The sequence below is a fragment of the Cupriavidus sp. 2SB genome (assembly GCF_005503625.1).
Taxonomy (GTDB): Bacteria; Pseudomonadota; Gammaproteobacteria; order Burkholderiales; family Burkholderiaceae; genus Cupriavidus.
Window position 1 is genome coordinate 1 of sequence record NZ_SCMX01000046.1, and the last position, 55,749, is coordinate 55,749.

The window sequence follows — 55,749 nt, forward strand, 5'->3', positions numbered from 1 at the left end:
ACCCTGCAAACACCACCCCGAACGCCCCCCAAAGCACCGCCTGAATCCCGAACGTTGCCACGCGGTATTGCCACAGCAGCGTTGCCGGGAAATGCTCAGGCACTTCGTTGATCGAAGGCAGCAGCGTCTGGATCAGCACCACCAGCAGCACGAACACGCCAGCAGCGCCCAGCCACGCGTGCCATGCACCCATTCGCACGATGAGCTTGCGTGCGACGATGATCGACACCACCAGCGCGGCCAGTGACAGGCCGATCATCGTGAAGAACAGTGCGGTGCGCAGGCCGATGGTGGACGGGTCCCCGATGGCCGGCGGGTTCGGCGGGTATTTGACGAACGGCACCAGCACGATGGCGATGTAGCCGAGCGTGGCCATCAGCATCGCCGTGGCCCGTGCGCCAAGCGCGCCGATGCGGCCATACACATACGCGAAGGCCAGCGCGAACAGCCCGCCCACTGCGGCGCCGAACACGGCCAGGCCGACGAACAGGCCGAGCCCGGACTGTGTTTCGCGGCTCACCAGTTCGGGCATCTCGTGCGCGTGGCTGCCGCCCATCGCGTGCGTGGCCTGTTCCTCGAACGCGATGGCACGGTCCACCTGGGGTTCGCCGACGACATGGGCAAAGGCAAAGGCCAGCAAACTGGCCAGAAAGCCCGCGAGCATGCCGCGGACCAGCAGGTCTCTCACCATGGTGCTACCGGTTCAGTGGCACGGAAAGCCGAGCAGGTGCCGGCCATCGTGAACGAACTCGTGCACGTACATCGTGTTGAAGATGGCAGCGGCGCCCTCTTCCACCCCGACGAAATAGATCGCCAGCAGCATCAGCATGCCGCCGAAGATGGCCCATGGCAGCAGTTCGCGCAGCGGAATGGAAACGGGGACGATAGCCGGCACGGCGACCGGATGATGCAGCGTGGCTTGCATGGAAGCTCCTGAAGGATGACGCGTCCTGTGGAAGGAAGATTCGATGCAGAGGTCTGGCTTGTCTTCCCGCGCATCGCTGTCTGGCGATGGTCAGGTTGATATACAGTGGCGCGACCGCGCCGGATTTGAACCGGCTTCCCCGCATCGAGAGTCCGCGCATTATAGACCCCTCACCATGACCACGCCTACCGTGCACCGGATCACGTTGTTCTGCCCGCCCGCCACCGCGGCATTGCGCGCCGGCCGCTTTCCCGATGACGACGCGCTGGATGACGACGCCGTGGCTGGCATCACGGCATGGAAGGTGGGCCACGCGGTGTGCAGTCCCGCACGGAGCGCGCAGGAAACCGCCGCCGCTTTGGGATTCACGCCATTCATCGCAACGGATCTGCGCGAACTCGACTATGGCCGATGGACGGGCCAATCGCTCAAGACGATCTCCGAAGAGGAACCGGAGGCGCTGGCCGCGTGGCTATCGGATGCCGATGCCAAGCCGCACGGCGGCGAATCCATTGCCGAGGCGTTGCAGCGGGTGGCGGCATGGTTCGGCACCTACCCATGGCAACCCGGCCATACGCTGGTGATCGCGCCACCCGCCATCCTGCGCGCCATCGTGCTGTGCGCGCTCGATGCCCCGGCGCGCGGCTACTGGCACCTCGACATCGCACCGATGAGCATCAGCACGCTGTCCGGGCATCCCGGGCATTGGCGGCTGTCGTCACTGAGCGTACCGGTCGCGACTACAGCAGCACCGTCAGCAGCTTGAGCAACGTGGCCTTGAGCGGATACTGCCCCGCCACGAGCAGCAGCATCGGCAGCGCCGCCGGCACGGCAATGGCCAGCAGCACGCCCTTGTTCAGGATGATGGGACGGATCTTTGTCACGGATTCGTAGATGGTCTGCGTATCCGCCGTCGCACCCAGTTCCGGCGCATTGAGCATGGCGTCGTCGTCGAGTCCGGGCTCACGCGCCAGCCAGCGCCGCTGCACCTTGCGACCGTGCTCCGACAGCAACGCGCCATATTCGAGCATGGCGATCTTCTTCGTGCGCAGCAGCAGCGGCGTGAAGCACAGTAGCGGCAGCGCCACCAGCATGATCAGCACGATGGCCAGCACCACCATTTCGATATAGAGCGATGGCACCGACGTACCGTGATAGGCCACCTGATGCGCCCAGGAGGCGGCCACCACCGACGACACCGCCAGGGTGAACGGCGCAAACACCACGGGCAGCCGCGAGAGAAAGCCCAGCCCGCCGACATGATCGGGGTGGGTCGGCACCAGATGCAGCGGCAACTTCGCCACGCGCCACAGCACCACGGCGGCCAGCACCAGACGCCAGATCCACGCCAACAGCAATACGGTAAACAGCGGCCTGACCACCAGCAGGAGCCACCACGCGCCGAAATTGCGACCCGTCGCGTCGCCAGACCAGGCGATCTCATCGGGATTCGGAGCCACCATCACCGAGGCCGTCCAGGCGACGACCAGCGCGCCGATCACGACCCACGGATAGGCGCGATCCCGCAGACGCGTGGCGGAACGTATCACCGCGTGGAAACGCGGCAACAGTGCCTCGTCAACGATCCCGTTGCGAACGAACTGGCGGAAGCACAGTGGCACCAGTCCCTGCGCCAATGCCTCGCCAAGGATCATCAGCGGAATGGCAACCAGACACCGCACATGCACGCCGTAATGCCCCAGCAGCGGCTCGCCCGCACTGCCCGGCATCATGCGTCCCGCCGACCATGCCCAGATCACCAGCGGCAGCCAGCACAGCATGCTGTAGAACAGCGCACGTCGCCCGATGCCAAGCCCTGTGGCCGGAATCAGCCCGAGCCCGCGTTGCAGGCGAAACAGCAGGTCATTGCGAACGAGGGAAATGCCCTCGGCATCAGCGATTCCGTCCGGGGCAATGCCTGGTGAGGGTCGGGTCATGGCATGGTCCGGAAGCCGTGGCAAATGACGCAATGTGACGTGACGTGACGTCACAGGTCCATCGACCCGCATCGATAGTCGACCATCCACTGTCCAGACAGAAGTGAATTCTTTATTTTTTGCGTGAAACGCTTTCGGATACGGATGGGGCCCGGCTGGCCAACCGATTTACACTCCCGGCATGCGCAATGCCGACCGCCCCGCTTTCCTCTCGTCGCCGACCGCCTTCTTCTGGAGCGGCGATGCCCTGCGCAGCCGTCGCCTGGGGCAGGCCGTGCTGTCCGCAAAGGTCGACATTCCCGAGGCACCGGCACGGCTGCGCGCGGACTGGGCACGGGAGATCTCGACGCGGATGACCCTTGAACCCGGAGACGTCGAGGTCATGCCGCTGGCGCGCGCACGGACGCGCTGGCCGGAATATCCCGGCTGCGTGCGCGCGATGTCGGCGTGGCTATCCACGCACGGCCTCGACGGCCTGCTTGCCGACGCCGACTTGGCACTGATGGCGTGCCGGGGTGCGCGTTATCACCACGATGGCGAACAGTACGGCGGCGCGGCGTTCTGCAATCTCTTTGTGAGCGAGGGAAAGGGGCAGGCGGTTCACTTTCCAGCGCTGGACCTGCGCATCCCCATCGTGCGCGGCACCGCGCTGGTGTTCGATCCCAGCCAGCCGCATGCCGTGATTGCCAGCGGCAATCACGGCTTCGACGCGGCGGATTTCCCCGTGGAGCCGGATACCACGCAGCTATTCCTGACGTGGGAACTCCCGATCGAGCATCCGGCGGTGGCGAGGGCACTTGGCGTCTCCTTCGACCCCGGCCAGCCCGTGCCCGCGACCGTGGAAGACGAGCAGATCTGGCGCGATGGCGCGAAAGCGGATGTGTGTCCCAATACCGGAGCATGGCAACGCGCGCGGCGTGCCGGCTAGCGGCAGCACCCCTTGTTCAGAAAGCGCCACATGAATAGATGCTGACCCTGCCGTGATTTTTTTGCCTCATCGGAAGGCTGGTGCCTAGACTGTTACCTTGTACGGACCTGATCGCCTGCGCATCCCTGTCAGGTCACGTCAGCGGCATCGGCGCGCCGCGACAGACTCGCACGCGTGGCCGTTGCTTTTCGCGATCCGACAGGAGTACAGGAGTCAATAACATGAAATATCCGATCCTCGCCGTTCTCGCCTCTGCCGTTGTTGTGGCAGGCTGCGCAACCTCTCCGTACATTCCACCGCCAACCCCGGAAACCCGGGCAGTCGGCCAGAGCAAGCTGGCACCCAAGGAAGCCGCGCAATGCATCGGATCGCAATGGGCCAACAGTTCCAGACAGCAGGTGTGGATGCAGTACATGCTGGCCAACGACGGTGCCTACGATGTCTACGTGCCGGGGCAGAACCCGCCCTCCGGCTCGGCCGCCATCGTGCGCAGGTCTCCGACCGGCCAGGGTTCGTGGCTAGGCTTCCGGGGGAGCGATAGCGCCGCCGCCGGTGCCTTGAACCAGTGCATGTAGCGCGCCACCGGATGTGAGGTGCCCCCGCGATGGCCACGCCGGCCATCGCTTTCCCGATTTCGTTTTCTATTTCGTTTTCGATATCGACGCGCCGTGCCGTATGATCGATGGCATTCCGCCCTTTCCTGCCTGACGGAACGCCCCCGATGACCAACGCCCCTCACCTGTCCCCCAAGCTTCACCTGACCGCGCAGCACGGATTCGCGCTGCACGACAGCCGGCAGCCTTCCTTTCAGCGGAACTGGCACACCCATGACTGCGGCATGCTGCTATGGCCACGCGTGGGCAGGCTCAAGGCCGTATGGGACGACACCGCCGAACCATCCGCCAAGGCGGGCGCACTGCATGCCACGTCCCTGGTGCGCGGCACGGCGGTGCTGCTGCCGGCATCGACCGCGCATCTGACGGCTTCCGAACACGAGCGGCAGCAACACGGCGAGTTGTATCTGCCGCCGGATCGCCTGCCCGGCTCGCGGCCATTCGGCGCGATGCATCTGGATGGCGCCACCATCGCGATGCTCGAAGCCCTGCTGGCCCCGACCATCTCCGCAGGCAGCGCATCGTGGCTGGTACGCGCCATCGTCGAGCAACTGGTGGGCAGCAAGCCGCTGGCAATGCCCGAGGAACCGGCTTCCGTGGCCCTGCGCATGGTCCGGCGTTTTCGACACGCGCTCGAACGCGACCTGCCACTGCCATCGATCGATGCCGTGGCCGAGGAACTTGGCACCTCCATCCGGCAATTGCAACGCGCCTGCCAGATCGAATTCGGCGCCACGCCCGTGGCCGTCCGGCGCCGCGTGCTGGCCGCGCATGCCCGCGCATTGATCGCGCAAGGCCAGTCCGTTGCCAGTGTCAGCGTGGATCTTGGCTTTGCCTCCAGCGGGCATCTGCACCGGCTACTACGCGAAGCCAGCGATATTTCCTGACAGCAATCGTTTCAGCCCATTGCCACCAGCGCGTCGATCTCGATCTCCGTCCACGCGCGATCCGGCAGGCTGGACACGCCCAGCGCGCTGCGTGCGGGTAGCGGCTGGTCGGGGAAGGCCGCGCGCAACACGGCGGAGGCGGCATCGAGCACGGCCGGATGCCGGGCGAAGTCCGGTGCAGCGCGGATAAAGCCACGCAGCCGCACCACCTGGATCACGCGCGACAAATCGCCATCGCAAGCCAGCCGCAACGCAGCCAGCGCATTCAGCATCGATACCTCGGCGGCACGGCGGGCAGGCTCCACATCGTCGTCGTCCCTGCACTGTCCTGCCATGGCGATCCCTGACTGCCGACACACTTGTCCGGCAATCGAGACCCATTGCGTTGTGCCCATCCGCACCACGCTATACGGCGCATAGTTGCCGCGCGGCGTGGATACCTCGGGCAGCGTGAAACCCGCTGCAGCAAGCCGGACTTCGGGGGCGTCGATTGTCATGCCTCGCCCCATGCCACGCTGCCGCTGAGCCAGCAGCCGTCAGGCTCGCCAGAATCGGTCTTGCGCGGCGCGACCAGGATTTCCGAGGGGCTCCCCATGGCATCGCCCTGCCACACCGCAATGGCGCCACTCACTTCACCTGCCGCATGCAAGTATCCCCACAACGCGGCCGCTGCGATACCGGTAGCCGCATCCTCGGGATAGCCCGACGACTTCGGAAACTGCCGCGCGTGGACCACGCGCATGCCGTCCGCCTTGGGCACGCCGAACGCATAGGGATACAGCCCGGTGGAATCGATCGATGCGCACAGCGATTCCATGCTTGAGAAATGGGGATCGAGGCTGTCGAGCATGGCCACGGACGGCAGCTCCACCAGCGTCTTCACGCGACTGGTAGCGGCGTTGATGGCCGGATAGCCCTTGCCCAGCAGGCCGATCTGCATGGCAACGCGGTCCGCCGCCTCAGCGTTCAGTGCGCCGATCCGCACCGCCGGCTGCGAGATCCAGACACGTTGCGCGGCATCGTCCCAGTACGCCTGCACGATGCCGCTCATGGTTTCGATACGCGCGGTGGGCGTGGTCCATTGCCCCCATTGCCGCATCGCCCACAGCGTACCCACGGTGGCATGGCCACACATCTCCATCTCATGCTGCGGCACGAAGAAGCGGAAACGCCAGTCGCAGCCGTTATCGCTCGGCAGTACGAAGGCCGACTCATGGCCATGCGTCGCGGCCACATCCTGCATGGCTGGCGCGCTCATGCCCCGTGCATCGGCCACCAGCGGCACCGGATTGCCGCCCTGCCCGTCGCGCACAAACACGCGGATCATGCTGACTTCACTCACCTGTGGCTCCCACGGACTTGGCGATCTTGCCCCAGTAGGGAATGTCGGATTGCACCGTCGTTTGCAGCGAGGCCGGCGTACCAGGACGCGCCGTCACGCCCTTGCTGGCGAGGTCGTCGGCCACGGCCTTGTCGGCCAGGACCTTGTTCAGCGCCGCGTTGAAGCGGTCGACAATGGCAGTAGGAGTGCCCTTCGGGAACGCGATGCCGTACCACAGTTGCTGGTCGAAACCCGGCACGCCCTGGCTGGTGAAGGTCGGCACACCGGGCAGCAGCGGCGTAGCGGCGGTCACGGCAATCGCGGAAATCTTGTGCGCCTTGATATAGGGCGCGAGTCCCACGGGATTGTCGAACATGATCTGCACCTGCCCGCCGATCAGATCGGTATAGGCCGGCGCCGCGCCGCGATACGGCACGTGGGTCATCGGCACATTGACGAGCTTCTGGAACTGCTCGCCCATCAGGTGCGACACGGTGCCCACGCCCACCGATGCAAAGCTGTGCTGCGACTTGTCAGCCTTCAGCTTCGCAACCAATGCCTTGGCATCGGGCACCTGCAATGCGTTGTTGACTGCCAGTACGTAGGGCGAGGTGCCGATGAAACCCGCATAGGCGAAGTCCTTCGCGGGGTTGTACGTCAGCTTGGGATAGAGCGCCACGCTGACCGCGTGCGTGCTCGTCGTGACCACACCGGCGGTGTAGCCATCCGCCGCGGCACGCGCCACGAAGCCCGACCCGATCGTGCCGCCCGCGCCGCTACGGTTGTCGATCACCACAGGTTGGCCAAGTTCACGCTGCAGCAAGGGCTGGATCGTGCGCACCACCAGATCGGTGCCGCCGCCAGCGGGAAATGGCACCACCATGGTGATCGGCTTGGCCGGCCAGGTTTCCGCATGGGCGGCAACGGATGACGCCGCCACAGCGCCGGCCAGCATGACGCGGGCTGAAATAGACAGGATAGACACGCGCACTCCCCTTGTTTGGAATGCATCGAGTCTAGAAATGGGGCGAACGGCCTTCAAACCGGAATGCGACGTGGGGTGATCCGGAATGCGGCAGTCTCTCTCCCCTCTCCCTCTGGGAGAGGGGAGAAAATCGAGGGCACTTGATGAGCCTGGTGTGCTCCCCTCTCCCACCGCGCGGGCGAAGGGAGAAAACCGAACAGGAGAGGGGCGTAAAGCAGCACATCAGCGACGCGGGCTTTCCCGATAACCCCGCGCGCTTTATCATGCGCCTCTGACCCTTCGAGCCGACCTATCTGCGTACGCACCCGCCATGAATGCCACCCCGGAACCGCAGCCTGCCAACGAAAGCAGTGCGCCGCGCTCGCCTCTGCTGCTTGCCATCGGGGAACGCACGCGCAGCCTGCGCGCCCGGCGCGGCCTGACGCGCCGGGCGCTGGCGGAAGCCGCCGATGTCTCCGAGCGCCATATCGCCAATCTGGAACATGGCACGGGCAATGCGTCGATCCTGGTGCTGCAGCAGATTGCCAATGCGCTGCAATGCGCGCTGACGGAATTGCTCGGCGATGTCACTACGAGTTCGCCGGAATGGCTGCTGATCCGCGAGTTGCTGGAGAACCGTTCCGAAGCCGATCTGCGGCGCGTGCGGATTGCCGTGGGTCAGTTGCTCGGCACCGATCCGGCAGACCCGCTGCGCTCGCGCCGCATCGCATTGGTGGGCTTGCGCGGCGCGGGAAAGTCCACGCTCGGACGCATGCTGGCCGAGGCGCTGGACATGCCCTTTGTCGAACTGAACGCAGAGATCGAACGTGTGGCCGGGTGCAGCGTGCAGGAAATCCACGGGCTGTATGGCACCAACGCGTATCGACGCTATGAGCGACGCGCGCTTGAAGAAACGATCCAGTTGTACGGAGAAGCGGTGATTGCCACGCCGGGAGGCATCGTGTCGGACCCGGCCACCTTCAACGAACTGCTGACGCATTGCACGACAGTCTGGTTGCAGGCCGCGCCCGAGGAACATATGGCGCGCGTGGTGGCGCAAGGCGATACGCGACCCATGGCCGACAGCCGCGAGGCGATGGAAGATTTGAAGCGCATTCTCGAAGGCCGCGCCGCGTTCTACTCGAAGGCCGATGCCATGATCGATACCAGCGGCAAGCCGCTCGCCGAAGCCTTTGCAGCGCTGCGCGAGGCGGTAGTAGCCGCCACCTCGGCGCAGCAGGCCCTGATCGGTCAGTAGGTTTCCAGATGCAGCCGGCCTTGCTGCTTGAGGTCGGCGCCCAGCTTGTCCCAGTCCATCCCTGCCTGCACGGCGATATCGCGCAGCGCCAGCACCACCCCCTCTTCCATACTCTTCAACCCGCAGACATAGAAATGGCTGTTGGTGTCGGCGAGCAGCGCGGCCAGATCCGCTGCGCGTTCGCGCATGGCGTCCTGCACATAGCGGCGCGGCTGCCCCGGCGTACGCGAAAACGCCAGGTTCACATCGATGAAATCCTTCGGCAGATTCACGAGCGGACCAAAGTACGGCAGTTCCTCGCGCGTACGGGCGCCGAAAAACAGCATCAGCTTGCCGCTCTCGAACTTGCCTGACTTGCGCAGGCGGCGGCGCCACTCGGTCATCGCACGCATCGGTGCGCTGCCCGTGCCGGTGCAGATCATGACGATATGCGAGCGCGGATGGTTCGGCATCAGGAAGCTGTTACCGAACGGGCCGATCACTTCCACGGTGTCGCCGATCTGCAGGTCGCACATGTAGTTCGAGGCCACGCCGCGCACGGCATTGCCCTGGTGATCTTCCAGCACGCGCTTGATCGTCAGCGAGAGGTTGTTGTAACCCGCCCGTTCGCCATTGCGCGCGCTCGCCACCGAATACTGGCGTGCATGATGGGGCCGACCGCTGGCATCCACGCCGGGCGGCACGATGCCGATCGATTGCCCTTCCAGAACGGGAAATGGCACCGTCCCGAAATCGAGCACGATATGGTGCGTGTCGTAGTCGCGCCCCACTTCGGTCGCACGCAGATTGCCGGTCACCGTGGCGCGTGCCGTGGTGGCTGACTTGCTCGCCTTGCCGCCGTAGAGATTCGTATAGGCATGCGCCGCCGACCACGGCGGCACCGTGGCGCCGTATTGCGCGCTCTGGAACGTCTCGCCGCCTTCGAATGCCGCAGGCAGCGTGACCACTTCCGGCGCGGGCGGCAGGCTGGCTGCTGCCGAGACACCGGCCGCCGCGAGTTCATCCTCGCTGAGTTCGGCAGGCAGTTCGTCCCAGCCCAGTTGCTCGTCCACGCTGTAGGCGCGGGCACGCGGCATGACGCGCCAGTTGTCGATCGATCCCGTGGGGCACGGCGAGATGCACGCCATGCAGCCGTTGCACGTCTCGGCGTCCACCACGTAGTTGCGGGAATCGTGCGTGATCGCGGCCACGGGGCAAGTGGCCTCGCAGGTGTTGCAGCGGATGCAGATCTCGGGATCGATCAGGTGTTGCCTGATGACCTGGATGTCGGACATGTCCATGGTGTTCTCCGGGTAACGCGGCGCGCCACGGCGGGCGCGCCTCCCGACGGGTCAGTTGAAGCGCACGTACTCGAAATCCACCGGCTGGCGGTTGATGCCCATGACCGGCGGCGCGATCCAGTTGGCGAACTTGCCGGGCTCGACCACGCGCCCCATCAGGCCCGCCACGAACGCGCGGTCTCCCGGCGTGGGCAGCCATTGATCCACGTAGTCGCGCCATTCCGCATCGGGAATCACGCGCCCTTCCGGCGACACCTTCACGCCAGCCAGCGCGCCGATATTGCGGTGGAACGCCTTGTGCGGCACCTTGAGCCGGAACGGAATGCCCGCTTTCTCGATGACCTTGTTCCAGCGTTCCACACCGGCCACGCTGTCTTTGATGTAGTCATCGCGCAGCACCTCGTTGAGCGCGTTGAGCATCGGCACTTCCTTCTCCACCAGCTTGCCGCCTACCGCCTGCAGCACCTTGTACGTCTGGTTCTTGAGTACGTGGTCGTCAGTGCGCTTTCCTTCCTCGTACCGACCCTTGAGACCCGTGCTGTAGAACGTGGCCGCATTGCTCGACTCATCGGCGCCGAACAGATCGATCGTCACGCTGTAGTGGAAGTTCAGGTAGCGCTGTATCGTCGGCAGGTCGATCACGCCCGCGGCGCGCAGCTTGGCCGGATCATCGGTCTTCAGTTCGTTCATGACCTGACAGGTACGCTGGATCACGCGCGACACGCCGCTTTCGCCCACGAACATGTGATGCGCTTCTTCGGTCAGCATGAACTTGGTGGTGCGCGCCAGCGGATCGAACGAGCTTTCTGCCAGTGCACACAACTGGAACTTGCCGTCGCGGTCCGTGAAATACGTAAACATGAAGAACGAGAGCCAGTCCGGGGTCTGCTCGTTGAACGCCTGCAGGATGCGCGGATTGTCTTCCTGACCGCTGCGCCGTTCCAGCAACGCCTCGCCTTCCTCGCGGCCATCGCGGCCGAAGTACTTGTGCAGCAGATACACCATCGCCCACAGGTGGCGCCCTTCTTCCACGTTCACCTGGAACAGGTTGCGCAGGTCGTACATGCTCGGCGCAGTCAGGCCCAGGTGGCGCTGCTGTTCCACCGAAGCGGGTTCGGTGTCGCCCTGCGTGACGATGATGCGCCGCAGGTTGGCGCGATACTCGCCCGGGATTTCCTGCCACACGTCCTCGCCCTTGTGATCGCCAAAATGAATCTTGCGATTGGCCTCGGCCGGGTTCAGGAAGATGCCCCAGCGATAGTCCGGCATCTTGACGTGGCCGAAGTGCGCCCAGCCCTGCGGGTCCACGCTGATGGCCGTGCGCAGGTAGATATCGAAATCCTGCGAGCCATCGGGGCCCATGTCGTTCCACCAGCTCAGGTAGTTCGGCTGCCACTGTTCAAGCGCGCGCTGCAGTGTGCGGTCTTCGCTCAGGTTGACGTTGTTGGGAATCTTGTCGCTGTAGTTGATGCCGTTCATCGTGGTCTCCAGATTCGCTTGTCGCTTGTGCGGCGGGTTCAGACGCGGTTCCAGTCGAAGGCGGCCTTGTCGCCCTTGCCGTAGACCTTCAGCGCGCCCTTCTCGCCCACGGCGTTCGGGCGCTGGAAGATCCAGTTCTGCCATGCCGTCAGGCGTCCGAAGATCCGCGTGACCATGTTTTCCTGACCGTTGAAGCGCAGGTTGGCTTCCATGCCGGTCAGCGCATCGGGCGACATCGCCGCGCGTTCTTCCAGCGCGATCCGCACTTCGTCGGCCCAGTCGATATCGTCCGGATTCGATGTCACAAGACCCAGCGCGAACGCAGCATCGGCATCGAGCGGCTGCTCTGCCTTTGCGCGCACGGCTTCCATGGCGGGGACTTCGTCGTAGAAGCGGCGGCCCAGGCGGCTCTGGCCCGTGGCCATCGGATACAGGCCGAAGTTGGCGTCCGCCACGGTGATGGCCGGTGCGCGCGCTTCATCGTCGGGCAGCGCAAGGTGATAGATGCGGTCGCAGGCCAGCGCCAGTTCCAGGAACGATCCGGCAAAGCACGAACCCGGCTCCACCAGCGCGAACAGGCTGCGCGACGAGACATCGAAACGCGAGAACGTACGGCGCAGCAGGCCGATGGTTTCGCGTACCAGCCAGTGGTCCTTGTGGGCGAGCAGCGTTGCGTCCATCGCCAGCACATCGGCGGCATCGCCTTCAGCCTTGATCAGCCAGGTGCCAATGTCGAGTTCGTTGGTGCGCATCGACAGAATCGCGTCTTCCAGTTCGCGCGCCAGTTGCAGCGGATACCACGCGGCGCCGGCTTCGGCGATGGCGGCGGGGGTGGACGGCTGCGCGCCGCTCGGTCCCTTGACGATAAACGTGGCGCGGCGCGCGGGACGGTCGATCTCCACGGTGACATAGGCGTAGCGCAGGGCATCCGCTTCGATCGTGCGTTGCACCGGTACGAGCGCCACGCCCTTGGCATCGGCGGGACGATCGCTCTGTGCGGCCAGTGCCTCGGCGCGCTCGCGCACCTTCTGTGCGAAGACGGCGGGCTTGGCGATATCGTCCACCAGACGCCAGTCCTTGGCACGCTGGCCGCGCACGCCTTCGTTGGTGGTGCAGAAGATATCGGCCAGGTCATGGCGCACGTGGCGCTTGTCAGTCACGCGGGTCAGGCCGCCGGTACCGGGCAGCACGCCCAGCAGCGGCACTTCGGGCAGGCTCACCGCCGATGACCGGTCATCGATCAGCAAAATTTCATCGCAGGCCAGCGCCAGCTCGTAGCCGCCGCCCGCGCAGGCACCGTTGACCGCCGCAAGAAATTTCAGGCCGCTGTACTTCGACGAATCTTCCAGGCCGTTGCGCGTTTCGTTGGTGAACTTGCAGAAGTTGACCTTCCACGCATGGCTGCTGACGCCGAGCATGAAGATATTGGCGCCCGAGCAGAACACCTTCTCCTTGCCGCTGGTCACCACCACCGTGCGCACTTCGGGATGCTCGAAACGGATACGGTTGGCCGCATCGTTCAGTTCGATATCCACGCCAAGGTCATAGCTGTTCAGCTTGAGCTTGTAGCCATCGCGCAGGCCGGCGTTCTCGTCGATGTTCAGCGTCAGCGTGGCAATCGCCCCGTCGAACGACATGGTGAGGTGCTTGTACTGGGAAGGATCGGTCTGGTAATCGACGCGGGGCGCTGCAGTCATTTGGGTCTCCTGGGGAAGCACGATAGTTCGGTGTGCGGCCGTGTTGTGATGGAACTATAGTTCATCGCCATTCAGAATTTCAAGCATTATTTTGCATGTTTCGCGTTGAGCGACCGAAGCGGCACACTCCCGCACCGCGCACGTCGCACTCCTCACAAATCCAAGGCTTCCCGGGCCATTCCGGCGTTTCTTGCTCGTAGCGTGGCCCGCCAATCGTTAACCCTGCGCCATGCAATATATTGCTTGACACCCCTCCTGCTGGCCTCTATGTTTCAGACCTGCACAATAGTGCAGTCACAACATTGGCCCGCGCCCCCTGCGAGGCCAGGCTGGAGATCACGAATGTCCCTACCCGAATTGCTTCCCAACTATCTGGCCGGCCAGTGGCAACATGGCACCGGCGCTGGCGTGACGCTGGCCGATCCGGTGACCGGCGCATCGCTGGTGCGCGTGGATGCCACGGGCCTCGATCTGCGCGCCGGATACCGTCATGCCCGCGAGCTCGGCGGCGCGGCACTGCGGGCCATGACCTATGCGCAGCGCGCAGCCATGCTCGGCGCCATCGTCAAGGTGCTCCAGGCACACCGCGACACCTATTACGAGATCGCCACCGCCAACAGCGGCACGGTGCGCAACGATTCGGCCGTGGATATCGATGGCGCGATCTATACGGTCGGGGTGTATGCGAAGCTCGGCGAATCATTGGGCGATCGCCATTACTTGCTTGATGGCGACAGCGTGCGTCTCGGCAAGGACCCGTTGTTTGTGTCGCAGCACGTTCGCGTACCGAATCGGGGCGTGGCGCTGCTGATCAATGCGTTCAACTTCCCCGCGTGGGGACTTTGGGAGAAGGCCGCGCCCGCCCTGCTGTCCGGCGTGCCGGTCATCGTCAAACCCGCAACGGCCACCGCATGGCTCACGCAACGCATGGTGCGTGACGTGATCGACGCAAACGTGCTGCCGGAAGGCGCGCTGTCCATCGTGTGCGGCAGCGCCGCGGGATTGCTCGATCCGCTGGAACCGTTCGACGCGATTTCGTTCACAGGCTCGGCAGATACTGGTGCACTGATTCGTTCGCACAATGCCGTGACACGCCGCTCGGTACGCGTGAATGTGGAAGCAGACAGCGTCAACTCCGCACTGCTGTTGCCCGGCGAAGGATCGGACAGCGAGGCGTTCGATCTGCTCGTACGCGAAGTGGTGCGCGAGATGACCGTGAAGTCCGGCCAGAAATGCACGGCCATCCGGCGCATCTTCGTACCCGAATCGCTGTATGACGCTGCGGCGCAAGCCATCGGCGCCAAGCTAGGTCGTGTCTCCGTGGGCAATCCTCGCAACGACGCCGTACGCATGGGCGCACTGGTCAGCCGCGCGCAGTTCGATGCCGTGAAAGCCGGCATCGCCAACTTGCGCGAACAGACCGAGGTGCTGTTCGATGGCAGCGCCACGCCGCTGGTGGATGCCGACCCATCCATCGCCTGCTGCATCGGCCCCACACTGCTGGGCGCGCGCGATGCCGATGATGCGGCACGGGTTCACGAGACCGAAGTCTTCGGCCCCGTCGCCACGCTCGTGCCTTATCGTGACTCCGCGCATGCGCTCGCCCTGATCCGGCGCGGCGAAGGCTCGCTTGTGGCATCGCTCTATGGCAGCGATAACGCAGCGCTCGCGCAGGCTGGCGTGGCACTGGCGGATAGCCATGGCCGCGTGCATGTGGTGTCACCCGATGTCGCATCGATCCACTCCGGCCACGGCAACGTGATGCCGCAATCGGTACACGGCGGACCGGGCCGCGCGGGCGGTGGCGAGGAACTGGGCGGATTGCGCGCGCTCGATTTCCACCATCGCCGCTGTGCGATTCAGGCCAGTAGCGCCGTGACCGCACTGCTCTGAAGCTTTCCACCTTCCTTTACCTTCCACCACCCACAACAATAAAAACCACTTGGGGAGACAACCCATGCAAGCCCACCCTGCTGCCCTGCCCCCTGGCACCCCGTTCAACCTGGCCGATCATCTGCTGGCCTGCAACGCTGCACGTCCTGACAAGACCGCCTTTATCGACGATGCCGGCGCGCTCGACTACGGCACACTGGCCGACCGCGTGCGACGCATGGCCGCTGCACTCAAGACACTGGGCATCCACCGCGAGGAACGCGTGCTGCTGCTGATGCACGACTGCAACGACTGGCCCGTGTCGTTCCTGGGCGCCATGTATGCAGGCGTGGTGCCCGTCGCCGTCAACACGCTGCTGACCGCCGACGATTACGCGTACATGCTGCGGCATTCGCGCGCGCAGGCGGCGCTGGTATCGGCCTCGCTATTGCCGATCTTGCGCGAGGCCATGGCACAGGGCGGGCATGAGTTGCAAAACATCCTCGTCAGCGGCGAACCCGACAGCGGGCAGAGCGATGAAGTCAACGTCCACACCATCGACGATCTGCTCGCCACGCACGCGCCATTGCCTGCCCCTGCCGCCACGCATCCCGACGATCCCGGTTTCTGGCTGTACTCGTCAGGCTCCACAGGTCGCCCGAAGGGCGTGCTGCACAGCCAGGCCAATGCGTACTGGACCGCCGAACTCTATGGCAAGCCCGTGCTGGGCCTCACCGAGCACGATGTGTGTTTCTCCGCCGCCAAGCTGTACTTCGCCTATGGTCTCGGCAATGGCCTCACGTTTCCGCTCAGTGTGGGTGCCACGGTGGTGTTGATGGCGGAGCGTCCCACGCCCGATGCCGTATTCCGTCGCCTCACGACGCATCGCGCCACCGTATTGTTCGGCGCGCCCACCGGCTATGCGGGCATGCTCGCCTCGCCCGCGTTGCCCGCGCGGCAGGACGTGGCGCTGCGGTTGTGTTCGTCTGCGGGCGAGGCATTGCCTGCGGAAATCGGTGAACGTTTCACGCGGCATTTCGGGTGCGAGATCGTCGATGGCATCGGCTCCACGGAGATGCTGCACATCTTCCTGTCGAACCGTCCTGGCCAGGTGCGCTACGGCACCACGGGCTGGCCCGTGCCCGGCTACAGCGTGGAGTTGCGCGACGACGACGGACAGCCCGTGCCCGATGGCGAAGTGGGCGACCTCTATATCCAGGGCCCGAGCGCCGCGCTGATGTACTGGGGCAATTGCGAGAAATCGCGCGATACGTTTCGCGGCACATGGACGCGCAGCGGCGACAAGTACCTGCGCAACGCCGATGGCACCTACCAGTACGCGGGCCGCAGCGACGACATGCTCAAGGTCAGCGGCATCTATGTCTCGCCCTTCGAGGTGGAAGCCACGCTGATCCTGCATCCCGCCGTGCTGGAAGCCGCCGTGGTGGGTGTGCCCGATGCGGAAGGACTGACGAAGACACGCGCATACGTGGTGCTCAAGCCGGGCGCCGCCGTCGAGGAATCCGAACTGAAGGCGTTCGTGAAGGATCGGCTCGCCCCGTACAAGTACCCGCGCACGATCATCTTCCTGCCCGTGCTGCCCAAGACCGCCACCGGCAAGATCCAGCGCTTCCGGCTTCGCGAACTTGAAGCGGTGCCCGCCTGAATCCAGACGTCCTTTCCAAGGAGCCCCTCATGCGTCAGATCGACATGTATCGCCTTGCCGACGAGGCAAGATTCAATCGCTTCCACGCGTCGCTGCTGTTCTGGTGTTCGATCATCATCATCTTCGACGGCTACGACCTGGCCGTGGTGGGCATTGCCCTGCCGTCGATCATGAAGGAGATGGGCGTCGATGCCACGCAGGCCGGCTTCATGGTCAGCTCTGCACTGTTCGGCATGATGTTCGGCGCCGTGGTCATGGGCACCATCGCCGACCGCATCGGCCGCCGCCTGACCATCGCCATCTGCGTGGGCCTGTTCAGCGTCTTCACCGCTGCCGCAGGCTTTACCTCCGATCCGGTGAGCTTCAGCATCACGCGCTTTCTGGCGGGGCTCGGTATCGGTGGCGTGATGCCGAACGTGGTGGCGCAGATGACCGAATTCTCGCCCCGCAAGATTCGCGGCACCATGGTCACGCTGATGTTCAGCGGCTACTCAGTGGGCGGCATGCTCGCCGCGCTGCTCGGCAAGGGCTTGATCGAAAGCCACGGCTGGCAATCGGTGTTCCTCGCCGCCGCGTTGCCCGTCATCGTGATTCCCGCTGTACTCCGCTCGATGCCGGAATCCCTGCCCTACCTGATCCGCCGTGGCCGCATCGGTGCCGCGCAAGCCATCCTGCACCGCATGTCGCCGGGCTATGTGCCGCAGGCATCGGACCACTTCGCGCTGCCATCGACGGACACAGCCGCGCGTGCGCCGATCCGCCAGTTGTTCGAGGACGGACGCGGCTTCAGCACGCTGATGTTCTGGGTGGCGTTCTTCATGTGTCTGTTCATGGTCTATGCCCTGAGTTCGTGGCTGGCCAAGCTGATGGCGGGCGCCGGCTACAGCCTCGGCTCGGCCCTGACGTTCGTGCTCGTGCTCAACTTCGGCGCGATGGCGGGCGCAATCGGCGGCGGCTGGCTGGCCGACCGCTTCAACATCAAGTACGTGCTGGTGGGTATGTACGCGCTGGCCGCCGTCTCCATCACGCTGCTGGGCTACGGCATGCCCACGGGTGTGCTGTTCGTGGTGGTGGCATTGGCGGGCGCTTCCACCATTGGCACGCAGATCGTCACGTACGCCTATGCCGGGCAGTTCTATCCGGCCGCGATGCGTGGCACGGGTATCGGCTGGGCATCTGGCGTGGGCCGCAGCGGCGCCATCCTCGCGCCAATCGTGATCGGTGTGCTGGTGGGCATGCAACTGCCGCTGCAGCAGAACTTCATGGCGATGGCCCTGCCGGCCGTGGTCGCCGTGGTGGCGGTGCTGCTGATCGACCATCGCCGGTCGGCGTCGGGCCTCGCGACGGAGCGGGGTGAGCCAGCGGCCACAAAGGTCTCCCGCAAAGCCATCGCCTGACGTGTCCGACCTGTCCACGAATGTGGACATCTCATCGCGACAAGCGTGGCATGAGCGCCGCAGGCACGTCTTCGCTATCGCTGTGCGTCCCGGATTCGCATGATGGTTTGGCGCGAGACCGGACATGCTGGCGCTGGAATTGTGGCGTGACGAGGCATCCGTTACGTAACACGTAACGCCATCCGCCCTGCTGGCGCTCACGCCCGGATCGAGGAGAGCGACCCGCCAAGCCTTGCCCAGCAAGGCTTGGCGCAAACAAACACCGGTTTGAAGCGGCGCTGCCCGCCGTGGCACGGTCGTTGCGCTATTCGTGATACCGGCATCCGCCCCTTCATCACGACACCGCGCCATGACCATTCACACGTCCGATCACCGGTCCGCCCTGCGGCCCAGCCGTGCTGTCATCACCTATGGCACGTTCGACCTGTTCCATATCGGCCATGTCAGGTTGCTCGAACGCGTCAGGCAAATGGGAACCACGGTCATCGTCGCCGTATCGACGGACGAGTTTGCCGCCGAGAAAGGCGAGCGGACCGTGGTCAGCTACGCGCACCGTGCGGAGATCGTGCGGAATTTCAAGGGCGTGGATTTCGTGATTCCCGAGACGAGCTGGGACCAGAAGGCCAAGGACATCGCGGCCTACGATATCGACACGCTGGTCATGGGAATCAGGTGGCGCGGCCAGCTCCGGCACCTGAACGACCTGTGCGACATCCAGTATCTGCAGGAAGAACGCGGCGTCTCGGAAGACATCCTCACGGTACGTGACTCTCGTCACTTCCACGCCGCCACGCTCTCCCTGGCCATCAGCATGCATTAAATCGGCTGATGTTGCCGCCACGCAGGTGTCAGGCGGCGTTCGTCTGCCGGCCTACGCTGCGGATCAGTTGCGTGACCCGGTTCATATAGCCGTCGAACGCCTGGTTCGCCTGCGCCTGCGAAGTGATCGGCGACGCAACGGTGCGGCCTTCCGCCTCCAGCTTTGCGCGAATCTCCGGATTTGCCAGGGCTTCACCAATCGCCTTGCGCAGGACGGCCACACGATCCTCGGGCGTGCCGCGCTTCACAAAATATCCTCCGCTGATCGCATACTCGAAGTCGGGCACCTGCTTGCTCTGGGAGATCAGCGGGATATGCTTGAGCTGCGTCGGCACCACCTTCGAGAAACAGGTCAGGAGCTTGAGCCGGCCCTGCCCTGCCATGGCGTCGAAGCTCGTCTGGTACGGCAGGATCGCAAAATCCACCTCGCCACCTGCCAGCCCCTGCAGCGCCGGGGCGCCGCCCTTGTAGGGCACATGCAGAAACGGCGCGCCGATGCGTGCGCCCAGTGCATCGCCCATCAGGTGATACATGGAATCGACACCCACGGTGGCGTAGGTCATCGGCTTGCCCTTGTTCTGTTTGGCGAGGTCGAGGAACTTGTCGAACGTGTCGGCGGCCAGGCCATTGCGTACCATCAGGACGATCAGGGTTTCGCTGATCGGCGCGGCCAGAGAGAAATCCTGCGGCTTGTAGCGTGCGGCGGGATTCAGCATCGGCGCCAGGAACACCTCGTTGATCGAGCCGTGGAAGAACGTGTAGCCATCGGCGGGCGCGGACAACACCTTGTTTGCGCCGATCAAACCCGTGCCGCCCCCGTAGTTCTCCACCACCACCTGCTGCTTGACGCTGCGGCCGATCGATTCCCCGAAGATCCGTGCGGACGTGTCACTGGCACCGCCCGCCGGATACGGCACCACCAGTGCCAGCGGACGACTGGGGAACACGTCTGCGGCCCACGCGGGCAAGCCAGCGAGCATCGATGCGCCGGCCGTCAGGCCTGCGTGTTGGAGGAAGCGGCGGCGTGGCTGCGATGTCATGGTTGTCTCCTTGTTGTCTTCTGGATCAAGCGGCTCGGATCAGGCGGTTTGTATCAGGCGAGGTAGCGCGTGGCCAGCGCGGCCCAGAACGCCGCACCGATGGGCAGGGCGCGGTCATTGAAGTCGTACAGCGGGTTGTGAACCATGCAGCCGCCATCCTCCCCGAGACCATTCCCCAGGCGCACGTAGGCCCCCGGTCGGTGCTCCAGCATGTACGCAAAATCCTCGCTGCCCATCACTGGCCCACGTGCGACGACGTTGTCCGCGCCCAGCAGGTCGATCGCCACCTCCCGCGCCCGCGCGGTCTGGGCTTCGTGATTGACCAGCACCGGGTACATGCGCTCATATTGCACATCCGCCTTCAACTGGAAGCTCTGCGCCTGCGCCAGGATGAACGCGTGCAAACGGTTCTCCACATGGTTGCGCACCTGCGGATCGAGGGCCCGGATGCCGATCTTGATCGTCGCGCTCTCTGGCACCACGTTGTAGGTTGCACCTGCCTGGATCGAGCCGACCGTAATGACTGCGGACTTGAGCGCGTCAACCTCGCGACTCACGATGGATTGCAGGCCGAGCACCATGCTGGCGGCGCCCTGCATCACGTCGATGCCGTGGTGCGGCATGGCGCCGTGCGCGGAGCGGCCGGTCAGCGTCACGGTGGCACGATCGAAGGAGGCCATCGCGGGGCCGGCGATCATGCCGATCTGGCCGACGGGCAAGCCCGGCGCGTTATGCAAGGCGTAGATCTCATCGCACGGAAACAGCTCGAAAAGCCCCTCCTGCACCATGCGCAGCGCCCCGCCTTCGTTTTCTTCGGCAGGCTGGAAGATCAGGTTGAGCGTGCCGTTGAAGTCCGCCGATTCCGCCAGGTAACGCGCGGCACACAGCAGAATGGCCGTGTGGCCATCGTGCCCACAGGCGTGCATCTTGCCGGGCAATGTGCTGGCGTAGTCGAGGCCAGTCTTCTCCTGGATCGGCAGCGCATCCATGTCGGCACGAATGCCCAGCGTCCTGCTGCCGCTTCCTTTCTTCAACGTCCCCACCACACCCGTCGTGCCGAGGCCCCGATGGACCTTGTAGCCCCAGGCGGCCAATTGCTCCGCCACGAGATCGCTGGTGCGGCGCTCCTCGAACGCCAGTTCCGGATGGGCGTGGATCTGATGGCGAATCGCCACGAATTCGGGCGCAATCGTCTGGATGAACTTCTGCAGCGCGGCGCTGGAGTCTGGTGTCATGGTGTTGTGGGCGTCGACAGGGATAAGGCATTATCTGCAGACTCGACCGTGGCATCCATGACAACTCATGGTCGTGATTGTTGTATAACCTGCAACGTTTGGAACCGCAGTCAACACCGCAGTCAACACCGCAGTCATCACCGCAATCAAAGCGCCGGAAACCTATGGAAGACGTACTGGACCGCAAGCGGGCGCTGTGCCTGCTGCAGATCATCGAGACGGGATCGGTGCGCGGCGCGGCGGACGCGCTATCTGTCGATCCGTCCATGGTCAGCCGGGCCGTGGCCCGGCTCGAACAGGACACAGGGCTTACCCTGCTGGAGCGTCGCGGCCGTGGCGTGGTCGTCACTGACGCAGGCCGCATGCTGGCCCTGTTCGCGCGCCGCCAGCAAGACCTGCACGAGACGTTCCTGGCGGAGATGGATAGCCTGAAGAATGCGCAGCAAGGTCACATCGAACTGGTATTCGGCGAAGGCTTTGTCGATATGGTGCTGGAGCCGGTATTGAGCGATTTCATGCGCGACCGGCCAGGCGTCACGTACAACCTGCGGGTTGCCGGCACGGAGGATTCGGTGCGCTGGCTTGTTGAAGACATGGCGCATATCGGTCTGGTGTTTCAGCCGCCCAACGATGACCGCTTGCGGTCCCACTACTCCCGGCTGTCTCCGATCCGCGTCTACGTCCGCCGCGACCATCCGCTGGCCAAGCGCCGCAAAGCGCTGACGCTGGCGGAGTTGGCGCCGCATCAGGGTGCCGCGCTCGTGGGATCGTTCGGTGTGCGCAAGCACGTCCAGGCGGCGGAACTGGACGAGCACGTGACGCTGAGACCCATGGTGGAAACGAACTCGTTCCGCGTCTTGTGGGAATTCGCGGCGCTGGGCCTTGGCTACATCATGACGCCGCGCTCCGTGCCACTGAAGGGTACGCAGTTTGCCGATCTCGTACCGATCGCGCTGGCCAATCCCATCCTGAACAACAGCCGCATCCACGTGGTCACGCGCGCCGGACGTCCGCTCTCGCCCGTTGCCAAGAGCATGCTCGCGCACGTGGTCAGGAAATTGCCGGCGGCATTGGGGCCGGGCACCTGACGGCACCCGACCCGACACAGCCCTACTCTTCCTGGAAAGCCTCCTCGCGCTTCGCCTTGATCGACGGCAGCGCCACCACCGCAACCAGCGCGAGTGCTGCCACCAGCAACCCCAGCGAGAGCGGGCGCGAGACGAACACCGAGAAATCTCCACGCGACAGCAACAACGTGCGGCGGAAGTTCTCCTCCATCATCGGGCCGAGCACGAAGCCGAGCAGCAACGGCGCAGGTTCGCAGCGCAACTTCAGGAACAGGTAGCCCACCATGCCGCAGGCGGCTGCCACGAAGACGTCGAACACGGTGTTGTTGACCGAGTAGACACCGATGCTGCAGAACACCAGGATCGCCGGATACAGAAAGCGATAGGGCACCGTCAACAGCTTCACCCAGATGCCGATCAGCGGCAGGTTCAGCACCACCAGCATGAAGTTGCCGATCCACATCGAAGCGATCAGGCCCCAGAACAGCGACGGGTTGCTGGTCATCACCTGCGGACCCGGCTGGATGTTGTGAATCGTCATGGCACCCACCATCAGCGCCATCACGGCGTTAGGCGGAATGCCCAGCGTGAGCAGCGGAATGAAGGAGGTCTGCGCGGCCGCGTTGTTGGCGGACTCGGGACCGGCCACGCCTTCCACGGCACCCTTGCCGAATTCGTGCGAATACTTCGACGTCTTCTTTTCCAGCGAATACGCCGCGAACGATGCCAGCGACGCGCCACCGCCGGGCAGGATGCCGAGCGCCGAACCCAGCATCGTGCCACGCAGGATGGCCGGAATCATGCGCCGGAAGTCTTCCCGCGTGGGGAACAGTCCGGTCACCCTGTCCGTGAACGTCTCGCGTGTCTCCTTCTGCTCCAGGTTGGCGATGATCTCCGCGAAACCGAACAGGCCCATCGCCAGCGCGGTGATGCTGATACCGTCGGTCAGTTCGGGCACGTCGAACGAGAATCGTGCCGCGCCCGAATTGACATCGGTGCCCACCAGGCCAAGCAACAGGCCCAGCACGATCATGGCCACCGCCTTGACCAGTGACCCCGACGCCAGCACCACCGCCCCGATCAGCCCGAGCACCATCAGCGAGAAGTACTCGGCTGGCCCGAACTTGAAAGCCAGTTCGGACAGCGGCGTGGCAAACGCCGCAAGGATCAGCGTGGCGACGCTGCCAGCAAAGAACGATCCGATGCCAGCCGTTGCCAACGCCACACCCGCACGACCGCGACGAGCCATCTGGTAGCCGTCGAGCGTGGTACAGACCGACGAGGATTCGCCCGGCAGGTTGACGAGAATCGCGGTCGTGGAGCCGCCATACTGCGCGCCGTAGTAAATACCGGCCAGCATGATCAGCGCTGCCACCGGCGGCAGCGTGTATGTCACCGGCAGCAACATGGCGATGGTGGCCAGCGGCCCCAGGCCCGGCAGCACGCCAATCAGCGTGCCGAGCACGCAGCCGAGAAAAGCGTAAGCGAGATTCTGCAGCGATAGCGCCGTGGAGAACCCCAGCGACAAATGGCTCAACAGTTCCATCGTGGGTCTCCTAGTTGGCGAGGAATGCCGGCCATACCGGCATCTGCAGGTTGATGCCATACACGAATGCGAACGTGCTGATGATCACCAGCACCACCGCGTTCAATATCGCGCCCTTCCAGCTGAACTCGTGACTGGCCATCGACGACACCAGCACAAGCACCAGCACCGACAGCACCATGCCGAGCGGCTTGAGGATCAATCCGAACAGCACCACCGATCCCAGCACCCACAACAGCGTCTTGATATCCCAACGCGCCATGCGATCCGCTTCGGCCTTGACCGACACCGATCCAACCGCCACCACGACACCCAGCAGCGCAAGCACGATGCCCAGCCAGAACGGGAAATAGCCTGGCCCCATGCGCGCCGCCGTCCCCATCGTGTAACCGCGCGCGACCCATGAAAAAGCGAGTCCCACCGCGATAAACATCAGTCCGGACAAGAAGTCCGTCTGCCTCCGAATTTGCATATCTTCGTCCCCGTATCCGTATCCATATGTCCGGCAGAAATGCCTGCCGCGCCCCTTGCGCACCGACCTCTGCTGGCGGCTTTGATGCACGGGAGAGCGTGACAATACATCATGTCGTGATGTATTTGGGCAAAGCTAGGGGAAATCCCGGACGAATCCGCAGAGGGTGGAGCCAGGTGATTGGCGTGCCTATAAAGACAACACCCCGGAAGACCGTGATCTTCCGGGGTGTTGCAGCCTAGGCCGATGGGGCGATGCGACTCAGCCCAGGATCAGCCACCCCAGCGCAGCACAAGCGGATCGAGCCGTCGCGCAATCGCGAGCAGTTCCTTGCGGGTTTCAGGGTGCATGGCCGGCATGGGATGGCGCGGTGCTTCGCACGCAATCACGCCACCTTCCTTCATGAGCGCCTTCGCGGTCAGGATGCCCCCCTGGCGGTTCTCATGATTGATCAAGGGGAGCCATCGCTGGTACAGCGTAAAGGCCAGTTCGGCGTCGCCATTCCGATGGGCGTTCAGGATCGGCCGGATACCGTCCGGGAAGCCGCCGCCGGTCATCGCGCCGGTCGCCCCTGCTTCGAGATCGGCCAGCAGCGTAATGGCCTCCTCGCCGTCCCATGGACCTTCCACTGCATCGCCACCCAGGCGGATCAACTCCCGCAGCTTGTTGGCCGCCCCCGGCGTTTCGATCTTGAAATACGACACCTGCCCGATCTCGCGCGCCATGCGTGCCAGGAACGGCGCCGACAGCACCGTGCCACTGGCTGGCGCGTCCTGGATCATGATCGGGATGTCGATTGCGTCCGACAGCCGCGCATAGAAGTCGTAGATGCCGGCTTCCGGCACACGGAACGTGGCACCGTGGTAAGGCGGCATCACCATGACCATCGCTGCGCCCATTCGCTGGGCGTGCAGGCTACGCTCGATGCAAATGCGCGTAGCGTAGTGCGTGGTCGTGACGATCACCGGCACGCGCCCGGCCACGTGTTCAAGCACCGTGCGAGTCAGCACCTCGCGTTCGTCGTCGGTGACAGCGAACTGCTCCGAGAAATTGGCCAGGATGCACAGGCCGTCCGACCCCGCATCGATCATGAAGTCGACCGCGCGCTTCTGACTCTCGAGGTCGAGCTCACCCGCTTCGTCGAACGTGGTGGGCACCACAGGGAAGATGCCGCGATAGCGCGGGTTCTGCAGGTTGGGCATGGCGGTTCCTTCAGATGGCGTTCAGGTGGCGGTGTGCGGCGCAGGCGCCGCGGCCGGGCGCGGTTCCAGCGCGGCGCGTACCACAAAGGTCATGACGACCGCGAACAACAGCATCGCGGCGAGGAAGTAGAGGCCGGCGGCCAGGCTGCCCGTGGCGTCCTTGATCACGCCGATACCGAACGGGCCCAGGTAGCCGCCCAGGTTCGCCAGCGAGTTGATCGTGGCAATGCCCACCGCCGCGCTGGCCCCGGTCAGGAACTGGCCCGGCAGCGCCCAGACCACGGCCTGGATCGAATAGATCGAGAATGCGGTCAGGCAGATGAACAGGAATTGCAGCGCTGGCGTTTGCACCCAGGCGCTGGCCGCCATGGTGACCGCCGCTGCCGCCGAGACCACCACGATATGCCAGTAGCGCTCACCCTTGCGGTCGGAATGGCGCGGCACCAGGTAGAGCCCCGCCACGGCGAACAGGTAGGGGATTGCCGACAACCAGCCTGTGGTCACGTCGCTGACGCCGAATTGCTTGATGATCGTCGGCAGCCACAGCGACAGCCCGTAGATACTCAGCGGGAAAGGCAGGAACAGCAGCGACAGCAACAGCACGCGCTTGTCCTTGAGCGCAGCCAGCGGGTTGCCGTGCGACTTCAGCCCGAAAGTCTTCTGGTCGGCTCCCAGTTCGCGCTCGATCCATGCCCGGTCTCCCGCCGCCAGCCACTTCGCGTCGGCGGGAGACTCCGGGATCAACCGCAGCGTAGGAACGCAGAGCAGTACGGCAGGAAGACCGCTGATGACAAACAGCGTCTGCCAGTTCGACAGCCCGAACAGGCCCGGCGTCGACAGCACCCAGCCGGCGATGGGGCCGGTAATGATCAGCGCGATGGGTTGCGCCAGCACCAGCAATCCGATGATGCGTGCGCGGTGCCGCATCGGGAACCACTTGGTCAGGAAGTACAGAATGCCCGGATACAGCCCCGCCTCCGCCGCACCCAGCAGGAATCGCAGCACGTAGAACGTGGTGGCGTTGTGGATCAGCGCCATCAGCATCGTGATGACGCCCCAGGTGAACAGGATGCGCGCAAACCAGCGGCGCGCACCGAAGCGCTCCAGGGCCAGGTTGCTCGGCACCTCGCACAGGAAGTAGCCGACGAAAAACAGTCCGGCGCCCAGCCCGTAGGCGGCATCGCTGATGCCAGCCGCCGCGTTCATGTGCAGCTTGGCAAAGCCCACCACCGAACGGTCGATATAGGCCACCACGTAAATCAACGCCAGGAACGGTATCAACTTGCGCGTCAGCATCGCGATGATGCGCGACTCTTCCGATTGATTGCTCATCGTTGTCTCCTCGTCTTGTTTTTGGTTTGTTCAGTGGGAATGGCGCGGCACGTCAGCGCCGCGGCAACCTACCAGGAAGTCGAGATCGCAGCCCTCGTCGGCCTGCAGGACGTGCTGCACATAGAGCCGTTGGTAGCCGCCCTGCCCGGCCCGTCCATCGGGACCCGGCGGCTGGAATCCCTCCATACGGTCTGCCAGTTCCTCCTGCGTGATGTCGAGGTGCAGCGTGCCGGCGTCGCAGTCGAGTTCGATCCAGTCGCCATCGCGCACGGCAGCCAGCGGGCCACCGGCCGCGGCCTCGGGCGCTACGTGCAGCACCACGGTGCCGTAGGCGGTGCCGCTCATGCGCGCATCGGAGATCCGCACCATGTCCTTGACGCCCTGGCGCAACAGCTTGGGTGGCAGGCCCATGTTGCCCACCTCGGCCATGCCGGGATAGCCCTTGGGTCCGCAGTTCTTCATCACGAGTATCGAGTCGGCATCGACATCGAGCGACTCATCGACGATGCGCGCCTTGTAGTGCTCCAGGTTCTCGAACACCACGGCGCGGCCACGGTGCTTCAGCAGTTCAGGCGTGGCGGCCGACGGCTTGAGTACCGCACCGCGTGGCGCCAGGTTGCCGCGCAGCACGCGGATGCCGCCATCGGCAATCAGCGGTTGGTCGAGCGGGCGGATGACCTCGTCATTGAAATTGGGCGCCTCGCGGACGTTGTCCCACAGCGAGCGGCCATTGACGGTCAGCGCATCCGGATTCGGCAGCAGCCCCGCTTCGCCCAGCCGGCGCAGCACCGCAGGCAATCCGCCCGCGTAGTAGAACTCCTCCATCAGGAAACGGCCGGACGGTTGCAGATCGACAATGGTCGGCGTATCGCGGCCAATGCGGGTCCAGTCCTCCAGTTCCAGCGGCACGCCCATGCGGCCCGCGATGGCCTTCAGGTGGATCACGGCGTTGGTAGAACCTCCGATGGCCGCGTTGGTGCGGATCGCGTTCTCGAACGCTTCGCGCGTCAGTACTTTGGACAGGCACAGCCCTTCCAGCGCCATCTCGACGATGCGGATACCGGACATGTGCGCCAGCACGTAGCGGCGTGCGTCCACCGCCGGAATTGCCGCGTTGTGCGGCAGCGTGACGCCTAACGCCTCGGCCATGCAGGCCATGGTGGATGCGGTGCCCATGGTGTTGCAGGTGCCAGCCGAACGCGACATGCCGGCTTCGGCCGACAAGAAGTGATGCAGGTCGATCTCGCCGGCCTTGAGCGATTCATGCAACTGCCAGACCGCCGTGCCTGAGCCGATGTCCTTGCCGTCGAGCTTGCCGTTGAGCATCGGTCCCCCGCTGACCACGATGGCCGGGACATCGCAGCTTGCCGCGCCCATCAGCAGCGCCGGCGTGGTCTTGTCGCAACCGGCCAGCAGCACCACGGCATCGACGGGGTTGCCCCGGATGGCTTCCTCGACGTCCATCGCCGCCAGGTTGCGCGTGAGCATCGCCGTGGGACGCAGGTTCGATTCGCCGCTCGAAAACACCGGAAATTCCACCGGGAAACCGCCCGCCTCGTAGACGCCGCGCTTCACGTGTTCGGCAATTTTCCGGAAGTGCGCGTTACAGGGTGTCAGTTCCGACCACGTATTGCAGATGCCAATGATCGGCCGGCCATCGAACTCGTGATTGGGAATTCCCTGGTTCTTCATCCAGCTTCGGTACATGAAGCCGTTCTTGTCGGCGGTGCCGAACCAGTGGGTGGAGCGGAGCTTGGGTTTCGAATCCGGCATGAGGGTTCCTGAATACGGCGGACGCATGCGGCGAGGCGGGACACGAGGCCGGCGTCGGGCATGACATCGGGTTGGGGCAATGAAGGGCGTCTCCCGCCCGGGGTGCGCGAGTGGCGCGGGCGATTGTTGTTTTCGAATGAGCGGCAGTCTACGCACCTATCGGATATGCTTCCAATGAAAAAGCACGCCGCTGCGATACCGATTCACGCATTGGTAATAACCCTATGCCCACCGCTCCCCCGTGGTACATCCGCGCCCGTCTCAAGACACGGCAGTTGCTGTTGCTCGTGGCGTTGGCCGAAGAAGGCAACATCCACCGCGCCGCTGCCGTGCTGAACATGACCCAGCCGGCGGCATCTAAGCTGCTTCGTGAACTCGAGGAAATGCTGGGCGTTCCGCTGTTCGAACGCTTGCCACGCGGGATGCGGCCAACACGCTATGGCGACGCCATGATCCGTCATGCGCGCGCGGTGGTCGGCAGCCTGGATCAGGCGCAGGAGGAGGTCATGGCGCTGCAGGCCGGGCGGCTCGGCCACGTGGCCGTTGGCGCGATCACCTCGCCTGGCGTCACGCTACTGCCACCGGCCGTGGCAATGCTCAAGCGGGAAAGCCCCGGCCTGCGCATATCGCTGGAAATCGAGAACAGCAACGTACTGCTTGAACGGCTGGCACAGGAGAAGCTCGACCTCGTGGTGGCACGCCTGTTCGCCGAGCATGACAAGCTGCACCTGCGCTACGAGCCACTGGCCGCCGAGCCTGTCTGCGTGGTGGTACGCCGCGATCATCCGCTGCTGCGCGCGGCGGCGCTGTCGCTGGCCGATCTCGAACGCGCGGGCTGGATCGTCCCGCCAGCAGGCAGCGTGCTGCGCCACCGCTTCGACCTGATGTTCCAGCGCGCCAGCCTGATTCCACCCACCAATGTCGTGGAAACTGCCGCGCTGTTGTTCGTGACGCAGATGATCGAGTCCAGCGACATGCTGGGCGTGCTGGCCGCCGATGTCGCCGCGTACTACGCCAGGCACGGCATGGTGGCAATCCTGCCGCTCGACGTGCCTTGCCACATGGATGATTTCGGCATCATCACGCGCACTGACCGGCTGCTGTCTCCGGCCGCCGAGCAGATGGCCGAAGCACTGCGGACCGTATCGAGTGCGATATACGGCGACGCGGAGAGCGCCAGACATTGAATACGGTGACGCCTCGATACGGTGGAGCGTGGGATACGCGCTTCGTCCTTCATGAAACGCGCTCGCGAAGCCTGCGCGGCGAGAACTTGAGACTCAGCAGCACGGATAGCAGGATCACCGTACCGACAATGGCGAGCGACCATTGCACGGGCATATGAAACCACGGGGCAGCCAACATCTTGCCGCCGATGAAGATCAGCACCAGGGCGAGCCCGTACTTGAGAAGGTGAAAGCGCAGCGACATGTCTGCCAGCAGGAAATAGAGTGCACGCAACCCCATGATGGCAAAGATGTTGGAGGTGAAGACGATGAAGGGGTCGGTGGTGACCGCAAAGATTGCCGGGATGCTGTCCACGGCGAAGACCAGGTCGCTGGCCTCGATCATGATCAACACCAGGAACATCGGCGTGGCCCAACGCATACCGTCGATCCGCACAAAGAACTTGTCGTTGTGAAATGCAGTTGTGATGCGCATGTGGCGGCGCAGCCAGCGCAATAGCGGATTCCTCTCCAGGTCAGGCTGTTTCTCCGCAAATACAAGCATCTTGATGCCGGTGATCACCAGAAAGACACCGAAGACATACAGGACCCAGGCGAATTCGCTGACGAGCCATACACCGGCCAGGATCATGCCCGCACGCATCACGATGGCGCCGAGTACGCCGTAGAGCAGCACCCGCCGCTGCAATTCGGGGGGCACCGCAAAGAAGCTGAAGATCATGACGAAGACAAACATGTTGTCGATCGACAGCGACTGTTCGATCAGGTAGCCGGTGATGAACTCCAGTGCCTTACTGTTGGCGATGTCGCGGCTGGCATGCGTGTCGAGATACCACCAGAGCAGACCGGCAAACGTGCCCGCCATCGTCATCCATGCCACGACCCAGATGCCCGCTTCCCTGACCGAGACGCGATGCGCCTTGTTGCCACCGAAAACGAACAGGTCCAGCGCCAACATCGTCAGCACGAACACCACGAAGCCAGCCCACATCGGACCGGTAGCGAACGATTCCATCATCATGATTGCGTGGGCAAGGGATGCCGGCCGTACGTCCGATTTGCAGCGGCCGGCAGATTGGCGATCCAGAATCCGGCGCGGAAGCGCTTTACTCTCTCAGCCGCCGAGCAGGTTTCCGACGCGCGATGGCATTCATGCCTGACTGGCCAGAAGCAAGGCGAGACCGGCACCCAACCCTGCCGGTATGCCGACGCGCTCGATCAATGGGGCGGGCGGGCCGCCAATGACCTCGACGGGAACGGGGCAACTCTCCAGCAACTGGTTGGTGAGGGAATGCTCCACCGCACGCACCAGCGCGCTCTTGCGCGCGGTGCCGATCAGCACGCGGTCGCAGTGCAACCGCTGCGCCACATCCACGATACTCCGCACCGTCTCGCCTATCTGGAGGTGCTCGGCAAACGGCACGCCAGCCGCATGGAACATCGCTCTGGCCGCGGCAAGCTCCTCGTCGGCACGTTCGCGCTGGAAGTCGTCGCGTAGCGTGCGTTCGATGTAGTGGTTCACATTGCGCGAGAACGGGGGCTGAACGTTCAACAAATGGATATGACGGGCCTCGCCCTGAAGGTATTCTCCGATAGCCTGCCGTACCGCCAGCAATGCGCTCGGCGAACCGTCGCAAGGTACAAGTAGCGTGGCCATGTCTGTGCCTCCTGGAGGGGCGTGCACGCACGTCAGGACCGCGACCGCCGGGGTCCTGGTGGTCTGCACTCACTGCAGTCGATAACTGCAATCTAGGGGGTAAACCTCCCAGCGAAAAGCAGATTGTTCGGATACCATCATTCGAAAAAACGGGAGGATTTCGCCTGCAAGACCAGGCGCCGACAAGGGCAATCCTCATGAACTACAAGCACCTGCACTACTTCTATCACGTAGCCAGGCTGGGTAGCGTCAGCCTGGCCAGCAAACGCCTGCATCTGTCGCCACAGACCATTAGCGGACAAATTCAGTTGTTCGAGGCATGCCTCGGCACACCGCTATTCGCCAAGAGCGGCCGTGGCTTGCAGCTCACGGAATCGGGGCGCATGGTGTTGGGGTATGCCGAAGCCATCTTCTCGATGGGCGCGGAACTCGAGGAAGCCGTACGGGCGTCGCCCTGCCAAGGCAAACCCCTGGAATTCCGCGTGGGCGTTGCTGACGCGGTGCCGAAAACCATCGCTTGCCGGCTGATCGAACCGGCGACGCAATTGCCTGGACCCGTCCGCATTGTGTGCCGCGAATGGAAGCTCGAACTGTTGCTTGCCGAACTGGCCCTTCACCGCATCGATCTCGTCATCGCCGATGCGCCGATTCCTTCGGCGGTCAGCATACGCGCCTTCAATCACCGGCTCGGCGGCTCGGGGATCAGCTTCTTTGCCGCCCCGGCGCTGCACGACCTCTGCAAGCAGCCCTTCCCTGCGTGTCTCGACGGGGCGCCAATGCTCATGCCCGCAGAGGATTCCGCGGTTGGGCAGCGACTGCGGCAGTGGCTGCAGTCGCTGTCGCTAACCCCGCGCATCGTTGGCGAATGCGATGACAGCGCACTCGCCAAGGAATTTGGCCGTCGCGGGCTCGGCATCTTTATCGGACCCACCGTGCTGGAGCAAGACATCGAAAACCAGTTCGGTGCGCGCGCACTCGGTGCGACCTCGGAAGTTGCAGAAGAGTTCTTTGCCATCTCCGTTGAACGCCGCATCACGCATCCATGCGTGACAGCGATTACCGCGTCCGCGCGTAACGAACTGTTTGCGAGGACAGCACGAGATCGACGGTCACGTCGCCCCGGCACCTGAACCCGATTCGTACACGGGTTTCGATTGTCTACGACGGAGGGCGTAACGGCAGCAGACGATGGTCGCACCACCCGGCGCTTCCCCTGCAAAAATACTGCGTCGAAGCGCATGTTTTGCGCGCGCAATCCGCTTTGGGAATGCTAGGCTGAAGCCCTTTTGCAAGCTGGGCACCGACTCTGCGGTTGCCATTTCTCAAGGAGCTTAAGCATGACGACTCAACCAGGTTCGCCCGAAAAGAAAACCGCCTACTGGGGCGTTCCGTGGGAAGACGCCTATGGCTATGCGAAAGCGGTGCAGGTAGGTAACGACATCTACGTGTCCGGTCAACTCAGCCACGACAGCCATGGCAATCTGATCGCGCCAGCCGCGCTTGACGCGAACGGCAAGCCGAGCGACTTCTCCACCATGGAAGCCCAGATGCGTGCCACCTACGAGAACCTCGCCACCCTTCTCGGTCGATTCGGCGCAACGCTGGACAATGTCGTGGAAGAGACCGTCTACGTTCTCGATGTCGACGCGGCCTTCGCCATGGCAGGCAAGGTCCGCAAGGCGGCATACGGCACAGAGCGCCCGCAATGTGCCAGCAACCTGATCGGCGTCTCCCGACTGGCCATGCCGCCGCAGTTGATCGAAATTGCCTGCAAGGCCGTGCTGAGTCCGACAGCAACGGCCTGAGGTCAGCGCCCGCGTGTGGTGACGTCGGGTAGCGGACGGCAATCGCTGCCATTCCAGCTCGCTGGAGATAGCGATACGCCGCCGCTTCGTCCCCAAGCACCGAAATAGGGCGTGCAGCGGCGCGCGGGGTCCAGCGGCACGAACACTGCGGTGTCATCGTCGTAGATCTCCGCAACGAGACAATCCGACGGCGAGCCGGGATCGCAGGCGAGCGCCCCGCATTCGAGCACATGGCCGACGTGGTATGCCAGGCCTGCATCAATGCCGCGCCGGATCATGTCAGACACCCTGCGTTCAGTGCGCGGCAGCTTCTCCTGCACCGATGCCGGTTTCCGAGCGCAGTTCCTGCGCCTCGAATCCCGCCTTGTCGAGCAGGGCCCGTTTGGACCTGTCGGTGACCGAGAACAGCCAGATGCCGACGAATCCGATCGTCATCGAGAACAGTGCCGGCGAGGTGTAGGGGAACGGCGCGCTCTTGAAGTGGAACACGTCGACCCACACTGCCTGCGACAGTACGGTGAGTACCACCGCCGACAACAGGCCCAGGAAGCCACCGATCATCGCACCGCGTGTGGTGCAGCCCTTCCACAACACCGAGAGAAAGAGCACCGGGAAGTTGGCCGATGCCGCGACCGCAAACGCTAGTGACACCATGAACGCGATGTTCTGCTTTTCGAACACGATGCCCAGCACCACGGCTATGACGCCGAGCACAACCGTGGTGATCTTGGACACGCGCAACTCCATGGCACTGGTTGCCTTGCCGTGCTTGAAGACGGTCTGGTAGAGGTCGTGGGACACCGCCGAGGCGCCCGCCAGCGTCAGCCCTGCCACAACGGCCAGGATGGTCGCGAATGCCACGGCCGAGATAAAGCCCAGGAAGACGTTGCCACCCACCGCATTGGCCAGGTGAACGGCCGCCATGTTGACGCCGCCCAACAGCTTGCCGCTGCCATCCTGAAAACTGGCATTGGTACTCACCAGCACGATCGCACCAAAGCCGATGATGAACGTGAGGATGTAGAAATAGCCAATCCAGGTGGTCGCCCAGAACACTGACTTGCGGGCTTCCTTGGCATTGGGCACCGTGAAAAAGCGCATCAGGATGTGCGGCAGGCCGGCAGTGCCGAACATCAGCGCAATCCCGAACGAGATGGCCGATATCGGATCCTTGATGAAGTTGCCCGGACTCATGATGGAGTCCTTCTTCGCATGCACTTCTACCGCCTTGGCAAACAGCGCCTCAGGGCTGAAATGGAACTGGGCCAGCACCATGAACGCCATGAACGACGCGCCGCCCAGCAGCAGGCATGCCTTGATGATCTGTACCCATGTGGTGGCCGTCATGCCACCAAACAGCACGTAGATCATCATCAGCGCGCCCACGATGACAACTGCCACCCAGTACTCGAGCCCGAACAGCAACTTGATCAACTGGCCAGCCCCCACCATCTGCGCGATGAGATAGAACGCCACCACCACCAGCGTGCCGGATGCCGCGAACGCTCGGATGGGTGCCTGCTTGAATCGATACGCGGCCACGTCGGCAAATGTGAAGCGCCCCAGGTTGCGCAGCCGCTCGGCCATCAGGAACGTGATGATTGGCCACCCCACGAGAAAGCCGATCGAATAGATCAGTCCGTCATACCCGCTGGTGTACACGGCTGCGGAAATCCCGAGGAAGGACGCTGCAGACATGAAGTCGCCCGCGATGGCCAGACCGTTCTGGAAGCCGGTGATGCCACCGCCGGTGTAGAACGTGGCGGCGGATTTGGTCTTCTTGGCCGCCCACTTGGTGATGAACAGCGTACCGACCACAAACACCACGAACATGCCGATGGCCGTCCAGTTGGTGGCCTGTTTCACGGCCTGCCCCAAGTCTCCCCCGGCAGCGAAGACGCTGGCGGAAAGCAGCAGCGCGACGGCGCCGGATAGATGTTGAAACTTCATGCGACCTCCTGCTTGATGCGGTCGGTGAGGTCGTCGTACACGCGGTTGGCGTGCCACACGTAGAGTCCCGTGAGCAGCACGGTAAAAAGAATCACGAACAGCCCGATCGGCATGCCCCAGGTCATCACACCCTGCCCCACGCGTGCGGCCAGCAGTTCCTTGTCGAACGCAATGACCAGCACGTAGCCGTAGTACACCACGAGCATTACCGCTGTCAGCATCCATCCCAGCCGCCCACGCCGCCGCACCAGTTCACGATATTGCCGGCTGGCCTTCAACTTCATGATCAGATCATCTTGCATCGTTGTCTCCTGCACATCCTTGCTTCACCACGCGGTACTTGCCGCATGGCCCGGAGACAAGGTACTGCGCCCCCCTTACCCTGTTCTTACACGGCTCGTGCATCGATTCGGGGTAAACGCCAATCTGCGTGGAGAACGGAGGCGCGCAGCGCATGGGACCCACTCGGTGGCGCCAATGTATGAAGCACGGTGACAGGACGAGGCCCGTCACATGGCCGCTTGGATACGACCCTTTCAATTGATCGCTATCAAACAGCTACAGGTTTTGGCGCACTAACGATTCCACAGTGGCTATCTTCACAAGGCAAAAGACGAGACACACAGAGTTGCTGCTGCCAAGGGGAGAGTTGCCATGTTGAGTGCCCACGAAATCGCCGCGTTGATGGTGCTGGGATCGCTGGGTTCGTGCCGCGATATCGACCCGCGCGACCTGGCCGCGCTTGCCACCCGCCGCCTGATCGACATGACCCACGCACCGGCCGCGTCGCCTGCGGTGCAACTGACCCCGGCCGGCTATCACGTGCTGGGCGCCGTGCACCGTGCCTCCCCGGCGCGGTTGTCGCAGCGGAACGCGTAGCCATTGCGGCGCCAGAAAACCCGGAGCATCCAACACCGGGGTCATTTTCTCCCCTATGTGCGTCATGCGTGGCCCCAAGGCGGGGAGGAAGGCTGGAGACGTCGCATGCCGCCACCCCGCGCCGCGCCCTTTCGCTCACATTTGCAGAATTTGCAGAATTGCCATTTGCGCGGTTGCAGCGGCATCGCACAATCTTTAGAATGCAAATCGTTCTCAATAACGCAGGGCGCCGTGGCGCCGCGACGGGATCGACGCCATGGCTGGGACAGAGGCTGCTTCAAGCGGCAGGCATGCAATCGCGAGCATTTACCGCAGTCACCATGGTTGGCTGCTCAATCTGCTATCGCGCAAGCTGGGCAACATGGAGTGCGCTGCCGATCTGGCGCACGATACGTTTGCACGCCTGATCCATGCGGGCGATGCGGCTTCGCTGCGGGAGCCGCGCGCCTATCTCACGACCGTTTCCACGAACCTGACCGCAGACTATTTTCGGCGGCAGGCGCTGGAGCGTGCCTATCTGGAAGCGCTCGCCTGCCTGCCCGAGCCCACCGTCCCGTCGCCTGAGGATCGGGCGCTGATTCTCGAATCCCTGACCGCCATCAGTTGCGCGCTGGATCGCCTGCCCGCGCGGGTGCGCGATATTTTTCTGCTGTCGCAGGTCGATGGTCTGCCCTATCGGGACATTGCCGACGAGATGGGCATCACCGTCAATATGGTGCAGAAGGCGATGGCGAAAGCCTACGTGCAATGCTGTCGCGTGCTGCAACGATGATGGCACCACCCAGCGACGAAGTTCTGGAAGAAGCCGCGATGTGGCTGGTCACCTTTGAATCGGGTGAAGCCACCGCGGCCGACCAGGCGGCCTGTGCGCGCTGGCGTGTCGATGATCCCAGCCACGAAATGGCGTGGCAGATGATGACCGACACCATCGGTCAGCTTCGCCAGGGGCTGGTCGGTGTGCCGTCCGCCGTCGTGCGGCGGACCTTGCAGGCGGATACCCGCGTTCCCTCGCGCCGCCGCGCCCTCAAGGCGCTGGCGGGCATCGGTGCGCTTTCGCTCGCCGGGACCAGCGGATGGATGCTGACCCGGACCGCCGCCTATGACCGCATGGCTGCGGATCATTCCACAGGGCCAGGAGAAAGACGGACGCTGCGGCTATCCGATGGCACCGTCGTCACGCTCAACACTGCGTCCGCCATCGATGTGGCATATGGCGCGCAGCATCGCCGGATTCGGCTCCGGGCAGGCGAGATCGAGGTGCATACCGCGCCAGACGCCCAGGGGCGCCCGCTGGTGGTTGCCACGCGATTCGGCACGATCACGCCGCTCGGCACGCGCTTCGTGGTGCGCGATGTGGCGACGGGCGATGCCTCGATCACGGTGGGTGTCACGGCCGGGGCCGTGCGTGTGATGTCGGAAGGCGGCGCGTCGTCGCGCATCGATGCGGGTCAGCAAATCAGCTTTGGTTCCCTCGCGGTGGGTGATCCCGCACCGATGGACCCCGCCATCCGGTCGTGGATCGACGGGATGCTGGTGGCGCGCCGCATGCCGCTGCCGGCTTTCGTGGCGGAACTTGCCCGCTATCGTCCCGGCCTGTTACGTTGCGATCCGGCGCTGGCCTCGCTCAGTGTCTCCGGCGCATTTCCCCTCGATGACACCGACGCGGCACTGGCGTTACTGGAGAACGCCCTGCCCGTGCGCACACGCTCGGTCACGCCGTACTGGGTAACAGTCGTCCCCCGCTAGCCCTGTGCCATCACGGCCCGCCGCACCCCGAATCATCCGAAGTCCTACGCCGCCTCAGTCATCGTGCCTCGTCGATCCGGTCGTCCCAGTTTCGTGAGCGCGCATCTCGCCGACGTGCTTCGCGCCAGCGTCATGGCCGCGTCCGTCGCGGCTGCGCTGACGATGGCGGGCAACGCCTGGGCGCAGACCGCTGCCGGCGCACGCTCGTTCTCGATCGGGCCCGGTCCGCTGGACGTGACCCTCGCCCGTTTCGGCAATGAAGCGGGGGTGCCGATCGCCGTCGATCCCGCGCTGACCGTGGGACTCGACAGTCCCGGCTTGCAGGGCACCTATACCGTCGAGGAAGCGCTGCGTGTGCTGCTCGCCGGCCAGCCGGTGGAGGCGGTGTCGAACCCCGGCGGGAGCTACTGGCTGCGCCCACGCACATTGCCCGCGCCCGCTACCGCCGAGACATCGGTGCCGATCCCGACCCTGACGCCGGTCATCGTCACGGGGGCGGCCGACGACATCGACCACTATCGCGCGCCGGCCGCGAGCCTGGGCGTGCTGGGAGACCGGCCCATCATCGAAGCGCCCTACAGCATCGAGGTGGTGACACGAGACCTGATGGATAACCAGCAGGCCGACTCGCTCGTGGACGCACTGAAGAACGATGCCTCGGTCACGCCGATCAGCAACAACATTGGCGGGCTCTCCTCGCAGATCGCGGTGCGCGGTGTGGGACTCGATCTCCTGAGCGGGCGCAAGGTTGACGGCCTCAATATCTTTAGCTGGAGCAGCGATCTGCCGCTTGAACACTTCGAGCAGATTCAGTTGCTCAAGGGCGCCAGTGGCTTCCTGTACGGCTTTGCGCAGCCGGGCGGGATCGTGAACTTCATCAGCAAGCGGCCGACCGATACCCCGCTTCGCAACGTGTTGACGTCCGTGACGGATAGCGGCACGTTCCTGCTCGGCGGCGATCTGGGCGGACGTTTCGGATCGGAAGACCGATTCGGCTATCGCGTCAATGTGGTGGGCGAGACCGGCGACAGCTACGTCAAGGACGGGGGGCGAGTCCAGCGCGGTTCCGCGTCGCTGGCGCTCGACTGGCGCATCCTGCCGAAGCTGGTCTGGCGCGCCGATGTGCTGGCCGTCGATCGCCAGGTCACCGCCTCGTCGACCTGGGGTATTTTTCCGAATGCCACGGGCAGCGACACGGATTTCGTCGTGGCGCAACCGCCGGCCGCCATCCCCGGCAGCAAGCGGATCTTCTCGCCATTCACGCGTTACGAAACGCGCTCGTGGGTGTACGGCACCGGCGTCGAATGGACCTTTGCCGACGACTGGCGTGCCAGCCTGCTCTATCGTGGTTCGGTCATGACCCGTGGCTATCTCAATGGCTCGATCTTCGCCAACGCGGCGGGCGACTACACGGAAGTCCAGTACGCCGGCACGGACCGCTTCGACACCGATGACGTCCGCGCACTGGTGACGGGCAAGGTGCGCACCGGGCCGGTCTCCCATGACCTGACTTTCGGACTCTCCTACGGGCGCATTCGCACCTTCTATTCGAGCGGCTCCACCTCGGCGGTGCTCGGCACGGGCAATCTGTCTCGCCCCGGCAATTTCCCGAATCCCGGCCTCACGGTCCCGCCTGCCGATGCGCTGGGCAGCGACACGATCCAGCGCGCGGCGTTCATCTCGGACACCGCCCATTTTGGCGATCACGTCGATGTCATCCTCGGCCTGCGGCACAACGGCCTCAAGGATACGGTCAACGGCTACGACAAGGGCGCCTATACGCCAACCGCCGCCGTCGTGCTGAAGCCGTCGCCGTGGCTCTCGGTCTACACCAGTTACGTCGAGGCCCTGGAGCAAGGCGCAACGGCGCCTCTGAGCGCGGCCAACGCGCAGGAGGTGTTCGCGCCGCTCAAGACAAAACAGCTCGAGGCTGGCATCAAGGCCGAACGCGCCCGGTGGTCTGCCAGCGCCGCCGTATTCCGGATTCGGCGTGGCCTGACCTATACCGATGCCAACAATGTCTTCACCCAGAACGGGGAATCCCGCTACAACGGGCTGGAACTGCTGGCGAAGGCCCGCCTGACGTCGCGCTGGCAGGTGATCGGCAGTGTGATGTTCCTCGACGCCCGCAATGAGACCGCCACGGCGGGGCTGGCAGGCAAGTTTGTCGATGGCACGCCGCGGCAGCAGGCCAAGCTCTATTCGGAGTACCGGCTGGCCGATACCGGCTTCACGCTCACGGCCGGTGTCCAGTACTACGGGTCGCGGCCGATCGATGCGGCCAATACCGCGACCGTGGCGGGGTTCACGCTATTCGACGCGGGTCTACGATACGAGACGCGTCTCGGCAGTACGCGCGCCATCGTCCGCTTCAACGTCGACAACATTGCCAACCGGGCTTATTGGCTGGCCAGCGCGTCCTACCTCACGCAGGGCGCACCCCGCACATTCAAGCTCGGCGCGCAGTTCGAGTTCTGACCGCACATCCTCGATGGCGAGATTCCGCAAAAAAGTTGGCGGATTCCGAAAGCTCGTCCGTCATACCTTGAGAAGCATCCAAAAAAGCAAAGCCATCCCGGATGGCAAGTTTTAAATGTATGTCCTTCGCGACATATTAGGAATGATTTGCATTTGTATTGGCATTTGCAACCAGGGAGACCAGCATGATGACGAGCGCCCCCGTAGCGACGCTTGCCGAGGTATTCATGGACAATCGCGCCCAACTGCGGCGGATTGCCCATGGCATTGTCAGGAGTCCCGAGACCGCTGAAGACATCCTCCAGGACGCCTGGATCCGCTTGTCGGATGGCGACCGGCTGGGCGAAGTCCAGCGTCCCTTCTGCTATTGCTGCCAGGTGGTACGGAACCTGGCGCTGGACCATTGCCGCCGGCAGAGCCTGGAATCGTCCTATCGCTGCTATGACATAGAGGTCGAGACACTGGAGTTGCCGTGCGCCACCTCGCCGCACAAGTCCTTCCAGGACTACGAGGTGCTCTGCGCGATCGATCGCGAACTGTCGAAGCTTCCCGCCCGCACGCGGCTAGCCCACGAGCTGTACCGCATCCAGGGCCTGACGCAGCGGCAGATTGCCGAACACCTGGGCTGTGCGCTCGGCCTCGTCAATGCGCTGCTGGCCGACGCGGCGCGGGCCATCGAGTCCTGCCGCACGCTGATGTACGCGGACTAACTCCGTGACGCGCTGCCCAGCTTCGTAAACGGCTGAAATGTTCCCGTGACAGGGCGTGGGCGACAACGCGTGCTTGACGTGTCAAAATTCCGCCACTTTGCTTCGTTTCGCTGGATCGGATTGGCACGCATGACACAACACAACGAGGATGCCGCCTGGGCAACGGCCTGGGCATGGGTGCAACGTGAGCATGATCGTGAGCGATTCAGCGACGATGCACGGGCCCGGATGATGGAATGGCTCGCGGCCGATCCCGCGCACCGGCGCGCCTATGACAAGGCCGCGCGGCTGTGGTTGCTGGCAGGGCTGGTGCCGCCGGTGAACGATCTCGACGGCGCACCCGAACCCTCGCCACCCGCCCCCTGGCCACGCGACGCCACGGAATAGAAAATGCCACCTGGACGGTGGCATTTCTTTATGCAGCAAGGCTTCGTTTCCGCATTACGCCATGATCGTCGCCGCGCGTCGCTCGCCATCGAAGGAGCGCCCTGACTGCCGCCCCGCTGCCTCCAGCGCCGTCGTGATTTCCCCCGTGCGGATCGCAGTCACCGACAGCAAGGTATCGCTGATGCCATGGCTGGTCTCGCACGCACCCTGCAGGAAGATCCCCGGCCGGAAGCCCGGTGTGGCGAGCACCCGGTAGTCACGGTCTACCGCGCATTCGCCCACCCATGGTTCGAGCTGCGCGAGGATCGAGCGATGCTGTTCGCGTGCATAGCCCGTGGCCAGCACCACGAGGTCATAGGGGTTCTGGCTCGCGCGGCCAGCATTGAGGTCGCGCAGATCGAGCCGGACGCTGTCGGTGTCGGCCTGCGCACCGCAGACTTCGTGGCGGCGCAGCAGACGGTGGCGTTGATCGCCGCGCACCCGTTGCTCGTAGAACACCTTGAAGATGCTCTCGATCAGTTCCAGGTCCGGACAGGCGTAGTTGGTATGCCAGAACTCGCGCAGCATGGCCTCGCGCTCGTCTTCGGGACGGTGGAACACGTGATCGACATAGTCTGCATTGAAGATCTCGTTCACGAATGGACTGTTGTCGGACGGCCGGATGGCATGTGCGCGCACCACGAGGTCGATCTGTGCTTCGGGGTAGCGGCCATGCAGATCCATGAACAACTCCGCGGCGCTCTGCCCTGCCCCGATCACGGCGATGCGCCGGGGCGCAGCGTGCTGCGCGATACGGCGCAGGTACTGGCTCGAATGGAGCACCCGAGCGTCGTCGCGCAACGCGCGGAAACTGTCTGGAATATTGGGGCTGCCGCCCACCCCCACCACCAGATTCCGGCCCAGGCGTTCGCGCGTTTCGCCGTCCGCGGTCCGGGATCGCACACGTAGCAGCGCCACTTCGCCGTCCCGGTGCTCGGGCGTCACCTCCACCACCTCCTCGCCATAGGCACATTGGCCCTGGAAATGGCTGGCTGCCCAGGACAGGTAGTCATTGAACTCGTGACGGCTCGGGAAAAACGTCTTGAGGTTGATGAAATCCTGCAGACGCCCCTTCTGATGCAGATAGCCGATGAACGTGAAGCGACTCGCGGGATTGCGCAGGGTGGCCAGATCCTTGAGGAAGGAAATCTGCATGTGCGAGTTGTCGAGCAGCATGTCCGGGTGCCACGCAAACGCCGGCTGCTTCTCGATGAAGAACGCATCGGGGCGCTGCTGCCCCGCACACTGCTCTTCCAGTGCGATGGCCAGCGCCACATTGGACGGCCCGAAGCCGACGCCAATCAGGTCATGAACTTGCATGGGAAGCCTTGGGCGATAGTGTTGTCGGATGGCCGACGTTATCGGCCGTGTCGTCTGACTGCGGCATCCAGAGCGCCTCGCCGAAAAAGCGCTCGCGTGGCAGCACGCCCAGCACAGCGCGTTTGTGCGGGAAATCGAACTCGCAGACCAGGTCGTAGCCGCAGCGCGACAGGCTCTTGCGCATTTTCGCGTTGTCCGCGCGCGGCTCGATGACCAGCCGCTGGGTGCGGCAATCGTCGAGAAACAGATAGTGCGAAATCGAAGGCATCCATGCCGTCAGCCACGATTTGCCGCGAAAATCCGGCTCGCCCACCAGCACATGCCAGCCCCGGTCGTAGTCGGTGGCGTCGCAGAATGGCGCGATGCGGTCCTCGCGTGCCCAGTAGACCTCGAAGTATCCGAACGGCTCGCCATCGAAGCATCCGATCAACTGTGTGACATGTGGATCGGCATGCACGCGCTGCAGGTAGGCGCGCTGATGGTCGATGTCGCCTTCTTCCTGCCAGAAATGCGCCACGTCGGGATCGTTCATCCAGCGGTGCATGCGCGTCACGTCCTCGTCGATATCGAGCGCGCGGAACGTCAGTGTCTGGTCGAGCCAGGGGATATGGCGGGTGTAGACCACCCCGTCAGGCTTGGACGGCCGCAGCGGGTGGCGCGTGCCGGCGGTGGTGACGGGATATTGCGGAAATGGCTCGCACGGGGCATTCAGCCAGGGGCGAGCCCGCTGCCACTGCATGGCCGGATGTCCGGCAAGGGAGGAAGTGGTGTCGTTGTCTGGCACGGGCGTCGGACGTGATCGATAGGTAGCGCGGTCCGGCGCCATGGCAGCCGTCCGCGTGCATACCCCACAAGACGGCCCGCATGAAAAAATGTTCAGGCAACGTGACGCCGCATGGCACGGCCTGAACATTCCAGTTGGCCTCTCGTCTACACAGTATCCGGCGCCCATCGCCGCCCATTGCCGCCCAGCGCCGCCGCCGCGGCCATGCCTCGCCATGAATGCTTCTCGCAGTTCCGCCGCTGAAACCCTGAACCTGCTCAAACCGTTTGCCCCGTGGATCTTGCTGTCCTCGGTCACCGGTATCACGGCGGGCGTGGCAACCGTAGCGCTGCTCTCGACCATCAATACGGTACTGAACCGCCCGGGCGGTATGGCCGGTGGACTGCTGCTGACGTTCGTGGGCCTCTGCGTGCTCGCATTGGCGGGCCGTGCGATCTCCGATATCTCCACCAATCTCGTGGGGCAGCGGCTCGTCGCCATGGTGCGAAAGGGGCTGGCCCGCAAGATCCTGGCCGCGCCCATCGATGCGCTGGAGCGCTACCGCACCCATCGCCTGATGCCGGTACTGACCCAGGACGTGGACATGATCAGCGATGTGGCCTTCAGCCTGTCTGCCACCGTGATCTCGATGGCGGTCGTGATGGGATGCCTCGGCTATCTGGCCTACCTGTCGCCCACACTGTTCGGCCTGCTGGTGGTGATGCTCGTGCTCGGCGCTGCAATCCAGACCCGCGCCATGGCACGCGGCATGGCGGGCTTCTGGCAGGCGCGCGACTACGAGGAGCAGTTGCACAAGAGCTATCGCGGCATCAGCGAAGGGGCCAAGGAACTGCGCATGCACCGGTCCCGCCGCATGGGGATACTCGATGGGCAGGTCGAACGGATCGTCGATGCCATCCGCGACATCAACCGCCGCGCGATCAATACCTATGTGCTGGCGATGGCCTTCGGCTCGGCGCTGTATTTCCTGCTGATTGCCGTGATCCTCGGCTGGGCAGCGTTCCGGCAGGTCGAGCCGCAGGTGCTGAGCGGATTCGTGCTGGTGCTGCTGTTCCTGAAAGGCCCGGTCGACCAGATCGTCGGCGCCCTGCCTGGTATCGGCCGCGCCAAGGTTGCGTTCTCGCGTATCGCGGATCTGTCGGCCCGCTTTGCCAACCCCGAACCCCACCTTGCATTGCAGCAGCCTCCGGCTCCGGTCAGGTTCGACCAGTCGATCGCGCTGCGCGGCATCGGCTATGCCTTCGATGCGCCCGAGGGCAAGACGGCCTTCGTACTCGGCCCCATCGATCTGGATCTACATCCGGGCGAACTGGTGTTTGTCGTCGGCGACAACGGGTCAGGCAAGACCACCCTTATCAAGCTACTGCTCGGTCTCTACGCCCCCCACTCCGGCCAGATTCTGCTAGACGGCACGCCTGTCACCGCCGAGACGCGCGACGACTACCGGCAGTTGTTCACCACCGTGTTCTCCGATTTCTACCTGTTCGAGGATCTGGTCGCGCCCGGTGACGGCGGCGCCGTCTTGCCCGAAGCGGCGCGCCCCTATCTGGAACGGCTCGAGATTGCCCACAAGGTCAGCGTCGAAGGCGGCGTGTTCAGTACCGTTGACCTGTCTACCGGGCAACGCAAGCGCCTGGCGCTGGTTCACGCGTATCTGGAGGGGCGTCCCGTGCTGGTCTTCGACGAATGGGCAGCCGATCAGGACCCCACCTTCCGGCAACTGTTCTATACCGAGCTGCTGCCCGAACTTCGAGACCGGGGTCATCTCGTCATTGTGATCTCGCACGATGACCGCTATTTCCCGCTGGCTGACCGCGTCATCCACATGCAGGCGGGCCGCATCCGCGCCATCGACGTGCCTGCGCGCAGCACTGCGGGGGACAACGAGGCCGTTACCGCGTGACGCGACGCGCCCTGACACCGGCCAGCGGCGACGAGCCGCTGAAGGAGGCGCTGCGCCGCGCCCAGCTCAAGCCGACGGTCCAGATGGTGGCCACCCTCCGCGTGCTCGCACGGGCCGAAGGCGAGTGGCTCGGCGGCGAGGATATCTATCGCCAGTTGATGATGAGCGGACAGCCCGTCTCGCTTGCCACGATCTATCGCGTCGTGAAGAAGCTCGTGAGCTGCGGCATTGTGGTGCGCATGTGGCAGGAGCAGTACGGCAGCCGGCGCGCGCTGTATTGCCAGCGCGCCAACGAACCCGCGCCGGCCGGGCTGCCGCCTGGCGGACTGCGCATTCGCGACAGCGATGCGAACGTGTGGATTCCCGTTGGTGACAAGAACAAATGCGAGATCCTGCTCGACGCCCTGCGGCAATGCGGCATTTCGCCCGGCCATCGTTGTGAAATAGAAATCGACGGAATGCCTGATTTGCATCCCGCCAAGCATGAGGAGCCGCAGTGTTGAAGGGCAGTCCTGCACGGAACACACGCATGAAGCGTTGGGCGACGCTGATCGCCGGTGTGGCCATTGCAAGTGCAGTCGCTGCGGTCATGGCGCGGAGCAAGGAGACGCCGCCCGCATCGGCGCCGGTCAGTGTGGAGACGCTTGAATCCAAAGTCACGGCACTCGGCATGATCCAGCCGCGCCGCTATGTGGATGTCGGCGCGCAGGTATCCGGACAGATCCAGAAGATCCTGATCCAGCCAGGCGATGTGGTACGCCAGGGGCAGTTGCTCGTGGAAATCGACCCCAGCGTGCAGCAGGCCACCGTGGATGCGGGACGCGCGGCACTGGCGGCGTTACGCGCCCAATTGTCCGGCAATCAGGCCCAGTACAGGCTGGCCGCGCAGCAGCATGCGCGGCAGCGGAAGCTGGCCAGCGCCGACGCCACGCGCGAGGAAGACATACAGGCCGCCGAGGCCGCGCTGGCGCTGGCCGACGCCAATATCCGCAATCTCCAGGCGCAGATCGCGCAGACGCAGGCCACCCTCAAGGCTGATGAAGCCCGGCTGGGCTACACGCGGATCTATGCGCCGCTGGCCGGCACCGTGGTGTCGATCGATGCACGCGAAGGCCAGACGCTCAACGCCACCTACCAGACGCCCAACGTGATGCGCGTGGCGGACCTGGGCACGATGACGGTCTGGTCCGAGGTCTCCGAGGCCGATGTCCGGCGCGTCAAGCCAGGCATGCCGGTCTACTTCACCACGCTCGGCGGCGAGGGACGCCGCTGGCACGGTAGCGTGCGGCAGGTGCTGCCTGCCCCGCCCCCACCTCCTGAAAAGGCATCGGGCGACAACGCCGCGACGCCGGCCAAGGCGGGCGGACGGGTGATTGTCTATACCGCCCTGTTCGACGTGGACAATGCCGATGGCGAACTGATGCCGCAGATGACGGCGCAAGTGGCATTCGTCGAGGCCAGTGCAAGAGACGCCATCGTCGTGCCGGTTGCCGCATTGGCACCCGCCGAAGGACGCGGCCGCTCGGTGGCTCGCGTGCTGCGCGCCGATGGCGGCATCGAGCGGCGCGAAGTCGAGACCGGTGTCCGTAGCCGCTTTCAGGTGCAGGTGCTCAAGGGGCTGTCTCCCGGCGAGCGCGTACTGGTGCAACAGTCCACGGGCGAGGCGGAGCCCAGTTCGTGATGGCTGGATCGCCCACACCGCTGATATCGCTGCGGGACATCCGCAAGACCTATGGCAACCGCAACGGCGCGCCGGCCACCGATGTGCTGCGCGGTATCTCGCTCGATATCCACGCGGGCGAGTTCGTGGCGATCGTTGGCGCATCGGGCTCGGGCAAGTCCACGCTGATGAATATCCTGGGCTGCCTCGACCGGCCCAGCGCTGGCCAGTACCTGTTCGAAGGGCAGGACGTGTCCGGTTTCGATGCCGATGCGCTGGCGTGGCTGCGCCGCGAGGCATTCGGCTTTGTGTTCCAGGGCTATCATCTTGTCCCCAGCGAGTCCGCGCGCGAGAACGTCGAGATCCCGGCGCTGTACGCGGGCATGCCAGACGCTGCACGCTGTGCGCGCGCCACGGCGCTGCTGGAGCGGCTGGACATGGGGGCTCGCGTCAATCATCGGCCTAACCAGTTGTCGGGCGGACAGCAGCAGCGCGTGGCCATCGCGCGTGCGCTGATGAACGGCGGCCGCATCGTGCTGGCCGACGAGCCCACGGGCGCGCTCGACAGCAGGAGCGGCGCCGAGGTCATGGCGCTGTTGCGCGAACTGGCCGCCGAAGGCCACACGATCATCCTGATCACCCACGACCGCGAGATCGCCAGCCGCGCACGTCGCGTCATCGAGGTGCGCGATGGGCAGGTCATTGCCGACTCCGGTGCCGTGGCGCCTGAATCGCCGCGCGAGCCACTGCCGGGGGCTTCCGCGCACGGACACGCGAGCCTGGTCACCGATCTGCGCGAGGCCATGCGCGCTGCATGGCGCGTGATGTGGGGGAACCGTTTCCGTACGGGCCTGACCTTGCTTGGCATCGTGATTGGCGTGGCATCGGTCATCGTGATGCTGGCCGTTGGCAGCGGTTCGCAGAACAAGGTCATGCAGGAACTGGAAACGTTCGGATCGCGGACCATGTTCGTCGCGGCCAATCCGGCATCGTCGCGCGAACGTGGCACGCCGCTGACGCTCGACGATGTGCGCACCATTGCCGAAACGCCCAACGTGGAGGCCGTGGCGCCCTATATCGAGAATCGGGTGGTCGTGCGCCGGGGCGGCGTCGATCACAATACCGAAGGCGGCGGCGCCACGGGCGCCTTCGTCAAGGTGCTGCGCTGGCCGGTGGTGGCGGGCAGCATGTTCGATTCCGCCGATGAAGCCCGCACCGCCAAGGTGGCCGTGATCGGCGAAACCGTGCGCAAGCGGCTGTTCGCGGATGGCAGCAACCCACTCGGCCAGGACATCCTCGTCGACAAGGTGCCTTTCGAGGTGGTGGGCGTACTGGGTTCCAAGGGATCGACCGGTGGCGAAGATCAGGACGACCGCGTGCTGGTGCCGCTCTCTTCCGCCATCGCCCGTCTGTTTGGGCAACCCAACCCGACCTGGATCGCCGTGGAGATCCGCAATCTGGATCGCGCCACCGAGACCGCCGCCGAGATCGAGGCGCGCCTTGCCACGGCCCGTCGGGCCCGCGACGTGCGGATCTGGAACCAGGCGGAAGCAATTCGCGTGCAGTCCGCCACGGCGCGGACGATGACGGTGATGCTCGGGCTGATCGCTGCGGTGTCGCTGGTGGTCGGTGGCATCGGCGTGATGAACGTGATGCTGATGACCGTGCGCGAGCGCAAGCGCGAGATCGGCATTCGCATGGCCACCGGCGCGCGGCAGCGCGACATCCTGCGCCAGTTCCTGGCCGAATCGATGCTGGTCACCGCCGTGGGCGGTGGTGTGGGCGTGGCGATCGGACTCGTGACCGTCGCAGCCATGGCACTGGCTGGCGTTCCGATTACCTACTCCCCCGCCGCGTGCGCACTGGCGTTTGGCTTCGCGGTGCTCACTGGGCTGGTGTTCGGCTACACGCCCGCACGCGGCGCCGCGCGGCTTGACCCGGTCGTGGCGCTGGCAGGCGACTGACATGATCGAATTTCCTCACTGCGGCTGGAGAAGCCTTTCACGCGTGTCGTACCTGCTTGGCGTCATGGTCCTGGGCGGTTGCGCCATCCATGGCGATCCCGCCCCGCGCGCAGTGGCCGTGCCGGCTGCATGGCATGCCACGTCCAAACAGGTGGGCAACGATGTGACGGACGCCTGGTGGCGAAGCTTCGGCAGTGTGGAACTCGACGCGCTGGTGGCACGCGCCGGCCAGCAGAGCCTGGACCTTGCCGAAGCGGCCGCACGGATGCAGGAGGCGCAGGCACTGGCGCGTATCGCTGGCGCATCGATGTGGCCGTCGCTGTCGGCTGACGGCAGGGCGTCTCGCCAGGGACGGCTCGGCGGCAGCAACAATGTGGCCGGCAATGCATGGCAACTGGGCTTCGTGGCGAACTACGAGGTGGATCTCTGGGGCCGACTGGCCGCGTTGCGCGAAACGGCCGGCCGGGAAGTGCAGGCATCGGCGTTCGACCTCGATACCGTGCGGCTGACCGTCACCGCCAATGTGGCGTCGGCATGGGTCCAGCGGCAGGCCACACGCGAGCGTATCGCCATCGGCGAACAGAACCTCGCGAGCGCCGATCGCGTGCTGCGGCTGGTCGAGGCCCGCCGCCATGCCGGCGCCGCGCTGCAACTGGAACTGGCCCAGCAACGCGCACTCGTGGCGGCACAGCGCCGCACCATCGAGGCACTGCGCCAGCAACAGGACGCATTGAACATGGCGATCGCGGCCCTGCTTGGCGAAGTCGTACCGCTGCCGCCTTCGACAGATGCCACGCTCGCCACGCTGCAGTTGCCCGACATCACGCCCGATACGCCATCGTCGCTGCTCGCCCGCCGGCCCGACATCGCCGCCGCCGAAGCCCGGCTGGCCGCCGCCGATGCCAATCTCGACGCCGCGCGTGCGGCACTGTTTCCGACTGTCAGCCTTGGCGCCGGTCTTGGTTTTGCCGGCACCACGCTCGGCACGTTGTTCAGCGGCCCGGCCTATACGCTGGCCGCCGCGCTGGCCGCGCCGATCTTTGACGGCGGCCGCCTGGCCGGTCAACGCGACCTCGCCGCGGCACAGCGCACCGGCCAGCTGGTGCGCTACCGCGCCACCATCGTCAACGCCTTCGCCGACGCAGAGACTGCGCTGAGCAATGTCAATGGCGCAGACGCCCAGGCACGGGAACAGGCCGAAGAACTCACGCAATCCGAACGGGCCGTATCCCTCGCCGAATCCCGCTACCGCGCAGGCGCCGACACCTTGCTCAACCTGCTGATCAGCCAGCGCAGCTACTACACGGCGCAGGACCAGGCCGTGCAACGGCTGGAGGCACGGTTGCTGGCCCGTGTGGGGGTGTACCGGGCGCTGGGCGGCGGGTGGGGGACGATGCGGTAGACGTTGCGGTTTGTCTTACCCCCCTCTCCTGCAACGCGGGAGAGGGGGGCGCACAGCGACGGGTAGCGCGGCTTTCGATACGGGCCTATACCACCACGACCTCCTGCTCCGCCAGCATCGCAAACGCTTCCAATTCCGCACGATAGGCGTCCACCAGGCTTTGCACCGTGGCTTGCCGGAACATGGCGTCGCTGAAGATCCAGCTGACGGACAACTGTCCGTCGTACACGCGGCCCACGATTTCGATCCAGTTGGGGAGTGGGCCTGCGGCGCTGCGCATGGCGCCGCCTGCTTCCTCGGCTGGCTGGAAATCGGTGCTGTCGCGGAAGGTCTGGTCGAACTGGCCCAGGTAGTTGAAGGTGATGCGTGGTTCGGCGGCGGCCAGTGCGGTGCGTACGGCAAGGTCCTCGCCAAGGTAGCGCAGCACACCGTAGCCGATGCCCTTGCCAGGCACGGCGCGCAGTGTATCGCGCACGCCGAGGATGCTTTGGCCGGTGCTGTCGCGTCCGTGCGCGAGCCGCACGGGATAGACGCTTGTGAACCAGCCGGCGGTCTGACTCAGGTCGAGTCCTGCGGCATCGCCCTCGCGGCCATGCCCTTCCAGGCTGACCAGTGTGGCGTCGTGGCCGGTCCAGCGTGCCAGCACGCGAGACAGCGCTGCGAGCAGCAGTGTTTCGATACCGGTTTCGAAAGCCGCTGGCACGGCGCGCAGCAACCGGGCCGTGATATCGCGGTCGAGGATGGTGCGCACCGATGCGGTGTGTGCCGCGAGCGCAGAGACGGTGGCGTCATCGCGCGGCAGGTCCTGCGCATCGGCGAGTTGTGCCTGCCAGTAGCCGGCCTCGGCGCGCAAGGCCGCCGACTTGCCGTGGTCGCGCAGGTAGTTGGCCCAGGACTGGAACGAGACGCCGGCAGGCGGCAGCACCGCCGTTTCTCCGGCCGACAGTTGCGCGTAAGCGGCCTGCAGGTCGTCGAGCAGCACGCGCCACGTCACGCCGTCCACCACCAGATGATGGATCACCAGCAGCAAGCGCGCGCTGCCATCGGCAAGGCGCATGTGGACCACGCGCCAGAGCGGGCCACTGGCAAGGTTCAGGCTGCGCTGGGCGGCCTCCCCGACTTCGGTGACTTCGGCGGCTCCGTCCGCATCGCGCGTCCAGAGCACGTCTGCCGCGTGATCGCGCGGCACGGCATAGCCCTGCTCCCACGTGCCATCCGGGCGTTGCGTGAAACGCAGCCGCAGCGCGTCGTGACGCTGTGCAAGCGCGTCCAGTGCACGCAGCAGGTGCTGGCCATCCAGCGGACGTTCGGATCGCAACATCACCGACTGGTTGTAGTGATGACGCTCCGGAATCGGCTGGTCGAAGAACCACGACTGGATCGGGATCAACGGCACATGGCCCGCCGCAGTGGCCGGCCATGGCGATGCAGGACCGACGACAGCCGGCGCGTCATCCCGTGAACACAGCGCAGCAATGGTCTGGTGCCGCATCAGGTCACGCAGCGTCAGCGTCAGGCCAATCCTGGCGTTGCGCACGCGGGAAATGACTTGCAGGCTGAGGATCGAATCGCCGCCAAGCTCGAAGAAGTTGTCGGTAATCCCCACGCGCGGCACTCCGAGCACCTGTTGCCAGATGTCGGCCATCCGCTGCTCGATCTCGTTGCGCGGCGCCTCCCACACTGTTTCGGTCCTGACCGTCGGCTCGGGCAGCGCGGCGCGATCGAGCTTGCCGCTGATCAGGCGCGGCAGTGCGGGCAGCACCACCACGTGCGCGGGCACCATGTACTCCGGCAGACGGACACCCAGCTGCTGGCGCGCCCGCTCGGGCAGGTCGCCAGCAGGCACGCCCGGCAGCGGCACCGCGTAGGCCACAAGCTGGTTGCCGGACGGCCTCTGCCGGGTGACCACGGCCACATCGAGCACGCCCGGCACCTCGCGCATGCGCGCCTCGATCTCGCCCAGTTCGATGCGGAACCCGCGCACCTTCACCTGATGGTCGGCACGGCCGATGTACTCGATCACGCCATCGTCCATGTAGCGCACGAGGTCGCCGGTGCGGTACAGCCGGCCGCCATCGTTCGAGAACGGGTTGGCCACGAAGCGCTCGGCGCTCAGGCCCGGACGGCGCAGGTAACCGCGCGCCACGCCTTCCCCGCCCACATACAGCTCGCCCACCTCGCCCGGTGGGACCAGCCGAAGGTCTTCGTCAAGTACCCAGTTCGACCGCTCGCCCACCGGCCGCCCAATCGGTGCATAGGCACAATCGAAGGCACTGTCAGCCGGCGTCTTCCAGATCAGCGGCGTCACCACGGTTTCCGTGGGGCCGTAGCCATTCAGCATGAAGCGCGGACGCAGCGTGCGACGCACGAGGTCGTAAGTGGCACGCGGCATCGCCTCGCCGCCGAACACGTAAACCTCGACGGGCGGTACATCGTCGCGCCCCACGGCCCATTCGGCGATCTGTCCGAGATAGGCCGGTGGAAACGCTACGTGGGTCACGCCGTAGCGGTTCAGCGCGTGGTAGGTCTGCTCCGGCGTCCACAGTTCGTCGTCGCGCAGCACCAGCGTGGCGCCGGTAGTCAGCGTGGTCAGCCAGCGCTCGTGCGCGCCGTCGAACGAGAACGACATGAAGACCATCTCGCACGAGTCATGCGTCATGCCATAGATGCGCGATGTGGCCCGGCAGTGCATCGCCAGCGGACCGTGCGACACCGCCACGCCCTTCGGACGCCCCGTGGAACCCGAGGTGTAGATGATGTACGCCAGGCCCTGGCGCGGCACCGCCACGCGCGGATCGGTCTCGGGCCACGCATGGCCCGGCAGGTCTTCCAGTTCGAGCACGTCCACGGCGTGGCCCAGGCCCAGTCCGGCGCGCACATCGCGCTGCGTGACCAGCAGGCTCAGACGCGCATCGTCCACCATATACGCGAGCCGGTCAGCCGGATAGGCGGGGTCCAGCGGCACATAGGCCGCGCCCGTCTTGAGCACGGCCAGCAGCGTGACGATCATCTGCGGCGTGCGGCGCAACGCCACCCCGACCAGACTCTCCGACGTGATGCCGCGTGCCAGCAGCGCGTGCGCCAGTTGGTTGGCGCGGGCATTGAGCGTGGCGAAACTGATGGCTGCGTCGCCCATGCGCACCGCGATGGCGTCCGGGCGTGCGGCGGCATGTTCGGCGATGGACTCATGCACGAGCGCGGCCGGACGTTCGATGGCCGCATCGGCCACACCCTGCGACTGGTGCGCCAGCACGGCCAGCGCCTGCGCAGCCTCCGTCCCCAGCCACGACAATTCGCCGAGCGGACGTGCGGCAGCCTGCACGAAGCCAGCCAGCAACTGCTCCATCTGCGCGCGCAGTGCCACGGCGAACTCGTCCGATACCTGGTGACTGGCGTAGCAGAACTCGATTTCGAGATGGTCGTGCATCAGCACCTGCAGGTCCATCGCGTAGCCGGTCAGCGACAGGCTGTCCACAGGGCCAAACGTCAGGCCGTAGCTTTCGGCATTGCGCAGCGTCTGCGAGATCGGGTGATTCTCGAACACGATGATGGTGTCGAACAGCGGACGGCCCGATGACCCCTGCCAGCGCTGGATATCGGCCAGCGATGTGTGTTCGAACTCGCGCAGGCCCAGGTTCAGGCCCTGCAGCGCGCGCAGCCAGTCTCCGAGCGGCTGGGCCGCCGGCATCGTTACCGGCACGGGAATCGTGTTGATGAACAGCCCCATCATTTCCTGGGCGCCGTCGAGCGATGGCGGACGCCCCGCCACCGTGGCGCCGAACGTCACCGTATCGCGATTCAGGCAGCGCTTCAGCGTCAACGCCCAGGCAGCCTGCACGACCGTGTTCATCGTGACGCGCTCGCGTTGCGCAAACGCCTGCAGGTCGCGCGATGCTTCGGGCGTCATCCGCGTGTAGATCTTGCCGTAGCCCGGTTCGCGCTGCGGGGCACGCGAAGCTTCGGCCAGCAGCGTGGGGCCGTCCACGCGACGCAACGTATCGCGCCAGAACGTCTCGGCCACGGCCTTGTCCTGCGCGGCCAGCCAGCGCACGTATTCGCCATAGCCGGGTGCCAGCGCGCCCAGTGCCTCGCCGGCATAGGACTGCAGCCATTCGCCCATCAGCCGCGTCTCGCCCCAGCCGTCCAGCAGCATGTGGTGGCCGGTCCAGACGATCTGGCAGAGATCGTCATCGAGCCGCACCACGCAAACGCGCGACAACGGCGGCGCCATCATGTCGAAGCCCCGACGCAGTTCGGTGTCCGCCAACGCCTGGAGCCGCGCCTCCGTGTCGGGCTGCCCGCGCCAGTCGAGTTGCGCGATGCTCGCCCGCACCGCGCGCCGCACCGCCTGCACCGCGCGCGCCATGCCGGCTTCCCAGATGAAAACACTGCGCAGGATGGGATGCCGATCCACCATCGCCTGCCACGCCTGCGCCAGACGCGCAGGGTCCAGCCCACGCACCGATACGCTGCGCTGGTTCATGTAGAGGCCGCTGCCCGCTGATTCCAGCGTGTGGAACAGCATCCCCTCCTGCGTAGGGGACAGCGGATAGACGTCCTCGATCTCGTTCGCGTCGAAGCCGAGCGCGGCGATCTGTGCGGCGTCCAGATACTCTTCCAGCTTGCCGCGCACCGTGGCCTTCGCCATGGGCGCAGCGGTCCCGATGCGCTGCACCACCGATGCCAGCGCCGCAACGCTTTGATGCTCGAACATCTGGCGCGGCGTGATCTGCCAACCGGCGACACGTCCGCGCGACACGATCTGCAGGCTCAGGATGGAGTCGCCACCGAGCGCGAAGAAGTTGTCGTGCCGGCCCACGGCAGGCAGGCCCAGCACCTCGGCCCAGATCGCGGCCAGCGCCTGCTCGGTCTCGCCCTGCGGCGGTTCGGTCGGCTGCGTGCTATCGCCAATGACCGCTTCCGGCGCCGGCAGCGCATGCCGGTCCACCTTGCCGTTCGGGTTCAGCGGCAGGCGTGCGAGCACCACCAGCGGAGCCGGCACCATATAGTCCGGCAGTTCGGCGGCCAGCGCCTGACGCAGGATGTCGCCATCCAGTTCGTAACCCGGTTGCGGCGAGACATAGGCCACCAGTCGCGTGCCCCCGCCCGGTGCCCCTTGCGCCAGCGCCACCGCCTCGCGCACGCCCGGCTGCGCAAGCAGGCAGGC

General features: G+C 64.8%; 48 protein-coding genes. 24 read left to right on the forward strand and 24 right to left on the reverse strand.

Annotated features, from left to right (window positions below; genetic code table 11):
- On the reverse strand, positions 1 to 691 hold a 691-nt coding region (locus FFS21_RS20090; protein WP_137926548.1), incomplete at its 3' end, for a CbtA family protein.
- Between the two features lie 12 nt (positions 692 to 703).
- The gene (locus FFS21_RS20095; RefSeq protein ID WP_137926549.1) at positions 704 to 925 is read right to left on the reverse strand and encodes a CbtB domain-containing protein; all 222 of its coding nucleotides are present in this window, start codon (positions 923 to 925) and stop codon (positions 704 to 706) included.
- 175 nt (positions 926 to 1,100) lie between these two features.
- Between FFS21_RS20095 and FFS21_RS20100 the strand changes: the two genes are divergently transcribed.
- Positions 1,101 to 1,691, forward strand: coding sequence for a histidine phosphatase family protein (locus FFS21_RS20100; RefSeq protein ID WP_137926550.1), 591 nt, complete (start codon positions 1,101 to 1,103; stop codon positions 1,689 to 1,691).
- On the opposite strand, the gene FFS21_RS20105 is transcribed toward FFS21_RS20100, so the two are convergent.
- Positions 1,666 to 2,862 carry a hypothetical protein gene (locus FFS21_RS20105; RefSeq protein WP_137926551.1) on the reverse strand — a complete coding sequence of 399 codons (1,197 nt, stop codon included), beginning with the start codon at positions 2,860 to 2,862 and terminating at the stop codon, positions 1,666 to 1,668. The two genes, FFS21_RS20100 and FFS21_RS20105, sit on opposite strands and share 26 nt — an antisense overlap.
- Before the next feature lie 181 nt (positions 2,863 to 3,043).
- Here FFS21_RS20105 and FFS21_RS20110 point away from each other — a divergent pair, with 181 nt between their 5' ends.
- The 3 genes from FFS21_RS20110 (at position 3,044) to FFS21_RS20120 (ending at position 5,291) form a co-directional block, all read left to right on the forward strand.
- Positions 3,044 to 3,790, forward strand: coding sequence for a hypothetical protein (locus tag FFS21_RS20110; protein WP_137926552.1), 747 nt, complete (start codon positions 3,044 to 3,046; stop codon positions 3,788 to 3,790).
- 221 nt (positions 3,791 to 4,011) lie between these two features.
- Positions 4,012 to 4,365 carry a hypothetical protein gene (locus FFS21_RS20115; protein WP_137926553.1) on the forward strand — a complete coding sequence of 118 codons (354 nt, stop codon included), beginning with the start codon at positions 4,012 to 4,014 and terminating at the stop codon, positions 4,363 to 4,365.
- A gap of 146 nt (positions 4,366 to 4,511) precedes the next feature.
- Positions 4,512 to 5,291 carry a helix-turn-helix transcriptional regulator gene (locus FFS21_RS20120; RefSeq protein ID WP_137926554.1) on the forward strand — a complete coding sequence of 260 codons (780 nt, stop codon included), beginning with the start codon at positions 4,512 to 4,514 and terminating at the stop codon, positions 5,289 to 5,291.
- An 11-nt stretch (positions 5,292 to 5,302) separates the two neighbouring features.
- Here FFS21_RS20120 and FFS21_RS20125 read toward each other — a convergent pair whose 3' ends face one another.
- Genes FFS21_RS20125 through FFS21_RS20135 form a run of 3 tightly spaced genes read right to left on the reverse strand, consistent with a single transcriptional unit; the run spans position 5,303 to position 7,597 of the window.
- Complete coding sequence (locus FFS21_RS20125) at positions 5,303 to 5,788, reverse strand: RidA family protein (RefSeq protein WP_137926555.1); 486 nt, start codon at positions 5,786 to 5,788, stop codon at positions 5,303 to 5,305.
- Positions 5,785 to 6,633 carry a PhzF family phenazine biosynthesis protein gene (locus FFS21_RS20130; RefSeq protein WP_249359512.1) on the reverse strand — a complete coding sequence of 283 codons (849 nt, stop codon included), beginning with the start codon at positions 6,631 to 6,633 and terminating at the stop codon, positions 5,785 to 5,787. Before FFS21_RS20130 ends, FFS21_RS20125 begins: the two co-directional genes overlap by 4 nt.
- Positions 6,626 to 7,597 (reverse strand): Bug family tripartite tricarboxylate transporter substrate binding protein, encoded by a 972-nt coding sequence (locus tag FFS21_RS20135; RefSeq protein ID WP_137926556.1) that lies wholly within the window; start codon positions 7,595 to 7,597, stop codon positions 6,626 to 6,628. The genes FFS21_RS20130 and FFS21_RS20135 overlap by 8 nt, the downstream gene beginning before the upstream one ends.
- A gap of 310 nt (positions 7,598 to 7,907) precedes the next feature.
- On the opposite strand from FFS21_RS20135, the gene FFS21_RS20140 reads away from it, so the two are divergent.
- Positions 7,908 to 8,834, forward strand: coding sequence for a helix-turn-helix transcriptional regulator (locus FFS21_RS20140; RefSeq protein ID WP_137926557.1), 927 nt, complete (start codon positions 7,908 to 7,910; stop codon positions 8,832 to 8,834).
- On the opposite strand, the gene boxA is transcribed toward FFS21_RS20140, so the two are convergent.
- Genes boxA through boxC form a run of 3 tightly spaced genes read right to left on the reverse strand, consistent with a single transcriptional unit; the run spans position 8,828 to position 13,290 of the window.
- Complete coding sequence (gene boxA / locus FFS21_RS20145) at positions 8,828 to 10,114, reverse strand: benzoyl-CoA 2,3-epoxidase subunit BoxA (protein WP_137926558.1); 1,287 nt, start codon at positions 10,112 to 10,114, stop codon at positions 8,828 to 8,830. The genes FFS21_RS20140 and boxA overlap by 7 nt on opposite strands.
- Positions 10,115 to 10,165: 51 nt before the next feature.
- Positions 10,166 to 11,593, reverse strand: coding sequence for a benzoyl-CoA 2,3-epoxidase subunit BoxB (boxB, locus tag FFS21_RS20150; RefSeq protein ID WP_137926559.1), 1,428 nt, complete (start codon positions 11,591 to 11,593; stop codon positions 10,166 to 10,168).
- A gap of 38 nt (positions 11,594 to 11,631) precedes the next feature.
- A complete protein-coding gene (gene boxC / locus FFS21_RS20155; RefSeq protein ID WP_137926560.1) occupies positions 11,632 to 13,290 on the reverse strand; it encodes a 2,3-epoxybenzoyl-CoA dihydrolase in 1,659 nt (552 codons plus the stop codon).
- A gap of 342 nt (positions 13,291 to 13,632) precedes the next feature.
- On the opposite strand from boxC, the gene FFS21_RS20160 reads away from it, so the two are divergent.
- The 4 genes from FFS21_RS20160 to FFS21_RS20175 all read left to right on the forward strand — a co-directional run bounded on the left by FFS21_RS20160 (position 13,633) and on the right by FFS21_RS20175 (position 19,045).
- Positions 13,633 to 15,183 (forward strand): 3,4-dehydroadipyl-CoA semialdehyde dehydrogenase, encoded by a 1,551-nt coding sequence (locus FFS21_RS20160; protein WP_137926561.1) that lies wholly within the window; start codon positions 13,633 to 13,635, stop codon positions 15,181 to 15,183.
- Between the two features lie 64 nt (positions 15,184 to 15,247).
- A complete protein-coding gene (locus FFS21_RS20165; RefSeq protein ID WP_137926562.1) occupies positions 15,248 to 16,828 on the forward strand; it encodes a benzoate-CoA ligase family protein in 1,581 nt (526 codons plus the stop codon).
- Positions 16,829 to 16,857: 29 nt separating this feature from the next.
- The gene (locus FFS21_RS20170) at positions 16,858 to 18,225 is read left to right on the forward strand and encodes an MFS transporter (RefSeq protein ID WP_137926563.1); all 1,368 of its coding nucleotides are present in this window, start codon (positions 16,858 to 16,860) and stop codon (positions 18,223 to 18,225) included.
- A gap of 349 nt (positions 18,226 to 18,574) precedes the next feature.
- Positions 18,575 to 19,045, forward strand: coding sequence for an adenylyltransferase/cytidyltransferase family protein (locus FFS21_RS20175; RefSeq protein ID WP_137926564.1), 471 nt, complete (start codon positions 18,575 to 18,577; stop codon positions 19,043 to 19,045).
- A gap of 28 nt (positions 19,046 to 19,073) precedes the next feature.
- On the opposite strand, the gene FFS21_RS20180 is transcribed toward FFS21_RS20175, so the two are convergent.
- Positions 19,074 to 20,084: a Bug family tripartite tricarboxylate transporter substrate binding protein gene (locus FFS21_RS20180; protein WP_137926565.1), complete on the reverse strand. Its 1,011-nt coding sequence runs from the start codon at positions 20,082 to 20,084 to the stop codon at positions 19,074 to 19,076.
- Between the two features lie 53 nt (positions 20,085 to 20,137).
- Positions 20,138 to 21,319 (reverse strand): M20 aminoacylase family protein, encoded by a 1,182-nt coding sequence (locus FFS21_RS20185; RefSeq protein ID WP_137926566.1) that lies wholly within the window; start codon positions 21,317 to 21,319, stop codon positions 20,138 to 20,140.
- A gap of 164 nt (positions 21,320 to 21,483) precedes the next feature.
- Here FFS21_RS20185 and FFS21_RS20190 point away from each other — a divergent pair, with 164 nt between their 5' ends.
- On the forward strand, positions 21,484 to 22,407 hold the full coding sequence (locus FFS21_RS20190) for a LysR family transcriptional regulator (RefSeq protein ID WP_137926567.1): 924 nt from the start codon (positions 21,484 to 21,486) through the stop codon (positions 22,405 to 22,407).
- Between the two features lie 22 nt (positions 22,408 to 22,429).
- On the opposite strand, the gene FFS21_RS20195 is transcribed toward FFS21_RS20190, so the two are convergent.
- The 5 genes from FFS21_RS20195 to FFS21_RS20215 form a co-directional block, all read right to left on the reverse strand.
- Positions 22,430 to 23,932 (reverse strand): tripartite tricarboxylate transporter permease, encoded by a 1,503-nt coding sequence (locus FFS21_RS20195; RefSeq protein WP_137926568.1) that lies wholly within the window; start codon positions 23,930 to 23,932, stop codon positions 22,430 to 22,432.
- Between the two features lie 10 nt (positions 23,933 to 23,942).
- Positions 23,943 to 24,404, reverse strand: a complete 462-nt coding sequence (locus FFS21_RS20200; RefSeq protein WP_137926569.1) for a tripartite tricarboxylate transporter TctB family protein — start codon at positions 24,402 to 24,404, stop codon at positions 23,943 to 23,945.
- A 272-nt stretch (positions 24,405 to 24,676) separates the two neighbouring features.
- Complete coding sequence (locus tag FFS21_RS20205; protein ID WP_137926570.1) at positions 24,677 to 25,606, reverse strand: dihydrodipicolinate synthase family protein; 930 nt, start codon at positions 25,604 to 25,606, stop codon at positions 24,677 to 24,679.
- Between the two features lie 21 nt (positions 25,607 to 25,627).
- Entirely contained in the window at positions 25,628 to 26,938 is a 1,311-nt protein-coding gene (locus FFS21_RS20210; protein ID WP_137926571.1) for an MFS transporter, read from the reverse strand.
- Positions 26,939 to 26,968: 30 nt separating this feature from the next.
- Positions 26,969 to 28,711, reverse strand: coding sequence for an IlvD/Edd family dehydratase (locus tag FFS21_RS20215; RefSeq protein ID WP_137926572.1), 1,743 nt, complete (start codon positions 28,709 to 28,711; stop codon positions 26,969 to 26,971).
- 224 nt (positions 28,712 to 28,935) lie between these two features.
- On the opposite strand from FFS21_RS20215, the gene FFS21_RS20220 reads away from it, so the two are divergent.
- Positions 28,936 to 29,898, forward strand: coding sequence for a LysR family transcriptional regulator (locus FFS21_RS20220; RefSeq protein WP_137926573.1), 963 nt, complete (start codon positions 28,936 to 28,938; stop codon positions 29,896 to 29,898).
- Positions 29,899 to 29,947: 49 nt separating this feature from the next.
- On the opposite strand, the gene FFS21_RS20225 is transcribed toward FFS21_RS20220, so the two are convergent.
- Together FFS21_RS20225 and FFS21_RS20230 are read right to left on the reverse strand one after the other, a co-directional pair.
- Positions 29,948 to 30,913, reverse strand: coding sequence for a TerC family protein (locus FFS21_RS20225; RefSeq protein WP_171020455.1), 966 nt, complete (start codon positions 30,911 to 30,913; stop codon positions 29,948 to 29,950).
- Positions 30,914 to 31,048: 135 nt separating this feature from the next.
- Positions 31,049 to 31,555 (reverse strand): universal stress protein, encoded by a 507-nt coding sequence (locus FFS21_RS20230; RefSeq protein WP_137926575.1) that lies wholly within the window; start codon positions 31,553 to 31,555, stop codon positions 31,049 to 31,051.
- Between the two features lie 197 nt (positions 31,556 to 31,752).
- Between FFS21_RS20230 and nhaR the strand changes: the two genes are divergently transcribed.
- Both nhaR and FFS21_RS20240 read left to right on the forward strand, forming a co-directional pair.
- Positions 31,753 to 32,685, forward strand: coding sequence for a transcriptional activator NhaR (gene nhaR / locus FFS21_RS20235; RefSeq protein ID WP_137926576.1), 933 nt, complete (start codon positions 31,753 to 31,755; stop codon positions 32,683 to 32,685).
- 207 nt (positions 32,686 to 32,892) lie between these two features.
- Positions 32,893 to 33,360 carry a Rid family hydrolase gene (locus FFS21_RS20240; RefSeq protein ID WP_137926577.1) on the forward strand — a complete coding sequence of 156 codons (468 nt, stop codon included), beginning with the start codon at positions 32,893 to 32,895 and terminating at the stop codon, positions 33,358 to 33,360.
- A gap of 2 nt (positions 33,361 to 33,362) precedes the next feature.
- Here the strand turns inward: FFS21_RS20240 and FFS21_RS32280 are convergent, their stop codons facing one another.
- Genes FFS21_RS32280 through FFS21_RS20255 form a run of 3 tightly spaced genes read right to left on the reverse strand, consistent with a single transcriptional unit; the run spans position 33,363 to position 35,612 of the window.
- Positions 33,363 to 33,647 carry a hypothetical protein gene (locus FFS21_RS32280; RefSeq protein WP_212745257.1) on the reverse strand — a complete coding sequence of 95 codons (285 nt, stop codon included), beginning with the start codon at positions 33,645 to 33,647 and terminating at the stop codon, positions 33,363 to 33,365.
- A 7-nt stretch (positions 33,648 to 33,654) separates the two neighbouring features.
- A complete protein-coding gene (locus FFS21_RS20250; RefSeq protein WP_137926578.1) occupies positions 33,655 to 35,310 on the reverse strand; it encodes a cation acetate symporter in 1,656 nt (551 codons plus the stop codon).
- Positions 35,307 to 35,612, reverse strand: coding sequence for a DUF485 domain-containing protein (locus tag FFS21_RS20255; protein WP_137926579.1), 306 nt, complete (start codon positions 35,610 to 35,612; stop codon positions 35,307 to 35,309). Before FFS21_RS20255 ends, FFS21_RS20250 begins: the two co-directional genes overlap by 4 nt.
- A 352-nt stretch (positions 35,613 to 35,964) precedes the next feature.
- Between FFS21_RS20255 and FFS21_RS20260 the strand changes: the two genes are divergently transcribed.
- The 6 genes from FFS21_RS20260 to FFS21_RS20285 all read left to right on the forward strand — a co-directional run bounded on the left by FFS21_RS20260 (position 35,965) and on the right by FFS21_RS20285 (position 41,510).
- Positions 35,965 to 36,189 (forward strand): hypothetical protein, encoded by a 225-nt coding sequence (locus tag FFS21_RS20260; protein ID WP_137926580.1) that lies wholly within the window; start codon positions 35,965 to 35,967, stop codon positions 36,187 to 36,189.
- A 256-nt stretch (positions 36,190 to 36,445) separates the two neighbouring features.
- Positions 36,446 to 36,961, forward strand: coding sequence for a sigma-70 family RNA polymerase sigma factor (locus FFS21_RS20265; RefSeq protein ID WP_137926581.1), 516 nt, complete (start codon positions 36,446 to 36,448; stop codon positions 36,959 to 36,961).
- Positions 36,937 to 37,935 carry a FecR domain-containing protein gene (locus FFS21_RS20270; protein WP_137926582.1) on the forward strand — a complete coding sequence of 333 codons (999 nt, stop codon included), beginning with the start codon at positions 36,937 to 36,939 and terminating at the stop codon, positions 37,933 to 37,935. The genes FFS21_RS20265 and FFS21_RS20270 overlap by 25 nt, the downstream gene beginning before the upstream one ends.
- Before the next feature lie 93 nt (positions 37,936 to 38,028).
- Entirely contained in the window at positions 38,029 to 40,413 is a 2,385-nt protein-coding gene (locus tag FFS21_RS20275) for a TonB-dependent siderophore receptor (RefSeq protein ID WP_137926583.1), read from the forward strand.
- Between the two features lie 185 nt (positions 40,414 to 40,598).
- Complete coding sequence (locus tag FFS21_RS20280) at positions 40,599 to 41,123, forward strand: sigma-70 family RNA polymerase sigma factor (RefSeq protein ID WP_137926584.1); 525 nt, start codon at positions 40,599 to 40,601, stop codon at positions 41,121 to 41,123.
- Positions 41,124 to 41,252: 129 nt separating this feature from the next.
- Positions 41,253 to 41,510: a DUF4880 domain-containing protein gene (locus FFS21_RS20285; protein WP_137926585.1), complete on the forward strand. Its 258-nt coding sequence runs from the start codon at positions 41,253 to 41,255 to the stop codon at positions 41,508 to 41,510.
- 54 nt (positions 41,511 to 41,564) lie between these two features.
- Here FFS21_RS20285 and FFS21_RS20290 read toward each other — a convergent pair whose 3' ends face one another.
- Entirely contained in the window at positions 41,565 to 42,869 is a 1,305-nt protein-coding gene (locus FFS21_RS20290) for a lysine N(6)-hydroxylase/L-ornithine N(5)-oxygenase family protein (RefSeq protein WP_137926586.1), read from the reverse strand.
- Positions 42,856 to 43,695, reverse strand: coding sequence for a GNAT family N-acetyltransferase (locus tag FFS21_RS20295; RefSeq protein WP_502705188.1), 840 nt, complete (start codon positions 43,693 to 43,695; stop codon positions 42,856 to 42,858). Before FFS21_RS20295 ends, FFS21_RS20290 begins: the two co-directional genes overlap by 14 nt.
- Before the next feature lie 172 nt (positions 43,696 to 43,867).
- Between FFS21_RS20295 and FFS21_RS20300 the strand changes: the two genes are divergently transcribed.
- Genes FFS21_RS20300 through FFS21_RS20320 form a run of 5 tightly spaced genes read left to right on the forward strand, consistent with a single transcriptional unit; the run spans position 43,868 to position 50,582 of the window.
- Positions 43,868 to 45,556, forward strand: coding sequence for a cyclic peptide export ABC transporter (locus FFS21_RS20300; RefSeq protein WP_137926588.1), 1,689 nt, complete (start codon positions 43,868 to 43,870; stop codon positions 45,554 to 45,556).
- Positions 45,553 to 46,059 carry a transcriptional repressor gene (locus FFS21_RS20305; protein ID WP_137926589.1) on the forward strand — a complete coding sequence of 169 codons (507 nt, stop codon included), beginning with the start codon at positions 45,553 to 45,555 and terminating at the stop codon, positions 46,057 to 46,059. Before FFS21_RS20300 ends, FFS21_RS20305 begins: the two co-directional genes overlap by 4 nt.
- Positions 46,060 to 46,085: 26 nt before the next feature.
- Entirely contained in the window at positions 46,086 to 47,237 is a 1,152-nt protein-coding gene (locus FFS21_RS20310; RefSeq protein ID WP_137926590.1) for an efflux RND transporter periplasmic adaptor subunit, read from the forward strand.
- Positions 47,237 to 49,180 carry a MacB family efflux pump subunit gene (locus FFS21_RS20315; RefSeq protein WP_137926591.1) on the forward strand — a complete coding sequence of 648 codons (1,944 nt, stop codon included), beginning with the start codon at positions 47,237 to 47,239 and terminating at the stop codon, positions 49,178 to 49,180. The genes FFS21_RS20310 and FFS21_RS20315 overlap by 1 nt, the downstream gene beginning before the upstream one ends.
- Position 49,181: 1 nt before the next feature.
- A complete protein-coding gene (locus FFS21_RS20320) occupies positions 49,182 to 50,582 on the forward strand; it encodes an efflux transporter outer membrane subunit (protein WP_137926592.1) in 1,401 nt (466 codons plus the stop codon).
- Between the two features lie 85 nt (positions 50,583 to 50,667).
- Here the strand turns inward: FFS21_RS20320 and FFS21_RS20325 are convergent.
- Positions 50,668 to 55,749, reverse strand: a 5,082-nt coding sequence (locus FFS21_RS20325; protein ID WP_137926593.1) for a non-ribosomal peptide synthetase, incomplete at its 5' end; no start/stop codon positions are given.

Bases quoted from the DNA above. Each gene is read 5' to 3' on its own strand.
- FFS21_RS20095 (WP_137926549.1), bottom strand. From the start codon at position 925: ATGCAAGCCACGCTGCATCATCCGGTCGCCGTGCCGGCTATCGTCCCC.
- FFS21_RS20100 (WP_137926550.1), top strand. From the start codon at position 1,101: ATGACCACGCCTACCGTGCACCGGATCACGTTGTTCTGCCCGCCCGCC.
- FFS21_RS20105 (WP_137926551.1), bottom strand. From the start codon at position 2,862: ATGACCCGACCCTCACCAGGCATTGCCCCGGACGGAATCGCTGATGCC.
- FFS21_RS20110 (WP_137926552.1), top strand. From the start codon at position 3,044: ATGCGCAATGCCGACCGCCCCGCTTTCCTCTCGTCGCCGACCGCCTTC.
- FFS21_RS20115 (WP_137926553.1), top strand. From the start codon at position 4,012: ATGAAATATCCGATCCTCGCCGTTCTCGCCTCTGCCGTTGTTGTGGCA.
- FFS21_RS20120 (WP_137926554.1), top strand. From the start codon at position 4,512: ATGACCAACGCCCCTCACCTGTCCCCCAAGCTTCACCTGACCGCGCAG.
- FFS21_RS20125 (WP_137926555.1), bottom strand. From the start codon at position 5,788: ATGACAATCGACGCCCCCGAAGTCCGGCTTGCTGCAGCGGGTTTCACG.
- FFS21_RS20140 (WP_137926557.1), top strand. From the start codon at position 7,908: ATGAATGCCACCCCGGAACCGCAGCCTGCCAACGAAAGCAGTGCGCCG.
- boxA (WP_137926558.1), bottom strand. From the start codon at position 10,114: ATGGACATGTCCGACATCCAGGTCATCAGGCAACACCTGATCGATCCC.
- boxB (WP_137926559.1), bottom strand. From the start codon at position 11,593: ATGAACGGCATCAACTACAGCGACAAGATTCCCAACAACGTCAACCTG.
- boxC (WP_137926560.1), bottom strand. From the start codon at position 13,290: ATGACTGCAGCGCCCCGCGTCGATTACCAGACCGATCCTTCCCAGTAC.
- FFS21_RS20160 (WP_137926561.1), top strand. From the start codon at position 13,633: ATGTCCCTACCCGAATTGCTTCCCAACTATCTGGCCGGCCAGTGGCAA.
- FFS21_RS20165 (WP_137926562.1), top strand. From the start codon at position 15,248: ATGCAAGCCCACCCTGCTGCCCTGCCCCCTGGCACCCCGTTCAACCTG.
- FFS21_RS20170 (WP_137926563.1), top strand. From the start codon at position 16,858: ATGCGTCAGATCGACATGTATCGCCTTGCCGACGAGGCAAGATTCAAT.
- FFS21_RS20175 (WP_137926564.1), top strand. From the start codon at position 18,575: ATGACCATTCACACGTCCGATCACCGGTCCGCCCTGCGGCCCAGCCGT.
- FFS21_RS20180 (WP_137926565.1), bottom strand. From the start codon at position 20,084: ATGACATCGCAGCCACGCCGCCGCTTCCTCCAACACGCAGGCCTGACG.
- FFS21_RS20185 (WP_137926566.1), bottom strand. From the start codon at position 21,319: ATGACACCAGACTCCAGCGCCGCGCTGCAGAAGTTCATCCAGACGATT.
- FFS21_RS20190 (WP_137926567.1), top strand. From the start codon at position 21,484: ATGGAAGACGTACTGGACCGCAAGCGGGCGCTGTGCCTGCTGCAGATC.
- FFS21_RS20195 (WP_137926568.1), bottom strand. From the start codon at position 23,932: ATGGAACTGTTGAGCCATTTGTCGCTGGGGTTCTCCACGGCGCTATCG.
- FFS21_RS20200 (WP_137926569.1), bottom strand. From the start codon at position 24,404: ATGCAAATTCGGAGGCAGACGGACTTCTTGTCCGGACTGATGTTTATC.
- FFS21_RS20205 (WP_137926570.1), bottom strand. From the start codon at position 25,606: ATGCCCAACCTGCAGAACCCGCGCTATCGCGGCATCTTCCCTGTGGTG.
- FFS21_RS20210 (WP_137926571.1), bottom strand. From the start codon at position 26,938: ATGAGCAATCAATCGGAAGAGTCGCGCATCATCGCGATGCTGACGCGC.
- FFS21_RS20215 (WP_137926572.1), bottom strand. From the start codon at position 28,711: ATGCCGGATTCGAAACCCAAGCTCCGCTCCACCCACTGGTTCGGCACC.
- FFS21_RS20220 (WP_137926573.1), top strand. From the start codon at position 28,936: ATGCCCACCGCTCCCCCGTGGTACATCCGCGCCCGTCTCAAGACACGG.
- FFS21_RS20225 (WP_171020455.1), bottom strand. From the start codon at position 30,913: ATGGAATCGTTCGCTACCGGTCCGATGTGGGCTGGCTTCGTGGTGTTC.
- FFS21_RS20230 (WP_137926575.1), bottom strand. From the start codon at position 31,555: ATGGCCACGCTACTTGTACCTTGCGACGGTTCGCCGAGCGCATTGCTG.
- nhaR (WP_137926576.1), top strand. From the start codon at position 31,753: ATGAACTACAAGCACCTGCACTACTTCTATCACGTAGCCAGGCTGGGT.
- FFS21_RS20240 (WP_137926577.1), top strand. From the start codon at position 32,893: ATGACGACTCAACCAGGTTCGCCCGAAAAGAAAACCGCCTACTGGGGC.
- FFS21_RS20250 (WP_137926578.1), bottom strand. From the start codon at position 35,310: ATGAAGTTTCAACATCTATCCGGCGCCGTCGCGCTGCTGCTTTCCGCC.
- FFS21_RS20255 (WP_137926579.1), bottom strand. From the start codon at position 35,612: ATGCAAGATGATCTGATCATGAAGTTGAAGGCCAGCCGGCAATATCGT.
- FFS21_RS20260 (WP_137926580.1), top strand. From the start codon at position 35,965: ATGTTGAGTGCCCACGAAATCGCCGCGTTGATGGTGCTGGGATCGCTG.
- FFS21_RS20265 (WP_137926581.1), top strand. From the start codon at position 36,446: ATGGCTGGGACAGAGGCTGCTTCAAGCGGCAGGCATGCAATCGCGAGC.
- FFS21_RS20270 (WP_137926582.1), top strand. From the start codon at position 36,937: ATGCTGTCGCGTGCTGCAACGATGATGGCACCACCCAGCGACGAAGTT.
- FFS21_RS20280 (WP_137926584.1), top strand. From the start codon at position 40,599: ATGATGACGAGCGCCCCCGTAGCGACGCTTGCCGAGGTATTCATGGAC.
- FFS21_RS20285 (WP_137926585.1), top strand. From the start codon at position 41,253: ATGACACAACACAACGAGGATGCCGCCTGGGCAACGGCCTGGGCATGG.
- FFS21_RS20290 (WP_137926586.1), bottom strand. From the start codon at position 42,869: ATGCAAGTTCATGACCTGATTGGCGTCGGCTTCGGGCCGTCCAATGTG.
- FFS21_RS20295 (WP_502705188.1), bottom strand. From the start codon at position 43,695: ATGGCGCCGGACCGCGCTACCTATCGATCACGTCCGACGCCCGTGCCA.
- FFS21_RS20300 (WP_137926588.1), top strand. From the start codon at position 43,868: ATGAATGCTTCTCGCAGTTCCGCCGCTGAAACCCTGAACCTGCTCAAA.
- FFS21_RS20310 (WP_137926590.1), top strand. From the start codon at position 46,086: ATGAAGCGTTGGGCGACGCTGATCGCCGGTGTGGCCATTGCAAGTGCA.
- FFS21_RS20315 (WP_137926591.1), top strand. From the start codon at position 47,237: ATGGCTGGATCGCCCACACCGCTGATATCGCTGCGGGACATCCGCAAG.
- FFS21_RS20320 (WP_137926592.1), top strand. From the start codon at position 49,182: ATGATCGAATTTCCTCACTGCGGCTGGAGAAGCCTTTCACGCGTGTCG.